Here is a 55,950-nt window from a genome sequence, read left to right as displayed (position 1 = left end):
TGCTGACGGTCCTCAATGCCATGATGCGAGACCGAAAGCCCTACCTGCAGACCAAACCAACATAACAGTTGCCGGCCCCCCGTGCGTAATTGCGCACTAGGCCGGGACGACAGCGAATGTGTGGTGCCGCTTGCGGTCAAGAATCCGCATCAGTGACTGACGCGTGAGCGAGGCACCGCCGGAAGGGTTCCCTCCCCTTGCGGGGAGGGAGCCGCGCGGCATGCTCACCTCACCGGCATTCCTCGCGATGCGTGAGCGCACCCGCCCCCGCACACGACCCTGTGACCATAGTTGAAGGCTGCGACGACGAAACTTCTGGATTGTTGGCCGCGTAGACGCCAAGACAGGAGCGCTATCTGCGAAGGTTTCATTGATGCACGACGTCTCGATCCCGGCGGCCCTGATCGCCGGTCTGGTCAGCTTCCTGTCGCCCTGCGTGCTGCCGCTGGTGCCGCCCTATCTGATCTATTTGACCGGCGCGACCATCGAGCAGGTCAACCAGGACGGCGCCACCGCGGCCTCCAAGCGCGCGGTGATGACGGCGGCGCTGATGTTCGTGCTGGGCTTCTCCACCGTGTTCGTCGCGCTCGGCGCCAGCGCGTCCTTCGTCGGCGGGCTGGTGCGCGCCTGGTCGGCCGAGTTCTCGATCCTGGCCGGCATCGTCATCATCATCATGGGCCTGCACTTCCTCGGCGTGACCCGGATCGGCCTGCTGATGCGCGAGGGACGGCTGACCGCGCCCAAGCCGGTCGGGCTGTGGGGCGCCTATGTCATGGGCCTGGCCTTCGCCTTCGGCTGGACGCCATGCATTGGGCCGATCCTGGCGGCGATCCTCTCGATCGCGGCCGCCGAGGCCACGGTGACAAAAGGCGCCGGCCTGCTCGCGGTCTATTCCGCCGGGCTCGGCATCCCGTTCCTGCTTGCGGCCTTCATGGTCAAGCAGTTCTCCTCGCTGTTCGCGCGGATGAAGCGCCATCTCGACACCGTCGAACGGGTGATGGGCGTGCTGATGGTGGTCACCGGCATCGGCTTCCTGACCGGCGCAGTGTCCAGCGTCAGCGTCTGGCTGCTGGAAACCTTCCCGGCGCTGCAAAATATCGGCTAGGCCTTCGCGCCAACGCAGGCTGCCGTCCGCTGGCTTTTGGCCGCGCGATGTCGGACTATTGCGGAATCGCCGCAATACTCATGGGACCCCGATGGGCCAGGATCGTCAGACGCGCGCCAGCTGGCCGATCTTCAGTTCGCTGCAGTCGTTCCGGCCAAGCGACCTGCCGGGTGATCTGATCGCCGGGCTGACGCTCGCCGCGATCGCGATCCCGGAGCAGATGGCGACCGCGCGGCTCGGTGGCTTCTCGCCGCAGATCGGCTTCTTTGCCTTCATGGCCGGCTCGATCGGCTTTGCGATGTTCGGCGCCAACCGCTTCCTGTCGTGCGGCGCCGACTCCACGATCACGCCGATCTTCGCCGGCGGCCTCGCGCTGATGGCGACCGCCGGCTCGCCAGACTATCAGGCGCTCGCGATGGCGCTGGCGCTGATGGTCGGCGCGATCATGATCGCCGGCAGCCTGTTCAAGCTCGGCTGGATCGCCAATTTGCTGTCGACGCCGGTGACGGTCGGCTTCCTTGCCGGCATCTCGGTCCACATCCTGGTCTCGCAATTGCCCGGCGTGCTCGGCCTGACCACCCCGGACGGGCCGACGCTCTACAAGCTCGGGGTGCTCACTGAAAAGATCGGCCAAACCAATCTCTACACGCTGGCGATCGGCCTCGGCGTGCTGGCGCTGGTCGCCGGATCGGAGAAGATCAGCGCGCGCATTCCCGGCGCGCTGATCGGCCTTGTCGTGGCCACCGTCGCCGTGATCGCCGGCCATCTCGAAAGCAAGGGCGTCAAGGTGGTCGGCACCGTGCCCGGAACGCTGCCGACGCCATCGTTTCCGGACATTGCGCCGGAGCGATGGGTCAAACTGTTGTCGCTGGCGATCCTGATCGCGGTTGTCGTCATGGTGCAGACCGCGGCGACGACGCGCTCGTTCCTGTCCGATCCGGACAAGCCGGCCGACGTCGATCGCGACTTCCTCGGTGCCGGTGCCGGCAGCCTGCTGTCCGGGCTGTTCGGCGCCTTTCCCGTCAACGCCAGTCCGCCGCGCACCGGCATCGTGTCGGAGACCGGCGGACGTACGCAGCTTTCGGGGCTGATTGCCGCGGCCATCGTGCTCGCGCTGCTCGCGTTCGGCGCGACGCTGTTGCAGCACGTGCCCGATGCGGCACTCGGCGGGGTTCTGCTGTTCGTGGCACTGCGCATCATTCGCGTGAAGCAAATCGTCGCGATCTTCCGTCAGTCATTCTATGAATTCCTGCTGGTGGTGGCGACCGCAGCCGCGATCATCGTGCTGCCGATCGAGCAAGGCGTCGCCGTCGGCATCGCCTTGTCGCTGCTGCACGGCATCTGGACCACCACGCGCGGCCAGCTTGCCGAATTCGTCCATGTGCCCGGCACCACGATCTGGTGGCCGACAGGCCCGCACGTCACAGGCGAGCGCACGCCCGGCATTGCCGTCGTCGGCCTGCAGGCCCCGCTGTCGTTCCTCAACGCGGAAAGCTTCCACAGCGGCGTGCTCAAGACCATCAGCGCGGCGACACCCAGGCCGCGGCTGCTGGTGATCGAGGCCAGCGGCATGATCGAGATCGATTTCACTGCGGCGCAGGCGCTGCGCGACCTGTTCCGCGAATGCCGCGATGACGGCGTGACGGTGGCGGTGGCGCGGCTCGAATCCGAGCGCGCGCAGGACGCCTTCGAGCGCTTCGGTCTCTACGAGGTGTTGCCGCGAGACCACGTCTTCCGCAGCGTCGACGAAGCAGTCCGCACGCTCGGCGGGCAGACGTAGAGATTGATGGGATCAATCCGTAGCCCGGGTGAGCGAAGCGATACCCGGGAAACCGTTCCCGCATATCGCTTCGCTCATGCGGGCTACGTACTATCCTCCGTCATTGCGAGCAACGCGAAGCAATCCATCGTGTGGCGTATGCGGAAGCAGGGATTGCTTCGTCATTATCGCTCCTCGCAATGACGGAGCTACAAATTTAGGGCGACTCAGCTGCGTAGCCCGGATGAAGCGACGCGCAATCCGGGATTTTCTCGTGCGTCGATGAACCGTCCCGGATTTCGCTTGCGCTCCATCCGGGCTACGGGCACTCGTCTCGACCGAACGGCCTCAGGCCTGCTCACCCTCGAGCGTCGGATGCTCCCTCAAAACTTCCGCCTTGATCGAGCCGGCGTGGATGGCACGAAACAGGGCCCGCCCTGTCTTGATGTTATTGGCCTTCATGCAGAGACCGACGATCTCGCGCACCGCGGAATCCCGCACCAGCTCGTCGGAGATCTTCATCGCGGTCTCCATCGCGACCTTGGCGGCACGCTCGTAGCGATCACGCTCGATCTGCTGTTTGTTCGGTGAACGTTTGTCGGGCGAGCCGACCGCCTCGGCACAGCCGGCGGCATCGCGGCAGATCGCACGGATCCGCTGCGCAGCCTCGATGTCGCCGAGCGGACGCTCGACGGGATCGTCCCAGATATCCTTGCGCCCCGCCTTGTTGAACCACCACATCGCCGCACCTTGAAAAAAGCACGGCAAGCATAGCTGGCCTTGGCGCAACCTGTGAACCGCGGAGTCCACTCCGTGCCGAGCAAGAGGCGCACACTATGGCCCGGCGGCCACACCGGCCGCCGATCCCCGCGCGAATCGATGTCGAATTCATGGAATAAAGCCCATTTCGGTTCTGATTGCGTCAGAGCCGAGGCTGCGGGACTCTCGCTTGCCGCGTTTTCACGCGAACCGACAACACTCTACGCAGATCGTTTCGGCCCGATCGCCTCGAACTGCGCCTTTTGCTCATCGCTGAGCGTGGCATAGAAATTCTCAAGCGCGGCGCGGACATCCTTGACCGCCTGCAGCATGACGTCGAGCCGCTTGGCAACGAAGGCAAGACGCGCGGGCGGGGTCATCGCCTCGTTGGTCTGGCACGCGGCCTTCAGCTTCCGCGCGGCGTCGGCGCTGGCGTCCTGCAGCACCTGAAGCGCACCGCGCTGGGTGTCGCTCAGCTGCAGCCGCGCCTCGATCTCGCCGGTCGGCCATTCCTGCATCGCAGGCTGTGCGGCGCCGCAGCTCTGGGCGACCGTCGCGCTCGGATCGCGGGCCGCGGCTTCCTTGCGCTGGTTTTCGGCGAGCGCGTTGAGCCGCGCTTTCTGCTCGTCATCGAGCAGGCCGTAGAATTTTTCGAGCGGAGGCTTCACGATTCCGACCGCAGTGACCATCGCTTCGATCCGCTGCTGCATGGCGGCGAGGCGGTTCGGCGCCGTCAACACCACCTGCGCAGGACATGCCGCGCGAATGACCTGGGCAGCCGCGAGCGACGCGCTGCCGAGTTCGCCGAGCGCCGCCGATTGCGCTTCGGTCGGCTGCACCGTATCCGCGATCTGATCCACCGGCAGGCCGGCGACCGAACGGCTGTCACTGCCGCACATCTGCTCGATGCGCCCGCCGCCGCGGTAACGGCGGCCCGTCCGGCGCTCCGGCAGATAGCCCCTGAGATCGTCATAACCATAAGGCCCGAAGATGCCGGCATAGATGTCCGGATAGCCGTAGCCCCAGAATCCGATGTCGTCGCCCCAGATCGCGTAGTCGTAGATGTCATTGTACGCGAACGGCCAGAACAGCGGGCCGACCCAGCCATAGCCGCCGCCGGGATGCTGCCACCATCCGTTCGCCACCGCCCCGCCGTGCCAGCCGGCGAGCGCCGCGGCCGCGGCGATCTGCGCGCGCGCCGCCGGGTTGCTCAACAGCCGGCCGTTGCGCAATGCGCCGCTGCGCGACAGCGAGTTGAACGTATTGCGCATATGGCCTGGTGCGATCGCGGCATTGCGCATCCGGCCGAAATTGCCGCCCCCGCGCGATGCGAAGGCGCCGTGGCCGGCGAAGCCTGATCGCGAGATCGCGCGCGAGCGGCCGAACCCGCCATGATGGCCGCCGCCAAAATGCATGTGGCCGAAGCCATGCCCGCCACGTCCATGGCCACCGCCGTGCCCGTGGCCACCACCATGCCCATGGCCGCCACCATGTCCTCCGCCATGGCCGCCACCGTGCCCGCCGCCGCCTCGGGCGATCGCATCGCCCGACAGCGCCATCGCAAGGACCACGATCGCAATTCCGATTGCCCGTCCGATCACGGCGTTCTCCTTCCGCGCACCGCACACATCGCGGCAACACAAGAGAGACGCCGGGCGGGCGGAAAAGTTCCACGCACGACGCGCGCCGGGCGGACGTTGGCGGACCCTGCGCGGCGTGACGACGCCTCAGGCGGCCGGGACGATCTTTCCGGGATTGAAGATGTTTTGCGGGTCGAGCGCATGCTTCAGCGCCCGCATCGCGTCGAGCGCCTCGGGGCCAAGCTCGGCCTGCAAATACTTCTGCTTGCCCTGCCCGATGCCGTGCTCGCCCGTGCAGGTGCCGCCCATGGCCTGGGCGCGCTCGACCAGGCGGTGCATGAACTCCTCGCCGCGCGCCATCTCGTCCTTGTTGTCGACGTCGCAGAGCAGCGAGCAGTGGAAATTGCCGTCGCCCACATGACCGACGATCGGCGACAGCAGATTGAGCCGCGTCAGATCCTCCTCGGTCTCGGCGACGCAGTCGGCAAGCCGCGAGATCGGCACGCAGACGTCGGTCGCGACCACGCCGATGCTGTCGCCGGGGCGCAGCGCCTTGACGGACCAGTAGGCGTCGTGCCGGGCCTGCCACAGCTTGGTGCGGTCTTCCGGCTTGGTGGTCCAGGTGAAGTCGCCGCCGCCGCATTCGGCGGCGATGTCGCGGAAATTCTTCGACTGCTCGGCGACTTCGACCTCGCTGCCGTGGAATTCCAGCAGCAGCAGCGGCGTCTCCGGCAGCGACAGCTTCGAATAGCTGTTGCAGGCTTTCACCTGCGCGGCATTGAGCAGCTCGATCCGGGCGACCGGAATGCCGGTCTGGATCGCGAGGATCGTGGCCTGGCAGGCGCCACGCACCGTCTCGAACGAACAGGCCGCCGCCGCGATCGTGTCGGGAATGCCGCGCAGGCGGATGGTCAGTTCGGAGATGATGCCGAGCGTGCCTTCGGCGCCGACGAACAGATGCGTCAGGTCGTAACCGGCCGACGACTTCTTGGCCCGCGTCCCTGTCGTGATGATCTCGCCGTCGCCGCGCACGACCTTCAGCGCCAGCACGTTCTCGCGCATGGTGCCGTAGCGCACCGCATTGGTGCCGGAGGCGCGGGTCGAGGTCATGCCGCCGAGCGAGGCATCGGCGCCGGGATCGATCGGAAAGAACAGGCCCTGGTCGCGCAGATGCTCGTTGAGCGCCTTCCGCGTCACACCGGGCTGGATCACGCAGTCGAGGTCCTCGGCATGCACCTCGAGCACCTTGTTCATGTCGCGCAGATCGATGCAGATGCCGCCCGCGGGCGCGTTGACCTGCCCCTCGAGCGAGGTTCCGGTGCCGAAGGCGATGACCGGCACGCGATTGGCGGCGCAGATTCGCACCACGTCCTGGATGTCGGCGGTCTCCTGCGCCATCACGACCGCATCCGGCGGCTGGGTCGGCAGCCATGTGGTGGTATGGGCGTGCTGTTCGCGCACCGCCTGCGACGTGACGAGCCGGTTGCCGAACCGCGCCGCGAGCGCGTCGATCGCGCGCTTCAGGGCCTGCGGCTCAGGTCGCGTCACAGTGCTCGAAATCGTTGTCGCCACGTCAAATTTCCTCCCACCTTTAGCCGACCGTGGCAAAGCTTGTATAAGGGGTCAAGAGAGCCTGACTTGAAAAAGTGGACGCCGGAGTCACAGAAAAGCTCATGCTCGAACGCCAGCAAACCGGGGATGGATCATGACTTCAGTGACTGCCACGAGCGAGATGCCGCTTCCGCCGGCCCCGTTCAGATCCTCGGTGATGCAGATCGAGCCGCAATGGATCGACTACAACGGCCATCTCAACATGGCCTACTACAACGTGATGTTCGACCGCGCCATCGACGAGATGTGGCTGCAGCTCGGCATCGGGCCGGCCTACATGAAGGCGCGGCACTGCTCGACCTTCACCGCCGAGTGCCACGTCCGCTATCTCAGGGAAATTCATCTCGGCGATCCCGTGCAAGTCCACGTTCACCTGCTCGGCGCCGACGAGAAGCGGCTGCACACGTTCGAGGAGCTGCGCCATGCCACCGAGGGCTGGCTCTCCGCGACCTCGGAAAACCTCACGCTGCACATCGACATGGAGGCGCGCAAGGTGGCGCCGTTTCCGCCCGATATCCGCGCCCGCGCTCGCGCGATCGTCGACAGCTATGCGGGTGGACCACGTCCCGAGGGCATCGGCCGCAACGTGGCGATGCCCTCGGCGAAATAACTTGCCGTTTTCAAGCGAAGCGGCCGCCGGTTCGCGGCCTCGCTAGACCCTTGTGCGGCCGCGCACCAATCCAACCACCGCCGACACCAGAAACAGGATGACGGCGATGAAGAAGATCGCCTTTGCGATTTCGACGGAGGCGCCGGCGATGCCGCCAAAGCCCAAAATGCCCGCGATCAGGGCGATGACCAGGAACGTGACGACCCAGCTCAGCATGATCAAAACTCCGCTTCGTTTCCTTGCTGTTTCTCGGGCGCGGACCTTCGTCCGGCGCGCACCTGTTGAAACAATCCGGCCGGGAAACGCGGGTTCCTGAGCGTGAAACCGCGAAATTTTCGTTGATTTCCGGAACCAGCATTGATGGTGGGCTGCCGGCGAAAGCGTTCCTGTCGATCGCGATAAAACCTGTCAAAACGGCCGATCAGGCCCTATATGGCCTTCAATCCCTGTTAAGAAGGCTCCCCTTCACCATCCTGCGGTGCCATCGTGGGGCCGAGACGATTCGCCAATGACCGAGCCGAGCAAATTGCCCCATCACGGCGTTCCCGAGCACCAGCCGGCGGCTGGCGGCATCGCCGCGCGTGCGCGGGCGGCGGCCGGTCCGCAATATCTGAGCGGCCTCAATCCGGAGCAGCGCGAGGCGGTCGAGACGCTCGACGGCCCCGTGCTGGTGCTTGCCGGCGCCGGCACCGGCAAGACGCGCGTGCTGACCACGCGCATCGCGCATATCCTGAGCCAGGGCCGCGCGCGGCCGCACGAGATCCTGTCGGTGACCTTCACCAACAAGGCGGCGCGCGAGATGAAGCTGCGGCTCGGGCAGATGCTCGGCCAGGCGGTCGAGGGCATGCCGTGGCTCGGCACCTTCCACTCGATCGGCGGCCGCATCCTGCGCATCCATGCCGAGCTGGCGCAGCTGAAATCCAACTTCACGGTGCTCGACGTCGACGACCAGGTGCGGCTGTTGAAGCAATTGCTGCAGGCCGAGAACATCGACGACAAGCGCTGGCCGGCGCGGATGCTGGCCGGCCTGATCGATGGCTGGAAGAATCGCGGCCTGTCGCCATCGCAGGTGCCGGCGGGCGAAGCCGCCTCGTTCGGCAACGGCAAGGGCGGCAAGATCTACGCGACCTATCAGGAGCGGTTGAAGATCCTCAACGCGGCCGATTTCGGCGACCTGCTGCTCGAGAACATCAGGCTGTTCCGCGAAAATCCAGACGTGCTGCGGCAGTACCAGAGCCGCTTCAAGTTCATCCTGGTCGACGAATATCAGGACACCAACGTCGCGCAGTATCTGTGGCTGCGCCTGCTGTCGCAGGCACCGTCGCGGCCGGGCCGCGCGCTGTCCGACATTATTCCGGGAGCAACCGACGCTCCCGTCATTCCGGGGCGCGCCGAAGGCGTGAACCCGGAATCTGATGCAGATGACGACTCAGCTCGAGATTCCGGGTCTGCGCCTGCGGCGCATCCCGGAATGACGGAGAATGCGGCAATCGCAACGCAGCTCAAGAATATCTGCTGCGTCGGCGACGACGACCAGTCGATCTACGGATGGCGCGGCGCCGAGGTCGACAACATCCTGCGCTTCGAGCACGATTTCCCCGGCGCCAAGGTCATCCGCCTCGAGCGTAATTACCGCTCCACCGGCCATATCCTGGCCGCGGCCTCGCATCTGATCGCGCATAATGAAGGCCGGCTCGGCAAGACGCTGCGCACCGAGGATGTCGACGGCGAGAAGGTCACCGTCACCGGCTCTTGGGATTCGGAGGAGGAAGCGCGTGCGATCGGCGAGGAGCTCGAGGAGCTGCAGCGCGCGGGTGAAAACCTCAACGACGTCGCCATTCTGGTGCGCGCCTCGTTCCAGATGCGCGAATTCGAGGACCGCTTCGTCACGCTCGGCCTGCCCTACCGCGTGATCGGCGGCCCCAGATTCTACGAGCGCGCCGAAATCCGCGATGCGCTGGCCTACTTACGCACCATCAATTCGCCGGCCGACGATCTCGCCTTCGAGCGCATCGTCAATGTGCCCAAGCGGGGGCTCGGCGACGCCACCGTGCAGCTGCTGCACGACCATGCCCGCAAACGCCGCATTCCGCTGTTCGAGGCGGCGCGCGCCGTGGTCGAGACCGACGAGCTGAAGCCGAAGGCGCGCGGCTCCTTGCGCGATCTCGTCATGCAGTTCCACCGCTGGCGCGCCCAGCGCGAGGTCACCTCGCATACCGAGCTCGCCGAGATCGTGCTCGACGAGAGCGGCTACACCGAGATGTGGCAGAAGGACCGCTCGGCTGATGCCGCCGGCCGGCTGGAGAACCTCAAGGAGCTGGTGCGTTCGATGGAGGAATTCGAGAACCTGCAAGGGTTTCTCGAACATATCTCGCTGGTGATGGACCGCGACGGCGAGGCCGGCGACGAGGCGGTGTCGCTGATGACGCTGCATTCGGCGAAGGGCCTGGAATTCGACAACGTGTTCCTGCCGGGCTGGGAGGAAGGCCTGTTTCCGAGCCAGCGCACGCTGGACGAACAGGGCCGCGCCGGGCTCGAGGAGGAGCGCCGCCTCGCCCATGTCGGGCTGACCCGGGCGCGCCGCCGCGCCAAGATCTACTTCGCCACCAACCGCCGCATCCATGGCACCTGGTCGACCACGATCCCCTCGCGCTTCCTCGACGAGCTGCCGGCGCACAATGTCGAGATCACCGAATCCAAGGGCGGATCAGGCTGGGGCGGCAGCGGCGGGTATGGCGCCTCGCGCTTCGACAACCTCGAATCATTCGGCTCGAGCTATTCGACCCCGGGCTGGCAGCGTGCCCAGGCCAACCGCAACCGCGGCGGCGGGGGCCGCGGCGGCAGCGGCTTCGAGGAGCGGCAATCGTCCTTTTCGGGTTCGCGGGGCGATACCTCCTCCGAAAGCTTCAATCGCACCAAACGCGGCCCGATGGTAATCGAGGGCGAGCTGGTGGCGAAGTCCACCGGCACGACGTCGGATTTTTCGCTGGATGACCGGGTGTTTCACCAGAAATTCGGCTACGGCCATGTGGTGAAGATCGACGGCAACAAGCTGACCATCGCCTTCGAAAAGGCCGGCGAGAAGAAGGTGGTCGACAGCTTTGTGCAACGGGTGTGAAATAGCGACCTTCTTTGACGGTCTTCTCTGTTGGTAGCCCTTGACCCCAGTTGATTTCATGGGTTGAGATGGCCCCATGGTCCGGGGGAGGTTTTTCCTTTTTGTCATCGCGCTCACCGCGCCGTCGCTGGCGGTCGCGGAGACGATGAGCTTTGGCGATTCTGCAGCGCAACTGGCCAAGGCCTGCGGCGCAGACATCACCGCCAACTGCCGCGGCGTCAACCTCGACTCAAACCGCCTCAAGGAATGCCTGTCGCGCAACCGCGACGTGATATCGCCGCAGTGCAAGGAGAGCTACTTCTCCACCCTCGATGCGATCCAGAAGCGGATCGTGGCGCGCGTCACCGTTGCGAATGCCTGCACCCGCGAGATCGTCAAGGTCTGCGGCGGCTCGACCAAGGAGACCAGCAAGTCGGTGCCTTGCCTCGTCAGCGCCAAGGGCCTCAGCCGCAACTGCACCCAGGCGATCAATGACGCGGGGTATCAATGATGCGGCTGTCGAGGCGAGGCTTGCGCGATCCTGGCCTCTTGGCCCTGCTGGGCACGCTGGCTTTGCTGGCGATGCCGATTGCGCCGGCGCGTGCGCAGACCGCCATCACGCGCGACGACGTCATCGCCAAGCTCAATCATTACGAGACAGACGCCGAGATCGATGTCCCCGCGCTGCGCCAGCAGGTGGCCGAACGATCGAAGTCGCGATCGAAGAACGAGCCGCCGCCCTCGAAGCGGCCGCCGATCGCCCCCGATTTGACCAAGCTGCCGACGTTCAACGTCGACATCGCGTTCGACGTCGACACGCCGATCGTGCTGCCGGAGTCGTATCAGACCGTCGGGCGGATCGCCGATGCGCTGACGCACTCCTCGCTGCTGCCCTACACCTTCCTGATCGTCGGCCACATCGAATCGACCGGACGGCGCGAGAACAATGTGCTGCTGAGCCAGCGGCGTGCCGACGCGATCCGCGACATCCTGGTCAACACCTTCAAGATCACACCGAAGCGCCTGCAATCGGTCGGGCTCGGCGAAGAGCAGTTGCTCGATCCCGCCAAGCCCAACGCGCCGGTCAACAACCAGGTGCAGATCATGCTGGTCGCGAAGCTCGCCGACAGCGCGCCGCCCGCGCACCCCGCCCCGGCGGCCGCCGCCAAGAAGCCGGCGAAGTCAGCGAAGAAGCACTAGCCTGATGCCGCTCACTTAACGCGGTATGATTCGGACCATCATGTCCGGATTGCTTGGTTCTCGGAATTGCCATGTTGACCAACAGTCGCGATATCATTCGGCGCCTGGAGCGAGAGGGATGGAGCCTCGTCCGCGTTGCCGGTTCTCACCACGTCTTCAAGAACCCCCGATCGGGCGAAACGCTGGTCGTTCCGCACCCCAAGAAGGACTTGGGAAAAGGCTTGGTGCGTGCCATTTATAGGGGAGCGGGCTGGAAACCCGATTGAGGCACACCTTGGCTCACTACGTTGCCATCATTGAGGACGCCGGACCGGACTACGCCGTAGGCGTCTGGTTTCCGGACCTGCCCGGCTGCACTTCCGCGGGCAATGATATCGACGAGGCTTTGCGCAATGCCCCTGAGGCGCTGGAGCTCTATGCCGAGGGCCTAAGGGACGATGGACAGGAACTGCCCCGTCCCCGGACATTGACCGAGTTGAAGGCAGACCCCGAAGTCGCCGACGACCTGAAAACCTACATGGTCGCCTTGGTCGAACTGCCCGTCAGAGCGCACGCCGCGGAATAAATTTCTGCCCTGGCGGGCGATTGCAGAACGGATTGTCCGTCCCTATCTGCGCTTGACCCGCATCTTGCCCGCCCGGGCCCCAGTCCGCGCGCGCCCTTCCCTCACGCTTTCGATCCTCCATGTCGCCGATCATTTCCGTATCCAATCTTTCGAAAACCTATGGCTCCGGCTTCAAGGCGCTGAAGGGCATCAATCTCGATATCATCAAAGGCGAGATCTTCGCGCTGCTCGGGCCGAACGGCGCCGGCAAGACCACGCTGATCAGCATCATCTGCGGCATCGCCAATCCGAGCGAGGGCCGCATCACGATCGGCGGGCACGACATCATCGCCGACTATCGCGCGGCGCGGTCGATGATCGGGCTGGTTCCACAGGAACTGCACACCGACGCGTTCGAGTCGGTGTGGGCGACCGTCAGCTTCAGCCGCGGCCTGTTCGGCAAGCCGAAGAACCCCGCCCATATCGAGAAGGTGCTGCGCGACCTGTCGCTGTGGGACAAGAAGGACGACAAGATCATCACGCTGTCCGGCGGCATGAAGCGCCGCGTGATGATCGCCAAGGCGCTGTCGCACGAACCGCAGATCCTGTTCCTCGACGAGCCCACCGCCGGCGTCGACGTCGAATTGCGCAAGGGCATGTGGGAGGTGGTCCGCACGCTGCAGGCTTCCGGCGTCACCATTATCCTGACCACGCACTACATCGAGGAAGCCGAGGAGATGGCCGACCGCATCGGCGTCATCAACAAGGGCGAGATCATCCTGATCGAGGACAAGGCGACCTTGATGCAGAAGCTCGGCAAGAAGGAGCTGACCCTGCAGTTGCAGAACAAGCTCGAGGCCATTCCCGATGTTCTGTCTGCCTACAATCTCGAATTGTCCGACGACGGCCGCACCGTGACCTACGACTACGATACCAAAGGCGACCGCACCGGCATCACCAGCCTGCTCAACGATCTCCGCAATGCCGGCATCCGCATCTCGGACCTCGATACCAAACAAAGCTCCCTCGAAGACATCTTCGTCAGCCTCGTGAGGGCGCCATGAACTACCGCGCAATCCGGGCCATCTACCTGTTCGAAATGGCGCGCACCTGGCGCACGCTGCTGCAGAGCATCGTCTCGCCGGTGGTGTCGACCTCGCTGTACTTTGTGGTGTTCGGCGCCGCGATCGGCTCGCGCATCACCGAGGTCGAGGGCGTCAGCTACGGTACCTTCATCGTGCCGGGGCTCGTGATGCTGTCGGTGCTGACGCAGAGCATCTCCAACGCCTCGTTCGGCATCTACTTCCCGAAATTCGTCGGCACGATCTACGAGATCCTGTCGGCGCCGATCTCCTATTTCGAGATCGTCATCGGCTATGTCGGCGCCGCCGCCACCAAGTCGATCATCCTCGGCCTGATCATCCTGGCGACGGCCGGGCTTTTCGTCCCCTTGCATATCCAGCACCCGGTGTGGATGCTGACCTTCCTGGTGCTGACGGCGGTCACCTTCAGCCTGTTCGGTTTCATCATCGGCATCTGGGCCGACGGCTTCGAAAAGCTGCAGATGATCCCGATGCTGGTGGTGACGCCGCTGACCTTCCTCGGCGGCAGCTTCTATTCGGTGAACATGCTGCCGTCGGGCTGGCGCACCATCACCCTGCTCAATCCCGTGGTCTATCTGATTTCCGGCTTCCGCTGGAGCTTCTACGAGATCGCCGATGTCAGCGTGCCGCTGAGCCTCGGCATGACCGTGGGCTTCCTGGTCGCCTGCATGGCCATCGTGGCGTGGATCTTCAGAACCGGCTACCGGCTGAAGAACTGACTTGCGAAAGCAAGTCATTCCGGGGCGCGCCTTAGCGCGAACCTCAGATGCGCAATTGCGCATCGGGGAATCTCGCGCCGTCACTTCGAAGATTCCGGGTTCATGCTTCGCATGCCCCGGAATGACGCTCGCCCGTAGCCCGGATAGAGCGAAGCGCAATCCGGGACCTTATCGCCAAGCCTGCAGAACCCGGATTTCGCTTCGCTCCATCCGGGCTACAGGTTCTTCAACGATCAATAGCAGTGGAAATGGCCGTGGCGGTAATAGCCGCGGCAGCGGTGGCCACGGCGGTAACCGCGATCCGGGATGCCGAACACGCCCTTGACCGCGCCCATGGCGCCACCGACACCAGCGCCGACGGCGCCGCCAACCACGCCGCCCACCGGGCCGGCGACCCGATTGCCCTCATAGGCGCCCTCATGAGCGCCGCGGACGATGCCTTGGGCATGGCTTGCATGGGGGACTGCGACCAGCGTCAAAGCGAGGGCTGCGGCCGCAAGCAGGAGCCGCGCGGAGAGGCCGGCTGGGACGACGGCCGCGGTCTTCACCTTGGTGTTGTTCATCTGGATTCCTTGATGCGCGGCGCGAACGCGCCGCCGGGGGTTTGTGAAACGCCCGTGCGGCCAAATGGTTGCGTGTCGGAGACCGATTGGGCCGTCGTCGCGGCATGCTCGCGAAAAAGTCAGCCCGCCGTGACAGGCAGGCCCGGCTTCGGCCTTGTTTGCGCCGCGCGCGGGATTAACCATGGCGTTTGATCACGGCCTTGGCCCGCTACTGGAACCAAGTTCGGATTCCGTGCATATTGATTGCCGGGGACGGAGAGCCGCGGCTTCGCGAGCAGGCCTGGAGGCCAAAGGTAAAATGCGTTCGTTCCTCATTGCGTTCACTTCCGTGATGCTCTTCACCGCCGGCGCCGCACACGCCAAGGTCGATATCACCATCGACAAGGACAACCAGCAGATGACCGTCGCGGTCGACGGCGTCGCGCGCTATCACTGGCCGGTCTCGACCGGCATCCCGTCGCGCGAAACGCCGAACGGCAGCTTCCGCGCCTTCCGCATGGAAGAGGATCACTATTCCAAGGAATTCGACGACGCGCCGATGCCGCACTCGATCTTCTTCACCAAGATCGGGCACGCGATTCACGGCACCGACTCGGTGAACCGCCTCGGCTCGCCCGCCTCGCATGGCTGCGTGCGGCTGTCGCGCGACAACGCAACCACGCTCTACGCGCTGGTCCAGAAGGAAGGCGTGCTCAACACCACCGTGACGCTGACCGGCTCGTCGCAGGTCGCGCTGGCGCGCAATCCGCGTGGACGCAACGGCACCGCCGTCGCCCGCCGCGCGCCGCAGCAATATGACGAGCAGTACGGCACCGCCGCCGCCGGCGACCCGGTCGTGCTGACGCCGCAGCCGCGCGACTATCCGGCGCAGGCCCGCACCGATGACGGCTACATCTATCCGGCCGACGGCAGCTCGACCGATCGCCGCTATCCGGCACCGCCGTCGAGCCGCCGCGTCTACGACGCGCAGGCCTATGGCCAGCAGCAGCAGTATTACGGCAATCAGGGCTACGCGCCGGCGCCGCAGGGCTACTACCAGCCGCGCCCCGCCTATCAGCCGCGCGGCTTCTACGGCAACACCTATCAGGACTAGAGCGTTTTCGAGCGAAGCGGGCGCCGTTCGCATGAAGAAAACGCGTTAAAAGAAATCTGCCGCACGTTCCTGGTCCACTGACGGCGCCGCAGGCAGCGCGCCGTCAATTCACGCTCCCCTCACCCGCTTGTGACCGTCGCAAAACGCCCCCGTCATCGTGCGCCGGGGCCCGTCGTCGCGTCGTCATCTGATTGTAAAACTAGCCCGATATTCGGCGGCACAAGCGCCCGCCGGGTCCCTGGAGGCCGATTCACGCGGCATGCCCGATGAAACCAGGGCGAGAAGCGCGGGTCACGTAGGCAAGATCAGAGGTCGACATGAAACGGGGCATCATTGTCCTTTGCCTGTGCATCGTGGCGATGGCCGCTTATTTCACGACGGACAGATGGGCCATCCGTCACACGACGCTGTCGTTCCACGACGTTCTGCGTGACGACCGCAACGTCACGGTCGAGGTCGCGGTGCGCCGCGACCGGCAAATGCAGGCGATGGCCGAGATGATCGAGCTGCCGGTCGCGATCCTGAGCCACGGCAACACCGTCAAGAACACTGAGTACTCGTTCCTCACCAATTTGTTCGCGTCGCGCGGCTACCTCGTGGTCAGCATTCAGCATGATCTCGATACCGACGCGCCGATGGTCACCAAGGTCGGCGAGGAATATGTCGGGCGCCGCATGCAGTACAATCGCGGCGTCTTCAACATCATGTATGCGATCGACGAGCTCAAGAAGCTCTATCCGAACGCAAACTATCGCCAGCTGACATTGATCGGCCATTCCAACGGCGGCGACATCTCGATGTTCTTCGCCAAGCAGCATCCCGACCTGATGAAGAAGGTCGTCACGCTGGACAATCTGCGCGTCCCCTTCATCACCGACGGCAGGATCAAGATCCTTTCGTTCCGCTCCAGGGATCCGGTGTTCAAGGCCGATCCGGGCGTCGTGCCCGACGAAGAGACCTGCGCGAGACTCGGCATCAAGGTGGTCAGAACCGAATTCCAGCACAACGATCTCAGCGACCGCGGCCCGGACAGCGCGAAGTCGTCGATCCAGGCCGGCGTGGAGCAATTCCTCGACGAGGACGCCGGCGAGAACACGCCGACGATGCCGCTGCTCGCCGCCTCGACGCCGGCCTCCGCGAGTGCGGCGCCGCCAGAGAACAAATAGTCGCGTCGCGCTGACGGCGAGCTCGCGCTCTCCGGTGCTGCCGGACAGCGCTTGGAGCCCGCTCCGTTCCGATTGAATCGGAGCGGAGCTCCAGATTGTTGCTTTGACTCTAGGCACGCGCGTGGCGATAGCCGGTGGCAACGAGCCAGATTGCGGAAAGCAGGAAATAGAACGCGCCGAAGCCCGCATAGGGAGCGACGTCGAGAATGGTCGGCGCAACGGTACCGACGGACTGGCTGATCATGTAGCCGCCGGCGAGTGCCGACTGTCCGCCACTCAGGATCATCGCCCATTGCGCGCCATAATGACGCCAGCGCCTGACGCCGGTGTACAATTGCAGCACGCCCGCGAGGATCGCCCAACCCCCGAAAACGGCCAGGACGGCATAGCTGCTGTGGCTGAGCGCCACGATCACGGCGAGCGTCGTGATCGCGCTGACCGCGACATTCAGGGCCTGGGATGGGTTGGCCTTCAGGCCGCCATTGACCCGGGCATCAGCCAGATTGGCGATGCCGTCCCACGCCGGGTAGATCACGAACAGAACCGCGGCGGGGCCGGCTTGACCGCTGAACAGAACGGCGGCGGCGACCCAGGCGACCGAGAAGATGGCGCGCCCGAGATAATAGGATCGCAGCCAGGCGGTTTGGGTCGAAAGGTGGCTTTGCATTGACAGGCTCCTTGTTTGTCTTCCTACTAGTAGGTAGATGCAAAATCCGAGTCAATCTGGCGCTCCGACGTCCTGTGAGGAGAGGAAAGCCTTGATTTTCCTCTGGAATTTACCTACTGGAAGGTAGGCATGACGTGAACGTGATGATTTCGACTTCTGAAAAAATTCTCGATGTCGCACAGCCCCTCATCGTCGCCGGGGGCTATAACGGATTCAGCTATGCCGACATCTCGGATGCCATCGGCATCCGGAAGGCGAGCATCCATCATCACTTCCCGACCAAGGCCGAGCTGGTCTCGGTGCTGGTGGATCGCTACCGGCAGCAGACCGAGCTGGGCCTGAAGTCCCTTCAGGAACAGTTCGCAAGCCCGGCCGACCAGCTGCAGGCTTACGTGAACTTCTGGCGGGCGTGCATCGGCGATGCCTCGCTGCCGTTCTGCGTCTGCGCGATGCTTGCCAGCGAGATGCCGATATTGCCGGACGAGGTCGCATCCCGCGTCCGCGCCCATTTCCATCATCTTGCGGGATGGCTCACCTCGGTGCTGCAGGCCGGCGCGGAACAGCATCTGTTCCGGCTGGACCAGCGGCCGCACGAGGAGGCCCAGATGCTGATGGCATCGGTTCATGGGGCAATGCTCTCGGCGAGGGCTTTCGACGATCCCGGAATGTTTGCCGCGATCGTCAAGCCCCGGCTCTCCAGACTGCTGGTAGCCGATCGCTAGAGAATGATCGCGCGGAAGCCGCCGCGATTGGCTCGGCTTGCAGGTCCTATTGCTCGCCGTCGCGCAGGCGGCGGTACACCGCGCCCAGCACGTTCGAATAGTCGTCGGTCCAGACCCGCTGCTTCTCATCGGCTTCGGTCTCGGTCCAGACATCAGACGATGCGAGCTTGCCGACGTCCTCCTCCTCGCGCGCGGAGACCACGACCGAGGTCGAGAAGATGTACTCGTTGTCGCGGCCGGAATCCTCGCTGTAGACCCAGCTCTTCATGTCGTTGGCGTCTGCGATGCCGACCACGACGCTGGCAAGCTCGAGATGGCGGTTGGAGACGTGCATCACGACCGCGCCCTGCGGCGCCAGCTTCTCCTTGTAGATCGCCATCGCCTCCTCGGTCGCGAGATGGATCGGGATCGCGTCCGACGAATAGGCGTCGACGATGATCAGATCGTAGACGCCGTCCGGCTCCTTGGCGAAGGTCAGCCGCGCGTCGCCGATGACGGGCTTGAGGTTCGGCTCGCAGTTCTGGATGTAGGTGAAGTATTTCGGATCGCGCGCGGTGTCGACCATCGACTGGTCGATCTCGAAGAAGCGCCAGTCCTCACCGGGGATCGACGCGCAGGTCAGCGTCCCCGAACCGAGCCCGATCACCGCCACTTTCAGCGGCGCGCCCTTGCGCTCGCGGATTGCAGTGATCGCTCGCCCGATGCCGCCGTCCTTGTGATAGTAGCTGATCGGCTCGGGCTTTCCGGCGACCGGCGTGCCGTCATCGTTCTTGAACTTCTCGGCGCCATGGATCGTGGTGCCGTGCATCAGCACGTGATACTGCCCGTTCGGCGTCACCACGATCTTGTGCACGCCGAAGAAGCTGCGCACGGTTTCGACGCGGCCGTCGTCGGATGGATAGGCGCGCAGCACCACCAACGCGACCACGACGGTGGCGAAGATCTTCCAGCGATTGGCGTTCAGCGCGAGCGCGAGCAGCGCCGAGAGCACGCCGACCGCGCCGATCACCCAGACCCGGTGCACGTCGAACCAGTTGAAGATGTCGCCGGCCGAATAGCTTGGCGCGATCAGCGCCACGGCCAGCACCGCGAGGAACGGCCAGTACCAGGCGCTCCAGCGCGGCAGCCGCTCCGCGCCGCCGGGCGGGCGGCATAGCGCCGCGAGCGCCAGCAGGATCGGATATTCGGCAACCCACGAGAAAGTAAAAGGCGCAATAAGCCCCGCGAACAGGCCGCCGACCATGCCGCCGAACGACAGCGCGACGTAGAAGCCGGTGAGATATTTCGCCGCCGGGCGGGTGCGCGCAAGCTCGCCATGACAGGCCATCGCGATGATGAAGAAGCAGAGCTGATGGCCACCGAGCGTGAGCAGCAGGTTCTGCTCGCCGCCGACCGCAAGCAGGATCACGACGCCGGCAATCGCCAGCGGCTGCGCCAGCAGCATCCATTTGTGCGGCAATAGCGGCCGCGACTGGAACACCAGCACCCAGGTCAAGAGATACAGCGACAGCGGCAGCACCCACAGCAAGGGCGCGGCGGCGACGTCGGTCGAGATATGCGCCGTCACCGCGATCAAGAGGCCGGACGGCACCGCGGCGAGGAAGATCCAGCGCGCCCGCAGCGGCCAGGACGGCGCCGGCGCATTGGCGTCATCGACCTGCATGTTGAGTGCGGCGACATTGGCCGGCGACCGCAACAGCAGCACGCCGCAACTCGCGATCAGAATGATCAGCAGACCATAGCCGCCGGTCCAGATCAGGTTCTGGGTGCGCAGCGTGAACATCGGCTCGAGCAGCACCGGATAGGACAAGAGCGCCAGGAAGCTGCCGATGTTCGAGGATGCGTAGAGAAAATACGGATCGGGACCGTTGGGATGTCCGGTGCGCACGAACCAGGCCTGCAGCAACGGATTGTTGGCGGCGAGCGCGAAGAACGGCAGGCCGATCGAAACCGCGAACAGGCCGAGCAGCCAGACCGCATAGCCGGACGTCGGCGGCTCGCCCCAGCCGCTCCTGATCGCCAGCGGCAAGGTCACGAGCGCGACGACGAGCAGCACCAAATGCACCACAACCGGCACGATGCGGCCGTTCAGCTTCATCAGGAGATGGGCATAGGCGTAGCCGCCGAGCAGCAGCGACTGGAAGAACACCATCGCCACCGACCACACCGCCGGCGAGCCGCCGAGCCGCGGCAGCACCATCTTGGTGAACAACGGCTGCACCGAGAACAGCAACAGGGCGCTGACGAAGATCGCGGCGGTGTAGACAACCAGCACCAGCCGGTTGCGCGAGGCGGTCGGCTCAGACGTCATGAAAGCTCCGGCATGGACCCGGCGGGCGCCGGAGGCGGACGGTCCGGTGGCACCCCACCGGAGGATTTCAGTTGAGCATACGGCACTATCACGGACAAGAAACGGCGGTCACGCGGACTTGACGACGCGGCGCTGCGGCGCCACAGCACATGCTCTAATCACTGCTTCTTGAAGCGGACATGAACGAAACTGACGTCGTCATCATCGGTGCGGGGCACAACGGCCTCACCTGCGCGGCCTATCTTGCGATGGCCGGGCTGCGGGTGAAGGTCGTGGAACGCCGCAAGGTGGTCGGCGGCGCCGCGGTCACCGAAGAATTTTGCCCGGGCTTCCGCAACTCCGTCGCCGCCTACACGGTGAGCCTGCTCAATCCGCAGATCATGTCTGACCTGAAACTTGCCGATCACGGCCTCCGGATCGTCGAGCGGCGCGCGCAGAACTTCCTCCCCTCACCCGACGGCAGCTATCTTTTGACCGGCGAAGGCCGGACCCGGGAGTCGGTCGCAAAACTCAACCGGCAGGATGCGGCCGCAATCGACGTGTTCTCAGGGGAACTCGAAGCCATCGCCGACGTGCTGCGGCAATTCGTGCTGCGCGCGCCGCCGAACGTCGTCGAGGGCTTTGGTATCGCCGCGGTCAGCGAAGCCTTCAACGCGCTCGGCACCGCCAACATCCTGCGCCGGCTGTCGCTGGAACAGCAGCGCAATCTGCTCGACCTGTTCACGCGATCGGCCGGTGGGATGCTCGACGAGCGTTTCGAGAACGACCTCGTCAAGGCGCTGTTCGGCTTCGATGCCATCGTCGGCAATTATGCCAGCCCCTACGCGGCCGGCTCGGCCTATGTGATGCTGCATCATGCGTTCGGCGAGGTGAACGGCAAGAAGGGCGTCTGGGGCCACGCGATCGGCGGCATGGGTGCGATCACGCAGGCGATGGCGCGTGCCGCGCGCAGCCATGGCGTCGAGATCGAAACCGATGCGCCCGTCCGCGAGGTGATCGTCGAGAAGGGGCGCGCCGTCGGCGTCGTCCTCGACAATGACAAGACCGTGCGCGCCAAATACGTCGTCTCGAACGTCAATCCGAAGCTGCTGTACACGCGCCTGGTGCCGGAAGGCGCATTGGCGCCCGAGTTTCGCGCGCGCATCTCACGATGGCAGAACGGGTCCGGCACGTTCAGGATGAATGTGGCGCTCAGCGCCCTGCCCTCGTTCACCGCGCTGCCCGGCCCGGGCGATCACCTCACGGCGGGCATCATCATCGCCCCGAGCCTCGGCTACATGGATCGCGCCTGGCGCGATGCGCGCGAATTCGGCTGGAGCCGCGCGCCGGTCGTCGAGGTGCTGATCCCCTCGACGCTCGACGACAGCCTGAGCCCGCCGGGCCAGCATGTCGCAAGCCTGTTCTGCCAGCACGTCGCGCCGCAACTGCCCGACGGCAGATCGTGGGACGATCATCGCGAAGAGGTCGCCGACCTGATGATCGCAACCGTCGACCACTACGCCCCCGGCTTCGCAGGCAGCGTGATCGGCCGCCAGGTCCTGTCGCCGCTCGACCTCGAGCGGCAATTCGGCCTGCTCGGCGGCGACATCTTTCACGGCGCGCTGACACTGAATCAGCTGTTCTCGGCGCGGCCGATGCTCGGCCATGCCGACTATCGCGGACCTCTGAAGGGTCTTTACCATTGCGGCTCCGGCGCCCATCCCGGCGGCGGCGTCACCGGCGCCCCCGGCCACAATGCCGCGCGGGCGATTTTGGCCGACCATCGCGCGCTGTTCTCGTAGGCGACGCATCACGCGCCGCGGGACAAGCTGTGGACGGATGTGTTGAGAAGCTGTGAGTCGGCGGTGGACAGAGGCCTTGTCTCGACACGGGATAACCGGTGGACGCCGCTGTGGACCGGCTGTGCGATGGACGCTGACAATCCCGGAAAAACGCAGTTGATGTCTTGTCGACAAGCTGGGTGTGGCTCAGTGGACAACCGGTCAAAAAGAAAACACCGGGCGACATGTCGCCCGGTGCTTCCCTGAGAACGCCGTTCGAGAGATTACTTCAGCGAGCCGCTGATCGAGTTGAAGGTCCCGCTCAGTGCCGAGCCGACGCCATTCACCGCAGCGATGATGGCGATGGCGATACCGGTCGCGATCAGTCCGTATTCGATGGCGGTCGCGCCGGATTCATTCCGCAAAAACTTAACGATAAAAGCCTTCATTGCAGCCCTGCCCTTGGTTGTGATGCCTTGGAACGAAGGGTGTTCCCAGTTCCGCCACCGTACTAGTACGGCAACATCTAAGGTTGTCTGAACCGGGAACCTCTCAATTCTCGCGATATTCGATTGAATCCGGCTTGAAATTTTAACAAAAACCGCGCTACCGGCCTCCGATGACCCCGTCTACACACCGCGCCAGCGTCACCCTTCCAGATGAATCGACCGCAAAGCGCGTGGTAGACGCGCTTTCCGAGCTGTTTTTCGGGGATCATGCGGCGTTTGCGGCCTTCGAGCGGCCGGATGGCCGCTGGGACGTCACCGTCCATTTTGCCGAGCCGCCGGACCAAAATTTACTGCGCGAACTGGTCGGCCAAGTGGTGCGGCAAGATGTCGCATCTACTTTAGTTTTTGATACCGTGGAGGCCAAGGACTGGGTCAAGGCCAGCCTGGAGGATCTTGTCCCGGTCGCGGCCGGCCGCTTCATCGTCCACGGCCAGCATGACCGGCACCGGATACCCCCCAACAAGCTCGGGATCGAGATCGAGGCGGCGCTGGCCTTCGGCACCGGCCATCACGGCACCACGCGCGGCTGCCTGCTGCTGCTCGACCACGTGCTGAAGGCGTATCAGCCCCGCCGCGTGCTGGATCTCGGCACCGGGACCGGCGTGCTGGCGATCGCCGCCGCCAAGGCGCTGCACGGCAAGGTGCTGGCGAGCGATATCGACCCGCCGTCGGTCAGTGTCGCCAAGGAGAATGCCCGGCTGAACGGCACAGGCGATCTGGTGGACGTGATTCCCGCCACCGGCTTTGCCGCACCGCGCTTTGCCGAGGACGGTCCGTTCGACCTGGTGCTAGCCAACATCCTCGCCAATCCGCTGCGGCAACTGGCCGGCCCGATGGCGCGCCACCTTGCCTCGTCGGCGCAGGTCATTCTCTCGGGGCTGCTGACGCACCAGGCGCCGGCGGTCATCGCCGCCTACCGTGCCCGCGGGCTGGTGCCGCTGCGGCATCTGAAGATCGAGGGCTGGAGCAGCCTGCTGCTGCGTTTCGTGAAGTGACCGCGACCGGCAGACAGTGCGGCGACTGCACGCTCTGCTGCAAGGTGATGGCGATCGAGGAACTGGCCAAGCCCGCCAATACGTGGTGCCCGCATTGCGAGCCGGGGCGCGGCTGCCGGACCTATCCGCGCCGGCCGACGGAATGCCGCTCGTTCAGCTGCGTCTGGCTGGCGAACGACTTGCTGGAGGAGCACTGGAAGCCTTCCAGGTCGAAGCTCGTCCTGACCACGTCCGAAGATGGTCTTGAGGTCAGATGCGATCCGGGCTTCCCCGACGCCTGGCGCAGGGAGCCGTTTCGCAACGAGCTCAGGGAATGGGCGATCTCCGGCGAGACGCTCGACATGACCGTCGTCGTGATCGCCGGCCAGCGCATGACGCTGCTGACGCCCGATCGGGAATTCGATCTCGGCATCGTCGGCCCCGATGAGCGGATCGTGCGCGAGCTCGAGGACGGCAAGGTCGTCATTGTGACCGTGGCGAAGGCGTCGGATCTGGAACGGTAGCCGCGATCTGTGTGGATTAGCTATTCGGGTGCTGGAGAATCGCTACGGATGGTCTCGACCTTGTCCTGACCGGCCGCACGCTTGGCCCGCGCCTCGACCAGGCGGTCCAGCATCTGGACGATGACGCCGCGCTGCTTCTGTTCGACCGGCGCAATCGGGCCGCGGCGGACCGGCGGCGAGATCTTCTCAAACGTGAATGCAGGCATCGTGCATCTCCTCACCGTTGAGTTGAGACACTCCTGGACACTCCCCATACGCTTGACCGTTGACGTGCAGTGGACATCGTCCGGTCAATTCCACTATGCCATATTCAAGCATAAGTTATGCCAAAAATATGGTCATGCTTGACCGCGCTCGCGCGAAGGTCATTGCTCCATCCGAAGAGAGTACGACGGCGATGTTCGAAGCCCATTTCCAGACGTTCGAAGAGCCCGAAGGCGGCGTAGCGCTGACTGCACGCTTGAGCGCGCTGCGCGAGGAACTGGCGCGGCGCAAGCTGACCGGGTTCGTCGTACCGCGCGCCGACCAGCAGCAGAATGAATATGTCGCAGCCTCCGAGGAGCGGCTCGCCTGGCTGACCGGCTTCACGGGATCGGCCGGGCTCGCGATCGTGCTGAGCAAGGAAGCGGCCCTGTTCGTCGACGGCCGCTACACGCTGCAGGCCGGCAAGCAGGTCGATCGCAAGGCCTGGCAGGTTGAGCCGCTGGTCGAGCCGCCGCCGGAGCATTGGCTGACCCGGCATCTGGTGGCCGGCGACCGCCTGGGATTTGACCCCTGGCTGCACACTTCTTCGGCAGCCGAACGGCTGGCGGCGGCCTGCGCCAAGGCCGGCGCGGAACTGGTCGCCGTCGACAGCAATCCGGTCGATGCGATCTGGCACGAGCGGCCGGCACCGCCGCTCGGCCCGGTCACGATCCACGGCGCGCAGTTTTCCGGGGAGATCGAAGCCGAGAAGCTCAAGCGCATCCGGCTCGAGATCAACAGGCTCGGCGTCGACGCGCTGGTGCTGTCCGACAGCCACGCGGTGGCCTGGACCTTCAACATCCGCGGCGCCGACGTCTCCCATACGCCACTGCCGCTGTCCTATGCGCTGGTGCCGAAGGAAGGCCGGCCGCTGGTGTTCATCGATCAGCGCAAGCTGTCCAACTCGACGCGCGACCATCTCGAGCAATCCGCCGATGTCGAGCAGCCCGCGGCGCTGGCGGCAAAACTCACCGAGCTCGCCAAGCGCGGCGCCTCGATCGCGCTCGACAGCGCGACCGCAGCCGACGCCTTGAGCCGCCTGATCGCGGGTGCCGGCGGCAAGCCGGTGCGCGGCAGCGATCCCGTTAGCCTGTTGAAGGCGGTCAAGAACGTCACCGAGATCGAAGGCACGCGCACGGCGCATCAGCGCGACGCGGTGGCGCTCGTGCGTTTCCTCGCCTGGATCGACCGCGAGGCGCCCTCCGGCGGCCTCACCGAGATCGACACCGTCGAGGCGCTGGAGACGTTCCGCCGCCAGACCGGCGCGCTGAAGGACGTCTCCTTCCCGACCATCGCCGGCACCGGGCCGAACGGCGCCATCGTGCACTACCGCGTGACGCGCAAGAGCAACCGCCGCATCGAGCCCGGCGACCTCCTGCTGATCGATTCCGGCGCGCAATATGAGGACGGCACCACCGACGTCACCCGCACCATTGCGATCGGCAAGCCGACCGACGAGATGCGCGACCGCTTCACCCGCGTGCTGCGCGGCCATATCGCGATCGCCCGCGCGATCTTCCCCGACGGCACCACCGGCGCGCAGCTCGACACGCTGGCGCGGCAATATCTCTGGCAGGCCGGGATCGATTTCGAGCACGGCACCGGCCACGGCGTCGGCAGCTATCTCAGCGTCCATGAAGGGCCGGCCCGGATCTCCAAGCTCGGCACCACGCCGCTGAAGCGCGGCATGATCCTGTCCAACGAGCCCGGCTACTACAAGACCGACGCCTACGGCATCCGGATCGAGAACCTCGAGCTCGTGATCGGCACCGACATTGCCGGCGCCGAGAAGCCGGTCAACGCTTTCGAGACGCTGACACTGGCGCCGATCGATCGCTGCCTGATCGAGGTCAGCATGCTGAGCCCGGACGAGTTGAGCTGGCTCAACGACTACCACGCCCGCGTCGCGCATGTGGTGCGTCCGCATCTCGACGACAACGCCACCAAGCTGTGGCTGGACGAGGCGACGGCGACGTTGAGGTAGCGGCGCCGAGTTTACTGTCACCCTCTCCTCGTACTCGCTGTCATCCCCCGCGAAAGCGGGGGATCCAGTACGCCGCGGCCTATCAACTCAAATACGCCTGCCTCTTGAATACTGGGTCCCCCGCTTTCGCGGAGGACGACAGCAGAATTCGCGGCTGACGACAGCGTGGTTATTGCGCGAGACGAAACATCGTCGCTGCGTCTCCTGAAATCGCATGGGCGTATGCCGAAACGCCCGTATTCCGCGCGGACGGGCACGCTACAGTCCTTCCACAATGCTGGATCGGACCTGAATGCACGGCGTGATGGGCAAGCCGCCCGGCGCGGCTAAAGACAACATCGCGACATCGAAGGTCATGCTGCTGATGCTCGTCGTGATGACGGGCGTGGCGCCGATCTCGCTCTACATGCTGGTGCCGGCGCTGCCGGTGTTGGCGACCACCTTCGGCCGCGACATCGGGGTCGCGCAGATGACCGTGTCGCTCTACATGGTCGGCATCGCGCTTTCGCAGCTGATCATGGGGCCGCTGTCCGACAGGTTCGGCCGCCGCCCGGTGCTGCTCGCGGGCCTCGGACTGATGGTCGTGGCCGGCGTCGGCTCGGTGTTCGCCGAGACCCTGCCGCAACTGATCGCGGCGCGCTTCTTCCAGGCGCTCGGCGGCGCCAGCGGCATGGTGATCAGCCGTGCCATCATCCGCGACCTCTATCCGCGCGAGCGGGTCGGCGCCATGATCAGCCTCGTCGTCGCCGCGCTGATGATCGCGCAGATGGTGAGCCCGCTGACAGGCGGTCTGCTGGAGACCACATTCGGCTGGCGCGCGATCCTCTATCTCATCACCGCCGCGTCGCTGAGCACCACGATCTTCATCGCGCTGGCGCTGCCGGAAACCCGTCGCGACCGCGCCGACAGCTCCAGCTTTCGCGGCGACCTCGGCAAGCTGATGACGAACCGCGCCTTCGTCGGCTACCTGTTGTGCCAGGTGCTGGCGTCACAGATCATCTTCGCCTTCGCCGGCGGCGGCCCCTACATCGTGGTGACCCAGATGGGCCGGACCAGTGCCGAATATGGCGCGTGGTTCGCGATGACGGGGTTCGGCTACTTCGTCGGCAATCTCCTGTGCGTGCGCTTCGCGCCGCGGCACTCGCTGGAGAAACTGATCTGGTTCGGCCTCGCGCTGCAAGTCGGCGGCAGCCTGTTGAACCTGGTCTGGAGTTTTACTGGAGTAAACCAGGCCCCGCTCTGGCTGTTCGGCACCCAGATGATCGTGATGATCGCCAACGCCTTCGTGATGGCCAATTCCGCCGCCGGCGCCATCAGCATCCGCCCCGAGGCCGCCGGCACCGCCTCGGGCGCCATGGGCTTCCTGCAGCAGGGCATCGGTTCGCTGATCTCGCAGTTCGGCGCCTATCTCGGCGGCCACTCCACCACGACGCTGCCGTTGACCGCGGCGATCTTCGCGATCTCGATCGCGTGCGCCTGCACCATGATCTTCGTGGTGCCGCGGCGGCAGGTGGTGGTGAGCGAGGAACTGATCGCGCAGGCCGAGGAGGATGAGCAGGGGATGATGTGAGCAGTTCGTCATTCCGGGGCGATGCGCAGCATCGAACTATGGTGCGCAATTGCGCACCTGAGAATCTCGAGATTCCGGGTTCGCCTCCTCGAGGCGCCCCGGAATGACGGACATCCTACTCCCCGATCAGCTTCAGCCACTCGTCCTCGGTCAGCACCTGGACGCCATGCTTCTGCGCTTCGGCAAGCTTCGAGCCGGCGCCCGGCCCCGCGACGACATAGTCGGTCTTCTTCGACACGGAGCCGGCCGCCTTGGCGCCTAGCCGCTCGGCCGTCGCCTTGGCCTCGTCGCGCGTCATCTTTTCGAGCGATCCGGTGAACACCACGGTCTTGCCGGCCACCGCCGAACTGCTCTTCGGCTTCTCGGCGTCGATGATCTCGTCGAGCTCCCCGGTCAGCCGCTCGACGATGCCGCGATTGTGGCTCTCGCCGAAATAGTCGGCGATGCTCTTGATCACGGTGTCGCCGATCTGGTCGAGCGCATCCATCTCCGCCATTGCCTCCTCGTCGCCCTTGGCGACCTTGAGGCAGGCGTCGTGGAACGCGTCCCACGAGCCATAGCCGCGCGCCAGTGCCAGCGCGGTGGTCTCGCCGACATGGCGCATCCCGAGCGCGTAGATGAAGCGCTCCAGGCCGATCCTGCGGCGGCTGTCGATCGCGGCGAACAGATTGCCCACCGAGGTCTCGCCGTAGCCTTCGATGTCCTCCAGCTTCAGCTTCGCGTTGCGCTTTTGCAGCGTGAAGATATCAGCCGGCTCCTTGACCCATCCCTCGTCGAAGAAATATTGCAACTGTTTCACGCCGAGACCGTCGATGTCGAAGGCGCGGCGCGACACGAACAGAATGAGGTGCTCGACCTTCTGGAACGGACAGGCGAACTCGCCGGTGCAGCGGGCGCGCGAGCCTTCCTCACCGGCCGCGGTCTCCTCGCGCACCACGTCGGTGTGCAGGGGGCACGGACATTTCTTCGGGAAGTGGAATTCCTTCGCGTTCTTCGGCCGCTTGTCGATCACGACGTCGACGACCTGCGGGATCACGTCGCCGGCGCGCTGGATCACCACGGTGTCGCCGATCCTGATGTCGCGCCCCTCGCGCAGCACCTCGCCCTTGTTGCCGATGCCCTTGATGTAATCCTCATTGTGCAGCGTGACGTTCTGCACGATCACGCCGCCGACACCGACCGGCTCGAGCTTGCCGACCGGCGTGAATGAACCGGTGCGCCCGACCTGGATCTCGATGTCGCGCAGCACCGTCATGGCGCGCTCGGCCGGGAATTTGTGCGCGATCGCCCAGCGCGGCGTGCGCGACACGAAGCCGAGCCGCTCCTGCCAGTCGATGCGATCGACCTTATAGACGACCCCGTCGATGTCGTAGTCGAGCTCGGCGCGCTGCTCCTCGATCTTGCGATGGAACGCGATCAGCTCCTCGACCGAGTGACACAATTTGGTCAGCGGGTTGGTCTTGAAGCCGCACCGCTCGAACCAGTGGATCATGCCGGTCTGGGTATCCGCGGGCATGGCGCTCATCTCGCCCCAGGCATAGGCGAAGAAGCCGAGCGGCCGCGAGGCAGTGATTGTGGGATCCTTCTGCCGCAGCGAGCCGGCCGCCGAATTGCGCGGATTGGCGAAGATGGTGTCGCCGGCCGCCTTCTGCCGCTCGTTGAGCGCGAGGAACGCCTTCTTGGTCATGTAGACCTCGCCGCGCACCTCGCAGATGTCGGGCACGTTGCGGCCGTTCAGCTTCTGCGGCACGTCCTCGAGCGTGCGGATATTGGCGGTGACGTCCTCGCCCTCGGCGCCGTCGCCGCGGGTTGCCGCGGTGACGAGGTCGCCGCCCTCGTAGCGCAGCGACATCGAGAGCCCGTCGATCTTCGGCTCGGCCGAGAAATCGATCTTGTCGTCCGGCAACTTGAGGAAGCGCGTGATGCGCCCGACGAAGTCGACCACGTCGGCTTCCGCAAACGCGTTGTCGAGCGACAGCATCGGCAGCGAATGGCGAACCTTCCTGAAGCGCCCCGACGGCGCGGCGCCAACCTTCTGCGACGGCGATTCCGCGGTGACGAATTCAGGGAAACGCTTCTCGATCGCATTATAACGCTGCCGCAGCACGTCGTATTCGGCATCGGTGACGCTCGGCGCATCGTCCTGGTAGTAGCGCTTGTCATGGCCTTCGAGCTCGAGCGCAAGGCGCATCAACTCGACCTTGGCCTGGGCCTTGGTGAGCTTGTCGACGTCGGAGAGTTCTTTCTTTTTTGCTGCTTTAGCCATGCGACGGGCGCGCTATAGTTTTTCGTCATTCCGGGGCGGTCCGTCAGGACCGAACCCGGAATCTCGAGATTCCGGGTTCGATGCTTCGCATCGCCCCGGAATGACTGTGTGGGAAATGGGGCTCATGTCGTACTACGTGTACATTCTAGCAAGTCGACGAGACGGAGCAATCTATGTTGGGATCACCAACGATCTCGTGCGGCGGGTCTACGAACGTCGAATGAAGGCCGTCCCAGGCTTCACGTCCAAATACAACATCACGCAGCTGGTTTGGTTCGAAATCTACTACGACCCGATCTCCGCGATATCACGCGAGAAGGAGCTCAAGAAGTGGAAGCGAGCCTGGAAGGCGCAATTGATCGAAGCGAGCAATCCGCAGTGGAATGACTTGTACGAGTCGATCTGTACCTGAGGTGGTCATTCCGGGGCATCGCGCAGCGATGAACCCGGAATCTCGAGATTCCGGGTTCGATGCTTCGCATCGCCCCGGAATGACGAGGGGGAGAGATTACGCTGTCGCCGCCCTGAGCAGCCGTTCCGCGGCCGCCCTCGCCTCCGCGGTGATCTCGGCGCCGGCCAGCATGCGCGCGATCTCCTCGCGGCGGTGATCGGCGGCGAGTGCGTTGACGCGGGTGGCGACCCGCTTGCCCTTGTCGAGCGCGTCCTTGGAGATCAGAAGATGTTGGCTCGCCCGGGCGGCGACCTGCGGCGCGTGCGTCACCGCCATCACCTGCACCTTGCCGGCAAGGCGCGCCAGCCGCGAGCCGATCGCATCGGCCACCGCGCCGCCGACGCCGGTGTCGATTTCGTCGAACACCAAAGTCGGCGCCGAGCCGCGATCGGCCAGCACGACCTTCAGCGCCAGCAGGAAGCGCGACAGTTCGCCGCCGGAGGCGACCTTCATCATCGGTCCCGGCTTGGTGCCCGGATTGGTCTGCACCCAGAACTCGACACGGTCGATGCCCTGCGGCCCCGGTGCGGCGGCGTTGCTCTCGACCTGGGTCATGAACTTCGCGCGCTCGAGCTTGAGCGGCGCAAGCTCGGCGTTGACGGCCTTGTTGAGCTTCTCGGCGGCCTTGGTGCGCGCCGCCGACAGTTTGGCGGCAGCCGCCGCATAGCGCTTGTCGGCTTCAGCGGCGGTCGCTTCCAGCTTCTTCAGCTGGTCGGCGCCGGCATCGATCAGCGCGACGTCGCCGGCATATTGCGCCGCCAGCGCGGCCAGCAGATCGACCGGCGTCGAATATTTACGCGAGGCGGCGCGCAGCGCGAACAGCCGCTCCTCGATACGCTCCAGCTCGGCCGGATCGAAATCGGTCGCCGCCAGCGCGGCGTTGAGGTGCTGGTCGGCCTCTTCCAGCGCATTGATCGCAATATCGATCGCCTTGACCGCGGGTTCGATCAGCGCAGGCGCATTGGCGGCGCGCCGCTCCAGCCGCCGGACCGCGGCCGACAGCGACGCCACCGGCGAATGCGAGCCGCCGATCGCCTCCTGCGCCTCGCGCAGATCGGTTGCGATCTTCTCGCCCTGCATCATGGTGGTGCGGCGACCCGCGAGCTCGGTCTCCTCGCCCTCCTTCGGCGCCAGCGTCTTCAGCTCCTGTGAGGCATGGCGCAGATAGTCCGCCTCGCGCGCGGCGCGCTCCATGCCGGCGCGATGCTCGTCGAGATCAGCATTGGCGGTCCGCCTGATATCCCACAGCGCTTCCAGCGTCGCGACGTCCTTCTCGTGTCCGGCGAAGGCATCGAGCAGCTGGCGATGGGTGGAGGCGTCGACCAGCGCACGCTCGTCATGCTGGCCATGGATTTCGACCAGCGCGGCGCCGACCGCCTTCAGGGTCTGCACGCTGATCGCCTGATCGTTGATGAAGGCCCGGGTGCGGCCGTCGGCGAGTTGCACGCGGCGCAGGATCATCTCACCGGTGTCGTCGAGGCCGTTCTCGGCCAGGATCCCGGCCGCCGGATGCCCCTTCGGGACATCGAACATGGCGGTGACCTGCCCCTGTTCGGCGCCGTGGCGCACCAGTCCGGCATCGCCGCGGCCGCCGAGCGCCAGCGCAAAGGCATCGAGCAGGATGGATTTGCCTGCGCCGGTTTCGCCGGTCAGCACCGCGAGGCCACGGGAAAATTCGATATCGAGCCGTTCGATCAGGACGATGTCACGGATCGACAGACGCGCCAGCATGCGAGGACAATTCCTAGCCGAGACCTATCTTCTTGAAGGTCCTGCTGATCCAGGAACCCTGATTCTCGCTCGGCTCGAGACCGCCGGACTTTACTAGATTATATGCGTCCTTGTACCAGCGGCTGTCTGGAAAATTGTGGCCGAGCACCGCGGCCGCGGTCTGCGCCTCGCCGGCGATGCCGATCGCCATGTAGGCCTCGGTGAGGCGGAAGAGCGCCTCCTCGACGTGGCGCGTGGTCTGGTACTGCGTGACCACGGTCTTGAAGCGGTTGATCGCGGCGGTGAAGTCGCGCTTGCCCATGTAATAGCGCCCGACCGCCATTTCCTTGCCGGCGAGCTGGTCGCGCGCAGCCTGGATCTTGGACTTGGCCTGGGTGGCGTATTCCGAGGTCGGATATTTGCGGACCACCTCTTCGAGCGCCGCGATCGCCTTCTCGGTGCGGCTCTGGTCGCGCGAGATATCCGGGATCTGGTCGAAATGCGATGCCGCGATCAGGTACTGGGCGTAGGACGCGTCCGGGCTGCCGGGATGCAGCGTGACGTAGCGGGTGGCAGAGCCGATGCAGCTGTCGTAGTCGCCCGCCTGGTAGAACGAATAGGCCGACATCAACAGCGACTTGCGCGCCCAGTCGGAATAGGGATGCTGACGGTCGACTTCCTCGAACTTCTTCGAGGCGGCCTTCAGGTCCTTCTTCTCGTTCATCATGTACAAGCCCTCATTGTAGAGCTTGTCCGCGGGCTCATCGACGAACGTGTCGTCCTTGGCCATGAACTTGTCCCACAGCGCGCCGGTGCCGCAGCCGCTGAGCGGCATGGCCAGCACAATCAGGCCCGCCGCAAAACGCAGCGTGCGCGCGGCCTTGGTCAGGCCGGAGACGTCAGAAGAATTGCGTGATTCGAGCGCCATACGCATTGCCGACATGAATTGTAAAACCTGACGCCTTTGATGCGGTTAACGGCGACCCCACTCCACCCATGAACCGCGGTCATGGATGCAATATTTCCAGTGCCTTGACTGCCGTTACTCGCAACCGCAGGCCTGCTTAGCCGAAAAATGACCGTGGACCAACCGAATACGGAGCCATTCCGCCGGGAATAAGGCGACCCGGCGAAGCTCACAGCCTACTGTGGTTATTACGGAAATTGGGCCCGACCGGCCAAGCGATCAGGACTTGGGCGATCAGGACACGTCCGGGCCGTAGGCCGGGGCGACGAGGCCGCCCACGGTACCTGCACCGGCTTCGACATGGCCACGGAGCGGCCGCCGAGCGGTGTCCGATTCGACCACCCGCCAGGCGCTGCGGTCGGCGAGCAGCGCCTTCAGCACCGCGTTGTTGAGCTTGTGGCCGCCCCGTACCGAACGGTAGCTGCCGAGCAGCGGCAGGCCGGCCAATGCCAGATCGCCGATCACGTCGAGCACCTTGTGGCGGGCGCATTCGTCGGCGTAGCGCAGGCCCTCGGCGTTGAGCAGACGGGCCTCGTCGAACACCACGGTGTTGTCGAAGGACGCGCCGAGCGCGAAGCCTGCGCCCCACAGCCGCGCCACGTCGCTCATGCAGCCGAACGTGCGGGCCCGTGCGACCTCGCGGCGGAAACCTTCCGGCGACAGATCGAAGGTGAAGGTCTGGCGGCCAATCACCTGGTTGGTGAAATCGATCTCGACTTCAGTGCGGAACCCGCCGGCGAACGGACGCAGCTCGCCAACCGATTCGCCGATCTTGACTTGCACCGGCTTCAAAACCTGGATGAAGCGGCGGACGCCGGGCTGGGTCACAATGCCGGCCTGATCGATGGCCGCGACGAACGCTGCAGCGCTGCCGTCCATGATCGGAACTTCGGCGCCGTCGACTTCGATGGTGGCGTTGTCGACGCCCATGCCGCGCAGCGCCGCGAGCACGTGCTCGGCGGTGGAAACCAGCGGCCCTTCGCGGTCACCCAGCACCGTCGCGAACTCGGTCGCGATCACCGCATCGGCGGTGGCCACGACTTCGCGGTCGGAACCGTCGAGACCGGTGCGGACAAAAATAAAACCCGCATCAACAGGTGCAGGTCCCAGGGTGAGACTGACAGGAAGACCGGAATGAACACCTACGCCAGTCACGGTGGCTTGCGACCGAAGCGTGGTTTGACGGCTGAACTTCATTCGATAATGCCCACTACCCGACTTCACTCAATTCAAGTGGCCAAATTTCCCCAAGGCCGACTCGCTTGAGCTCCCCAAGTCACGGCAGACCATAGTCACAGCCCCAAACCGCGCCAACTCACGCTTCTTTACCGATTGTTACCCCATCTCCGCCGCATTCACGCCCAAGGTTAACCAAATTGCGGCAGCGAAAACGGCCCCCGGCGACGCGCCATCAGACCACCGAAAGAATAATTAATCATTTAAAATCAGTTGCTTGTTTGTCCGGCGCAATCGCCTGCCCGCGCCAAGGAAAAGGCCCCGGCGGTTCCCCGCCGAGGCCTTCTTCGTCGCCAAGCTTGTAACAAACTTCAGTTTGCCTGCCGGCGCAGGAAGGCCGGGATATCAAGATGGTCGTCGCCCTGTGGCGCCGGGGCAACAGGTGCTTGGCGGCCATGAGCGTCCAGACCCTGCGGCGCAGGGCGCTTTGCATATTCGGATACCGGCGATTCGTTCGCCGAGATCTGCTGGGCGACGCTGCGAGCCGGCTTGCGCTCGGGCAGCGGCGGCATCGTCGGCATGGCCGGACCGGAGGCGCGGGCCGCGATCGGCGGCTCGGTCTCTTCGTCGCGGCGGCCGAGGCCGACATTGGCCAGCCGCTGCAGCAGCGACAGGCGGGTCTTCTGCGGGTGCTCCACCTCGCCGTCACCGCTGGCCTGGCGGATTTCGGCCTGTGCCGGCATCGGCAGATCCTCGAACTTCGGCATCCGCGGAGCACGGACCGGCGACCGTTCCGCCGCCTGCGGGATGAAGGTCTCGGGCGGCATCGGCTCATGCTGCTCGGCCCGGGCGGCCTCGTGGTCCGGGAACAACGAGGGCTTCTGGGCAATCGGCCGCACGGTGACGTCACCGTAAGAGGCCGGCTGCATCGGCGCCTGGGCAGCCGGCGCGCTGTCGGGAGCAACCGCGGCGGCAATCGCCGCGAGCGCGGCGCGCTCGACGGCCGGACGCTGCTGCGGAGCGGCCGGAGCCGCGATCGGCGCGACCGTCACGCCGGTCGACGGTTCCAGCTTCTGGGCACGCTCGGCCATGCGCTGATTGTCGGCACGCAGGCGGGCGGTCAGATCGGCCAGCCGGCTCTCCGGCGAACCGCCCGACTGCTGCGCGGCGGGAGCCTGGGCGCGGGAGGCGATGGCGGCCTGCTCGATACCGGTGGCGACCACCGAGACGCGAATGACGCCGTCGAGCGATTCGTCGAACGTGGCGCCGACGATGATGTTGGCGTCGGCGTCGACCTCTTCGCGGATGCGGGTGGCGGCTTCGTCGACCTCGAACAGGGTCAGGTCCTTGCCGCCCGTGATCGAGATCAGGAGGCCGCGGGCGCCCTTCATCGAGCTGTCGTCGATCAGCGGGTTGGCGATCGCGGCTTCCGCGGCGGTCAGCGCGCGCTTCTCGCCGGTGGCTTCGCCGGTGCCCATCATCGCCTTGCCCATCTCACGCATCACGGCGCGGACGTCGGCGAAGTCGAGGTTGATCAGGCCTTCCTTGACCATCAGGTCGGTGATGCAGGCGACGCCCGAGTAGAGCACCTGGTCGGCCATCGCGAAGGCGTCGGCGAAGGTGGTCTTCTCGTTGGCGACCCGGAACAGGTTCTGGTTCGGGATGATCAGCAGCGTGTCGACCACCTTGTGCAGCTCGGCGATGCCGTGCTCGGCGGTGCGCATGCGGCGCTGACCTTCGAAGTGGAACGGCTTGGTCACCACGCCGACGGTGAGGATTCCCATCTCGCGAGCGGCCTTCGCGATCACGGGTGCAGCACCGGTGCCGGTGCCGCCGCCCATGCCGGCGGTGACGAACACCATGTTGGCGCCCGTGAGGTGATCGCGCAGCTCGTCCATCACCTCCTGCGCGGCCGCAGCGCCGACGTCGGGCTGCGAACCGGCGCCGAGGCCCTGGGTGACCTGGGTGCCCATCTGCACGATGCGCTGCGCCTTCGACATGGTCAGCGCCTGCGCGTCGGTGTTGGCGACGACGAAGTCGACGCCCTGCAACCCGGCGGTGATCATGTTGTTGACGGCATTACCACCCGCGCCGCCGACGCCGAAGACGGTGATCCGCGGTTTCAGCTCGCTGATGTCAGGGGGTGTCAGATTGAGTGCCATGGTTGCCTCTCTCGATTATGCGCGCGTTGGTTCGTCCCGGCCGCTGGCCGCCGGAGCTGGTGAAAATGCTGTGAGCCGGGGTTCGGTCATCAGAAGCCCTCGCGAAGCCATCGTCCGACCTTTCCGAAGTAACCGTCTGTCCCTGTCCTGAGCTGCCGCGTGCGCCGCGGTTCGACATGTTCAAGATGTGCGTATTGCGGATAGACCAGGAGGCCCGTGGGCACCGAGAACGAGGCGCCCTTCGCCTCGTTCGGCAGCCGGCCGAAGCCGAGCGGACGGCCGATGCGGACCTGACGGTTCAGGATGCGGGTGGCAAGCTCGACGGTGCCGGTGAGCTGCGAGGCGCCGCCGCTCAACACCACGCGCGCCCTCGGCTCTGCCGCAAAGGGGGAATCCGCGAGCCGGTCACGGACCATTTCGAAAATCTCCTCGGCGCGATGCCGGACAATGTTCGCAATCGTGGCGCGGGACACGATTTGCGGTGTCTCCCGATCATCGCCTGCGGTGGGAACGGACATCAGCTCGCGCGAGTCCGAACCGCCGGTCAGCACCGTGCCGTATAAGGTCTTGATTCGCTCGGCATCCGCAATGCACGCGCCGATGCCGCGCGCAAGATCCATCGTGATGTGTTGCCCGCCGAGCGCAAATCCGGATGCGTGCACGAGACGTCCGCCGGAGTATGTCGCGATCGTGGTCGATCCCGCGCCCATCTCGACGACGGCAGCGCCGAGATCGGCTTCGTCATCGGTCAGCACCGAGAGGCCCGCGACATAGGGGCTCGACGCCATGGCTTCGACGTTGAGATGGCAGCGCTCGACCACCAGCATCAGGTTCTTGGCGACCGTCGCGTCCGACGTCACCACATTCATGTCGACGCCGAACTGGCGCGCCACCATGCCTCTGGGATCGCGGATGCCCTTGACGCCGTCGAGTGCGTAGCCGACCGGCAGCGCATGCAGCACGGTACGGCCCGCGCCGGCGGCGTGGCGCATGCCAGCCGACGTGACGCGGCTGATATCGTCCGAGGTGACCGAGCCGCCGCGGATATCGGCCGCGGCTTCGACCAGCTGGCCATGCTGCCGGCCGCCGGAGACCGACAGCAGAACGGATTCGACACGGACCTTGGCCATGCGTTCGGCCAGCGCCACCGCATGGCGCACCGCCTTCTCGCATTCGGCGAGATCGACGACGGAGCCCGCCTTGACGCCGCGCGACTGGATCTGGCTGTAGCCGATCAATTCGACCGCATGGGTGCGCCCACGCAGCGCCTCGTTCGGCGGCGACGGCCTCAGCCGCGCAATCATGCAGGCGATCTTGCTGGAGCCGACATCGAGCGAAGCCACCATCGCGGTGCGCTTCTGCATCGGGCGGGTCTTCGGGGTCAAATTGCGATCGAGGCCGGTCATGCGGAGTCACCGGCCTTCTTCTTGGACTTCTTGTCCTTGAACAGTTCGTCGCGCGCCTTGCCGGCGTCCTCGGACAATTGCACGATCAGCCGATCGGGCAGGCGCATGTCGACGGCGACAATGTCGCGCGAGAACAGCTTCTCGTCCTTGTCGAGCCTGGAGAGCGCAGCGAGCGCATTGCCGACGTCGTTCTCCGGCAGGCGGACGTCGAGACCGTCCTTGAGGCGCAGGTTCCAGCGCCGCTCGCCGACGAAGATCGCGGCCTTGGTCACCGAGCGGACTTGCGGATAACGGTCGAGCAGCGCCAGGAAGTCGTGGGCCCTGACGTCGGCGCCCTTGCCGACCACCAGCGGCAGATTGAGGAAGCGGCGCGAGACGTAGGGCTCGAGCACCGCGCCGTCGGAGGCGATCACCGACAGGCGGCCGTTCTGCTGCCACAGCGCGAAGGCGGTGCGTTCGACGATGTCGATCTGCAGCCGGCCCGGATAGAGCTTAAGGATCGTGGCATCCGCGATCCAGGGATTGGCCTTCAGCTTGGCGCGCACGGTGTCGGCGTCGAGGAACAGCAGCGAGGAGCGGCCATTGACGCCGCCGATCGCGAGCACCTCGTCCTGGCTCAGCTGCTTGCGGCCGTTGATGGCGACGGTGGTGATGCGGAAGCCGGCAGTATTGGCAAGCGCGTTGCGGGCGTCGCTGAGCGCGGTGGTGAATTCCTCGACATGGCCGCCCTTGACGATGCCGAGGCCCAGGCTGCCGAACAGGATCGCGAGCGTCGCGACCAGCCCGATGCGGCGCGGCAGATAGCGTTCGACCATCAGGATGTAGCGGTTCGGCGGCTCGCGATCGATGATGACTTGCGGCCGCCTGGCGGGGCGCCGGCGACGACGTGCGAGACGGGCGCCGACATACTCGCGCAGCAGCACCGCCGCTCCAATAGCGGCTGCTCTCAGGTCAGCTTGAGGCCCCAGCGATCGCAGCGATCGGGTGAGGCGTCCTGCACCATCCATTGCACGAGCTCGTCACATGTTGCGCCCGCAAACCCCGCGGGTCCCGGCACAAATCACGTCTCGGCTAGACCGGTGGGATTAGAGTGGCCCCCTGTTCCCTGGTTGCGATCCTCGAAGCGGTAATCCGCGACAGCTCACGCCCCGGCAGCCAAGCGCTACATGCGCCGCCAGCGTTAACCTTCGGGCTTCCTGGTAAACAAACGGTAAACGACTTCGGCCTGGAGCGTGTTTTGATCAACGCTGTGAGTACTTTGCCGCGAACTCGTTAGCATTTTAGCAACAGCAGCCGGGTTCCATCCGGCCGACCTGGCGGGTTCCCGCCCGGCCGGGCATTAACTTCGGACGCGGCGGCGGGCGAGCTCGATCTGGTCGTTGAGGAAGTCGGCAAAGGCGATGCCCTGTGCTTTCAAGGCCTTAGGGTACAGTGATGCCGCGGTGAGGCCCGGCAGGGTGTTGGTCTCGAGGTAGACCGGGCCATTGGCCGAGACGATGAAATCGCTGCGCGAGTAGCCGGTGCAGGACAGCGCGCGGTGCGCCCGCAGCGCATGGTCCATGATCGCGGCGCTGACCTCGGGCGCGAAACGGCCGGGACAGATCTCCTGGGTCGACTTCAGCAGGTATTTGGCCGTGTAGTCGAAGGTTCCCTCCCCCGGCACGATCTCGATCGGCGGCAGCGCGAACACGGAGCCGTCGGACTGCTCGAGCACACCGCAGGTCGCCTCCACGCCCGACACGAACGGCTCGATCAGATACTCTTCATGCTTTGCGGCATTGCGGACCGCGACGAGGTCCTGCTTCGCGTTGACGAAGATCAGCCCGTAGCTCGATCCGTCCTTGGCGGGTTTTGCAATCAGCTTGCCGTGTTTCGCGAAGGCGTCATCGATCTGCTCGACGGTGATGCCCTGCGGCGCGTTGAGACCTGCGATCGCGGCGAAACGCTTCGCCGACGGCTTGTCGAACGCCAGATGCGACGACGCCGAGCCGGAGCCGGTGAACGCGACGCCGCGCAGCTCGCACATCGCCTGCAATTCGCCATTCTCGGCGCGGCCGCCATGCAAACCGAACACCAGCACACGCTGCTCGGCGCTCGCCTTGTCGAGCGCCTGATCGAGTGCGATGCCGCGACCGTCGGGTTTGAAGTCGACCTCGAACGGACGCGTGTGGCTGAGCAGTTTTTCCGACGTCACCGCATGCACGGTGTCGTCGACATCCCAGAACCAGAGATCCGCGTCGGGCAGCGCACGGTGCAGCGCCTGCGTGCTCGCCACCGAGACCAGCCGCTCCTTGTTGGTGCCGCCGAACAGAATGGTCACCTGCATCTTCTTTGCCCGTCTTCGCTATTTCCGTCATTCCGGGATGGTCCGAAGGACCAGACCCGGAATCTCGAGATTCCGGGTTCGATGCTGCGCATCGCCCCGGAATGACGACTACGATGAATTTCCGATCCGCTTGATTTCCCAGTGTAGCTCAATTCCGCTGCTTTGCTTGACCCGTTCGCGCACCGTCTCGCCGAGCGTCTCGATGTCGTGCCCGGTGGCGTTGCCGGTGTTGATCAGGAAATTGCAGTGCATCTCCGACACCTGCGCGCCGCCGATTTTGAGGCCGCGGCAGCCGGCGGCATCGATCAGCTTCCAGGCGCTGTTGCCGGGCGGATTCTTGAAGGTCGAGCCGCCGGTCTTCTCGCGGATCGGCTGCGCGGTCTCGCGATGGCTCTGCACCTCGTTCATGCGGGCGCGGATCACCTCAGTATCAGTGATCGTGCCGCGGAAGCGCGCCGAGGTGAAGACGATGGACGGATCGACGCCGCTGTTGCGATAGACGAACTTCATGTCGGCATTGCCGAACGTATGCTTCGTTCCGTCGCGGCCGATGCCGGTGGCTTCGATCAGCACGTCCTTGGTCTCGCCGCCATTGGCGCCGGCATTCATGCGCAGCGCGCCGCCGACCGTGCCGGGAATGCCGAAGAAGAATTCCATGCCGCCGATGTCAGCCGCCGCAGCCGTCTCGGCGACGCGCTTATCGAGCGCCGCTGCGCCGGCGGTGACGACATCGCCGGCCGCGGTGGTCTCTCCGAAGGCGCGCGCCGCGAGGCGGATCACGACGCCAGGCATGCCGCCATCGCGCACGATCAGATTGGAGCCGACGCCGACGACATAGACCGGCAGCTCCGGCGGCAGGCGCTTCAGGAAATAGGCGAGATCATCTTCATCTGCCGGCGTGAACAACACCTGCGCCGGCCCGCCGACGCGAAACCAGGTTAGCTCCGCCAGACGTTGGTTCGCCAGCAGCCGCCCGCGCAGCTCCGGCATCGCGGCTTTCAGGTCGGGCGTGATGTCGGGGAAGGTCATGGGTAACCTCTCCATCCGTCATGGCCGGGCTTGTCCCGGCCATCCACGTCTTGCAGTATCTCCACATGACAGGGGGATACGTTTATTTTCTGACCAACCGTCCGAACGGCGTGCTCTACGTCGGGGTAACGAGCGATCTCGTCCGCCGGATATTCGAGCACCGTTCCGGCTTCGTCGATGGCTTCACCAAGCGATACGGACTGAAGCGACTCGTCTACTTTGAGCACTTTGACGACATCCGTACAGCCATCCAGCGCGAACACACCATCAAGCATTGGCCGCGCGCTTGGAAGATCCGCAAGATCATCGCAGCGAACCCGAACTGGGACGACCTGTACGACACGATAGTGCAGTGAAGACGTGGATGGCCGGGACAAGCCCGGCCATGACGAGGATGGATACGAGGCCATCATCACCCCAACGCCTTCAATTCGCCGGGCAGCGCGTAGGCCCATTGCGTGATGTTGCCGGCGCCGAGGCAGACGACGAGGTCGCCGGGCTTGGCAAGACCGTGCACGATCTTCGCGAGCTCGCCCGCGTTAGGCAGCGAGACAACGTTGCGATGGCCGTGGGCGCGCAGGCCGGCGGCGAAATGGTCGCGGTCGATGCCCGCGATCGGCGCCTCGCCGGCCGGATAGACCTCGGCGACCACGACCGCATCGGCATCATTGAAGCAGGTGCAGAATTCCTCAAACAAGGATTGCAGGCGGGTGTAGCGATGCGGCTGCACCACGGCGACGATCTTGCCATTGACGGATTCCCGCGCCGCTTTCAGCACCGCTGCGATCTCGACCGGATGATGACCGTAGTCGTCGATCACGGTGATGCCGTTGGTCTCGCCGGTCTTGGTGAAGCGCCGCTTGACGCCGCCGAAGCCGGCCATGGCCTGGCGGATGACGTCGTCGGACACGCCGAGCTCGTGCGCGACCGCGATCGCCGCCGTCGCATTCGATGCGTTGTGGCGCCCCGGCATCGGCAGCATGATATCGGCGATCTCATGGACCGCGCCGGACTTGCGTTCGCGGATCGCGACCGAGAATTTCGAGCCGCCGCCCATCGGCGTGAGATCCTTGAGTTGCGCATCGGCCTGCGGGTTCTGGCCGTAGGTGATGATGCGGCGGTCTTCGATCTTGCCGACGAGAGTTTGCACCACGGGGTGATCGGTGCACATCACGGCAAAGCCGTAGAACGGGACGTTCTCGACGAAATTGCGGAACGCGTCCTGGATCGCCTCGAAGGTCTTGAAGTGATCGAGATGCTCGGGGTCGATATTGGTGACGATGACGACGTCGGACGGCAGCTTCAGGAAGGTGCCGTCGCTCTCGTCGGCCTCGACCACCATCCAGTCGCCGGCACCGAGTCGCGCGTTGGAGCCATAGGCGTTGATGATGCCGCCATTGATCACGGTCGGATCGAGCCCACCGGCGTCGAGCAGGGTCGCCACCATCGTGGTCGTGGTGGTCTTGCCATGGGTGCCGGCGATCGCGACGCAACTCTTCAGCCGCATCAGTTCCGCCAGCATCTCGGCGCGCCGCACCACCGGAATGCGCCGCGCGCGCGCCGCCATCAGTTCGGGATTGTCGCGCTTGATCGCAGTCGAGACCACGACGACATCGGCGCCGTCGACATTCTCGGCGGCGTGGCCGACCGAGACCTTGGCGCCCTTCTTGCGCAAGCGGTCGAGGTTGTAATTGTCCGAAGCATCGGAGCCCTGCACGGTGTAGCCGAGATTGATCAGCACCTCGGCGATGCCGCTCATGCCGATGCCGCCGATCCCGACGAAGTGAATGGGTCCGATCTCGCGCGGCAGTCTCATTTTGCTAACACCTTCATCGTGTCCGGACTCACCCCGGCACTTCTTCGACTTATGAAAGACTGATATGGCCGGGACAAGCCCGGCCATGGCGTCCCACGGCCGAAATTCCTCGAAAGCGGCCTAAATTCCGGCCACTTTCGCAACCAGATCGGCGAGCCGCTCGGCGGCATCGAGCCGGCCGACGCCGCGCGCCGACGCCGCCATCGCGGCCAGCTTCGCGGGCTCGGCGGCGAAGGCCGAAATTTCAGCGGCCAGCCGCTCGGACGTGAAATCGCTCTGCGTGATGCGCAGCGCGCCGTTCGCCTGCGACAGCACGCCGGCATTGGCGAACTGGTCCTGATCGATCGCGCCGGGCAGCGGCACCAGGATCGAGGGCCGGCCGATCGCGGCGAGCTCGGCGACCGTGCCGGCACCGGAGCGCGAGATCACCAGCTGGCTCGAGGCGAGGCGCGCCGGCAGGTCGGCGAAGAACGGCGCGAGTTCGGCGTTGATCTCGAGCCGGTCGTAGACCGCGCGCACCCGATTCATGTCCTCTTCGCGCACCTGCTGGGTGACGATCAGGCGGCTCCACAGCGCGGGCGCGAGCTGCTCGATCGCCGGCGGCACGATATCGCTCATCACCCGCGCGCCCTGGCTGCCGCCGACGACAAGCAGGCGCAGCGGCGCGTTCGGCTCGGGTGCCGTGTATTTCACCGCAGCCGCGGCGAGGATCGCCGGCCGCATCGGCGTGCCGACGGTGGTCGCCTTGCCCGCGAGCGCGGGATCGCGATCGAGCACGCCGGGCAGCGAGGTCGCGATCGCATTGACGCGGCCGGAGAGGAAACGGTTGGCGCGGCCCAGCACCGCATTGGCGTCGTGGATGATGCCGGGGACGCCGAGCAGCCGCGCCGCCATTAGCGGCGGCAAGGTCGGGTAGCCGCCGAAGCCGACCACAGCCGCGGGCTTCAGCCGCCGCACCAGATTGGCGGCGACCAGCGTGCCGTAGCCGAGCATCAGCGCGGTCCGCGCCAGCGAGATCGGGTTGCGGCTGCGCACGGTCGCGCTCGGCACGAGGTCGATGCTCTCCCGGCCGAACAGGCCGGAATAGCGCAGCGCGCGGCCGTCGGTGGCGAGCCGGACCCGCAGGCCACGCCTGATCAGTTCCACGGCGAGCGCTTCGGCCGGGAACAGATGGCCGCCGGTGCCACCGGCCGCCAGCAGAATCAGGGGCGCGTTGTCCATGGCCGCCTTCTACATCGTCATTGCGAGCGAAGCGAAGCAATCCATAGCCCCGCAGAACGGAGGGATAGATTGCTTCGTCGCTTCGCTCCTCGCAATGACAACAAGGGCTCACCTACGCGTAGGCGCGTTGAGCGCTGGCGCCTTCCATCGATTCGATCTCGGTGCGCGGCCTCTGCCGCGTCAGCGCCAGCATCATGCCGACGCCATAGGCGAGCGACACGAACGAGGAGCCGCCATAGGAGATGAACGGCAGCGTCATGCCCTTGGCCGGGATCAGTTGCAGATTGACCGCCATGTTGATCGTCGCCTGCACGCCGAACAGGATCGCAAGCCCCGAGGCCGCGAAGCGCGAGAACATGTCCTCGGTGGCATAGGCGCGGGTCAGCGTGCGGATCACGATGAAACCGAACAGCGCAACCAGCATCAAGCAGAGGATGATGCCGAACTCTTCCGCGGCGACCGCGAACACGAAGTCGGTGTGGCTGTCCGGCAGGCTGCGCTTGGCGATGCCCTCGCCCGGCCCCAAGCCGAACCAGCCGCCATTCCAGAACGCCTCCATCGCGGTGTCGACCTGGAAGGTGTCGCCGGAGGCGGGATTCATGAAGCGCTTGATGCGGCCGGCGACGTGCGGCACCAGGAGATAGGCGCCGAACAGGCCCGCGCCCGCCGCGCCGGCGAGCCCGAACACCCAGATCATCCGCATGCCCGCGATGAAGAACAGCGCGCCCCACACGGTGAGGATCAGCATGGTCTGACCGAAGTCGGGCTCCATCACCAGGAGCGTGACCAGCGTCAGCAACAGCACCAGCGCCATCGAGGTCGCCGGCATCTCCGGCCGCTTGGTCGATTCCGCGAACAGCCAGGCCGCGACGATGACGAAGGAGGGCTTTGCGGCTTCGGAGGCCTGGATGTTGACGCCGAGCAGCGTGATCCAGCGCCGCGAACCCTTGACCTCGGGTCCGATCAGCAGCGTCAGCACGATCAGCGCGATCGAGACCGCGAACACGATCAGCGCGGTGCGCCGGATCTGCCGCGGCGTCATGAACGAGACGCCGATCAGCACCATCAGCGACGGCACCAGGAACATGACGTGGCGGTTGAAGAAGTGAAACGGATCGAGCCCGATCCGGGTCGCCACCGGCGGACTCGCCGCCAGCGACAGGATGACGCCGGCCAGCATCAACGCGGCGATCGCGACAAGCAGCAGCTTGTCGACGGTCCACCACCAGTCCGAGAACGGGGTGCGTTGGTCACGGGCGAGCATGGGCGTCCCCAGATGGCAGAGATAACGTCCATTCGTGGCGCAGGATGGTTTCCAAGGGGTTAACGGGATAGGTAACTTTTGAGGGAGGTGGTTGGGCCCATCCCGACGTCGTCCTGGCGAAAGCCAGGACCCATAACCACCGCGCTTGATAATGGACGCTACCGCGGCCCCAGCGTCGCGCAACGATTGAGATTTGGGGTAATGGGTCCTGGCTTTCGCCAGGACGACGATGAGGATAGTTCTCGCGCGATACGACGTACCGTCACTGCGCACTTCATCTCGGTGTCATCGCCCGGCACCGAATGGCGGATTACGCTGCGCCAATCCGCCCTACGTGACGTCACACCACCGGCGTGACGCCGGGCAGCGCCTGGACGATGTCGCGGAAGGCGGTGCCGCGGATTTCGAAATTGCGGTACTGGTCGAACGAGGCGCAGGCCGGCGACAGCAGCACGACGGCCTCCGCGAGCCCGGACGCCTCGGCATCGCGCGCGGCGCTGGCGATCGCGACGTCGAGCGTGCCGGACATGTCGTGCGGGACGCGCTCGCCAAGCGTGCCGGAGAATTCGGCCGCCGCCTCGCCGATCAGATAGGCCTTGCGGATGCGCGGGAAATATTCGGTCAGGCTGGTGATGCCGCCGGCCTTCGGCTTGCCGCCGGCGATCCAATAGATGTCGGCGAACGACGACAGCGCATGCGCGGCCGCATCCGCGTTGGTACCCTTGGAGTCGTTGACGAACAGCACGTTGCCGCGGCGGCCGACCTGCTCCATGCGATGCGCGAGACCCGGGAAGCTGCGCAGGCCGTTCTGCAAAACGTCGGTTGCGATCCCCATCGCCAGCGCGCAGGCCGAGGCGCAGGCGGCGTTCTGCGCATTGTGCAGGCCGCGCAGCGAGCCGATGCCCCCCAGCCGCGCGATCTCGCTGCGCGCCGCGCCAGATGCGCGCACGATGGTCTCGTGCTCGACATAGAGGCCGTCGGGCAGCGGGTTCTTCACCGAGATGCGTACCACGCGCTTGCCGGCGCGATCGAGCCGGTCGGCGATGTTGCGGCACCAGATGTCGTCGACGCCTGTTATCGCGGTGCCGCCGGCCTGCACGCCGGCGACCAGCCGCTCCTTGACCGCGGCGTAATGCTCGAGCGTGCCGTGGCGATCGATGTGATCCTCGCTGATGTTGATCAGGATGCCGACCGACGGATCGAGCGACGGTGCGAGGTCGATCTGGTAGGACGACATCTCGATCACGTGGACGCGGCCCATGCGCGGCGGCTCCAGCGACAGGATCGCGGTGCCGATATTGCCGCCCATCTGGGTATCGTAGCCGGCGACATCAATCAGATGCGCGATCAGCGCCGTGGTGGTCGATTTGCCGTTGGTGCCGGTGATGGCGACGAACGGCGCGTTCGGCGCGTGACGGCGGCGCTCGCGGCAGAACAGTTCGACGTCGCCGATCACCTCGCAGCCCGCCTCGCGCGCCTTCAACACGCTCCAGTGCGGCACCGGATGGGTCAGCGGCGCGCCGGGGGTCAGGATCAGCGCGGCGAAATTCGCCCACGACACGGTGCGCAGATCGGCGGTGGTGAAGCCGGCCTGCGCCGCCTTGACGACGTTGTCGGCATTGTCGTCGGCCGCGATCACCTCCGCGCCACCGGCCTTCAGCGCGTGGCAGCTCGCGAGCCCGGAGCCGCCGAGCCCGAACACCGCGACCGTCTTGCCGGAGAAGGAGGTGACCGGGATCATGACGCAACCTCCATCATTCCGGGGCTCGCGCAGCGAGAACCCGGAATCTCGAGATTCCGGGTTCGTGCTTCGCACGCCCCGGAATGACAGTGGGAGGGCTTCTTCATCATCAGCGCAGCTTCAGCGTCGACAGGCCGGCGAGCGCCAGCATCACCGAGATGATCCAGAACCGGATCACGATCTGCGGTTCGGTCCAGCCCTTCTGCTCGAAATGATGGTGCAGCGGCGCCATCCGGAACACGCGCTTGCCGGTGAGCTTGAACGAGGTGACCTGGACGATGACCGAGACCGCCTCCAGCACGAACAGGCCGCCGATCACGGCGAGCACGATCTCGTGCTTCACCGCAACCGCCGTCGCGCCGAGCATTCCGCCGAGCGCCAGCGAGCCGGTGTCGCCCATGAAGATCGAGGCCGGCGGCGCGTTGAACCAGAGGAAGCCGAGGCCTGCGCCAAGCACCGCGCCGCACAGCACCGCCAGTTCGCCGGTGCCGGCGACGTAATTGATCTGCAGATAATCCGAGAACACCGCGTTGCCGGTCAGATACGAGATCATGCCGAAGCTGGCGGCGGCGATCATCACCGGCACGATGGCAAGACCGTCGAGGCCGTCGGTCAGGTTCACCGCATTGCCGGCGCCGACCATCACGAAGGCGCCGAAGATCACGAAGAACCAGCCGAAATTGATCACGAGGTCCTTGAAGAAGGGAATCACGAGCGACGTCGAGGACACGTCGCGCCCGAGCCGGACCAGCGCGTAGGTGGCGGCGAGCCCGATCGCCGCCTCGATCAGGAGCCGCAGCTTGCCGGCGAAGCCGCTGTGCGACTGCTTTGTGACCTTCAAATAATCGTCATAGAAGCCGACGAAGCCGAAGCCGAGCGTCACCGCCAGCACGATCCAGACATAGGGATTGAGCGGATTGGCCCAGAGCAGTGTCGACACCACGAGCCCGGACAGGATCATCAGCCCGCCCATGGTGGGCGTGCCCTTCTTGGAGATCAAATGCGACTGCGGGCCATCGGTGCGGATCGGCTGGCCCTTGCCCTGCCGCAACCGCAGATGATCGATGATCCAGGGCCCGAACAGGAACACGAACAGCGCGCCGGTCACCATGGCACCGCCGGTGCGGAACGTGATGTAGCGGAACACGTTCAGCGCGCTGCGGAATGCCCCAAACCCCGGAACGGTGTTGGACAGTTCGATCAACCAGTAGAACATTCGAGGAGTCCTATACCGCTTCTTCGTGCGCGGCCTTGTCGGGGAAGCGTTTTTCCAGCGCGCTGACAATGAGCTTCATCTTCGATCCCAGCGAGCCCTTCACCATGATCACGTCACCGGCACGGACCGCGGCGACCGCCTGCGCTTCGAGCGCCGCCGAGCTCTCGGCATAGCCTCCCCGCTTGCCGGTGGAAAGGGCATCCCACAGATTCCGCATCAGCGGACCACAACAATATACGAGGTCGATGCGGTTGGCGGTCACGGCCTCGTTGAGGCCGCGGTGCAATTCGGGCCCGGTCGGCCCGAGTTCGAGCATGTCGCCGAGCACCGCGATGCGCCGGCCATGCGGCCCGGTCTGGGTCTGGCCGAGCACGTTGAGCGCGGCCCCCATCGAGGCCGGGTTGGCGTTGTAGCTCTCGTCGATCAACATCGCCTCGCCATGGCCGACCTCGAGGGTGCGGCGGAAACCGCGGCCGGTCGGCGCCTCGAGCTGCGACAGCGACAACGCGGCGCGCGCGATATCGGCGCCGAGCAGCGAAGCACCGGCGAGCACCGCCAGCGAGTTCATCGCCATGTGCCGGCCGGGCATGCCGATCTTGTAGGTGATGTCGTGATCCAGAATATCCGCATGCACCGCCGAGCAGGTCGCGTGCAGCGACAGGTCGAGCAGCCGCGCCTCGGCGCGCTTGTCGGTGCCGAACGAGACGATGCGCGAGATGCCGGCCTGCTTGGCCTGCTTCTGCAGCCGCGCGAATTGTCCGTTGTCGCGGTTGAGCACGACGGCGCCATCGGGCTCGAGCCCCGCGAAGATCTCCGCCTTGGCGTCGGCGATCGCCTCGATGCCAGCGAAGAATTCCAGATGCACCGGCTCGATCGTGGTGATGATTGCGACGTGCGGGCGCACCATCTTCACCAGCGGCGTGATCTCGCCGGCATGGTTCATGCCGATCTCGAACACCGCAAAGCGGGTGCTGGCCGGGCAGCGCGCCAGCGACAGCGGCACGCCCCAGTGATTGTTGAACGACGCCACCGACGCATGGGTCTCGCCTTGCGCCGACAGCACGCGGCGCAGTGCCTCCTTGGTCGAGGTCTTGCCGACCGAGCCGGTCACCGCAATGATCTGCGCGTTGAGCCGCGCGCGCGAGGCATGGGCGAGCTCGACGAGGCCGGCGAGCACGTCGTCGACCATCAGCAGCGGCGCATCAGCGGGAAACTTTGCCCGTTGCGCGGTCTCGACCACCGCGAGCCCGGCGCCAGCCTTCAGCGCCGCCTCGACGAAGGCATGGCCGTCATGGACGTCGCCCTTGATCGCGAAATACGCCTCGCCAGGTGCGATGCTGCGGCTGTCGATCGAGAGACCGGTGACGCCGTCCGGCAGCGCGCCTTGCGTGGCGGCGCGCATCGCCGTCGCCATCGCATCCGAGGTCCACAACATCGTGCTCATGCGCCCTCCGCAGCCAGTGCACTGGCGACCGCTTCATGATCGCTGAACGGCAGCGTCGTGTTGCCGACGATCTGCCCAACCTCGTGGCCCTTGCCGGCAACCACCAGCGCATCGCCCGGCGCGAGGCCGGCAATGCCGGCACGGATCGCCGCGGCGCGGTCGCCGATCTCGCGCGCGCCCTTCGCCGTCGCCATGATCGCGGCGCGGATCGCCTCCGGCTTTTCGCTGCGCGGATTGTCGTCGGTGACGATGACCTGATCGGCATTCTCGGCCGCGATCGCGCCCATGATCGGACGCTTGCCGGCGTCACGGTCGCCGCCGGCGCCGAAGATCACGACGAGCTTGCGCTTGGCGTAGGGCCGCAGCGCCTGCAGCGCCTTGGCGAGCGCGTCTGGCTTGTGGGCGTAGTCGACGAAGATCGGCGCGCCGTTGTGCTCGCCGACGAATTCCAGCCGGCCCTTGGCGCCTTCGAGATGTTCGAGGCAGCCGAACACGTCATCGGCGGCGCTGCCGGTGCCGATCGCAAGCCCGGCCGCGACTAGCGCATTCTCGATCTGGAATTCGCCGACCAGCGGCAGCCGGATCGCGTGCTTGCGCCCGCGGTGCTCGATCATGAGCCGCTGGGCAAAGCCTTCGATGGCGGCATCGAGGAGCTTGATGCCATCGCTTGCATCGGCGTTGCGACCGACCGCGATGATGCGCAGGCCGCGCGAGCGCGCCGCATCGATCACCTCGGCCGAACAGTCATGATCGGCCGAGATCACCGCGGCGCCGCCTGGCGCGACGAGATCACGGAACAGCCGGAGTTTTGCGTTGAGGTAATGCGCGACATCGGGATGATAATCCATGTGGTCGCGCGACAGATTGGTGAAGCCGCCGGCGGCAATGCGCACGCCGTCGAGACGGTACTGGTCGAGGCCGTGCGAGGACGCCTCGAACGCCAGATGCGTGACGCCGTCGCTCGCGATCTCGTCGAGCTGGCGATGCAGCGCGATCGGATCCGGCGTGGTCAGCGAGCCGTAGACCGTGCGCTTGTCCGAGACGAGGCCGATGGTGCCGATGCTGGCGGAGGAATGTCCGAGCCGCTGCCAGATCTGGCGCGTGAACGCTGCGACCGAGGTCTTGCCGCTGGTGCCGGTCACCGCCGCGATCGTCGCGGGCTGGCGGGAAAAGAATTTGGCCGCGGCGAGCGCCAGCGCGCGGCGCGGATTCGGCGTGATGACGAAGGGGGCGCGAGCGTGACCTTGCGGCAGATGGTCGCTGACGACCGCGACCGCGCCGGCGGCAATCGCCGCATCGACGAAGCGCGCGCCGTCGGTCCTGCTGCCGGCCAGCGCGAAGAACAGGTCGCCCCGCTTCACCGCACGGCTGTCGACCGCAAGCCCTCCGACGACGATAGTGTCGGCACTTGGATCGATCGTGGCATCGGCGTCGAAGAGGTCGCGAAGTCTCATGATCTTCCAGTCTGGCCGGCACCGTTCTGGCGCCGTCGCTTGAGCATGATCTATCCGGAAAACCGCATCGCACTTTTCGCTAACGCGGCCGTTCCGGTCCGGATCATACCGTGAATATACGCCTTACTGGGTTGTTCTGGATGCCGCAAGAATAAGGCGGTCGGACGGCGGCAGGTCGAATCGCGGTTCAACGCCCAAAAGCGGCGCAATTCGGGCGATCACATTGCCGCCCGTCGGCACCGCATTCCAGCCCGAGGTGATGAACCCGTAGGTCTCCTTCAGGGGCTGCGGCTCGTCGAGCATGATCAGGAGCTGGTATTTCGGATTGTCGGCGGGCAGGATCGCGGTGAAGGCGTTGAGCACGCGCTTCTTGGCGTAGCGGCCGTTGATCACCTTCTCCGCGGTGCCGGTCTTGCCGCCGATATAGTAGCCCTTGACGTCGGCCTTCTTCGCGGTGCCGATCTCGGCATTGAGCCGCATCAGATAGCGCATCTTGTCCGAGGTCTCGGGCTTGATGACGCGCTTGGCGAGCGCCATCGCCTCCTGCTCGGTGCGCTTCAGGAAGGTCGGCGGGATCAGGTAGCCGCCATTGACCAGCGCATCGATGCCCATCACCGCCTGCAGCGGCGCCACCGCGATGCCGTGACCGAACGAGATGGTGACGGTGTTCAATTCGCCCCACTTCTTCGGCACGATCGGCGACGCGCTCTCCGGCAGTTCGGTGCGCAGCCGCTCGAGCTGGCCCATCTTGCGCAGGAACGCCTTGTGCGCATCGACGCCCATCGCCAGCGCAATGCGCCCGGCGCCGATGTTGGAGGAATAGTAGAACACCTCCTTCATGTTGATCATGCGGCCCATGTTGTGATCGTCATGGATCGCGAACTTGCCGTAATGCAGCGGGCCGCGCGCATCCCACATCGAGTTGAGATCGAACCGGCCGCTGTCCAGCGCCATCGCCAGCGTGAACGCCTTGAAGGTCGAGCCCATCTCGTAGACGCCGGTGGTCAGGCGGTTGATGCGATCGGGATCGTGCGCCTCCTTCGGATTGTTCGGGTCGAAATCCGGCAGCGACACCATCGCCACGATCTCGCCGGTGCGCACGTTGGAGACGAGCCCGGAGGCGGCCTTGGCCTTGAACTTCTCCTTTGCCTTGAGAAGTTCGTCGCGCAGCGCGTGCTCGACGCGCAGGTCGACCGACAACTCCACCGGCTTCTGCAGCCGGTCGGTGGCGAAGCCCGCGCGATGCAGATCGGCCAGACCGTTGCTGTCCAGCCACTTCTCCATGCCGGCGATACCCTGGTTGTCGATGTTGACCAGGCCGATCAGGTGGGCGACCTCGTTGCCGGTCGGATAGACGCGCTTGTTCTCGCGCAGGAAGCCGACGCCGGGAAGGCCGAGGCGATGGATGTCGAGTTGCTGCTTCGGCGTGATCTCGCGCTTCAGCCAGACGAAGCCCTTGCGCGACGACAGGCGGTCGCGCACTTCGCTGGTGTCGAGATCGGGCAGGGCCGCGGTCAAGAGCTCGATCGCCTCGTCCTTGTCGATGAGGCGGCGCGGCTCGGCGAACAGGCTCGGCGCCTTGACGTCGGTTGCGAGGATTTCGCCGTTGCGGTCGGTGATGTCCGGCCGCGCCGTGGCGATGGCGTCCTGCGAGGCGGTGCGGCGCGCGCCATGGCTGTCGGCGCCGACGGCGAACAGCACCAGCCTCCCCGCCAGCACGCAATAAACCGCGGCGAAAGCGAGGATGGCGAGGCCAACGCGCGCGCGCGCCTTGGCGGCGCGGTCGACATTGCTGCCATACAGCAGCGTGCGGATCAGCCGTTGGTTCCAGGGCTCGGCGGGCTTCACGGCCGGTGTGTTGGCGGGTGCCGGATCGGTCATGGCTGGTCCCGTCATTGCTGATCTCCCCCGCCCTGCCCGGAGTCATCGGGCGCAGGCTGGTCGGCGGCCGGCTGGTCGGTCGCCGCCTTGTCGATCGATCCGGTCGTGCTGTCGGGCGCCGCTGCGGCCTCGATGGTGTCAATCATCGCTCCGATCGGATCGCGCGAACCGGGCCGCGTGAAGCTCGGCGGCCGCTCCGGCAGGTTCTTCAGGGAATCGTACTGGTTGGCGTTGACCGGCTTCAGCGGCAGATGGCGCTCGGCGAGGCCCTGCAGCCGGAGCGGCGCATCGAGCTTGGCCCATTCGGCGCGCAACGCGGCGATCGCGTTGCGCTGCTCGCGGATCTCGGCATTGAGCTGCAGCACGCGTTCGACGCGCGCGGTCGATTCCATCTTGATGCGGTAGACATAGGACGCCGCGAAGATCAGCATGCCGATGACGAGGAGATGGAGAAGGCGCATCGTCACCCTCCCCGCTTCAGGTCGGACAGGCGCGGCCATGACGGCAGGTCGTCGTCGGCGTGCACCGGCGCCGCGGTGCGTTCGGCGGCACGCAGCTTGGCCGATCGCGCGCGCGGATTGGCGGCAAGCTCGGCCTCATCAGGCGTCACCGGACGCTTGGTCAGGATCTGAAAGCTCGGCGCCGCTTGCGCCACCTCGGGCAAATGCCGCGAGCCGGCGGAGACCTTGCCGCGTTCCGTGAGGAAATTCTTGACGATGCGGTCTTCCAGCGAATGGAAGGAAACCACGACGAGCCGGCCGCCCGGCTTCAGCACGCGCTCGGCGGCTGCGAGCGCCAGATAGAGCTCATCGAGCTCTTCATTGACGAAGATGCGCAGCGCCTGGAAGGTCCGCGTCGCCGGATGGATCTCGTTCGGCTTGGCGCGCACGACTTTCGCGACGATATCGGCAAGCGCGTCGGTCGTCGTGATCGGCGCGTCCTTGCGCGCGGCGACGATGGCGCGGGCAACGCCGCGCGAATGGCGCTCCTCGCCGAAGATATAGATGATGTCGGCGAGCTGTTTCTCGGAAGCCGACGCGACCACATCGGCCGCGGTTGGGCCGCTCTCGGCCATCCGCATGTCGAGCGGACCGCCGAGGCGGAACGAGAAGCCGCGTTCGGCCTGGTCGAGCTGCATCGAGGAGACGCCAACATCCATCACGACGCCGTCGACCGCAGCCACCCCCTGCGACGCGCAGACCTCGGCGAGGTTGGAGAAGCGATCCTCGACCAGCGTCAGCCGACCGCCCGCGCCGTCGACCAGATCGAAGCCGCCGGTTATCGCGGTGCGGTCGCGGTCGATCCCGATCACGCGGGTATCGGCGACATCGAGGATCGCCCGGCTGTAGCCGCCGGCACCGAAGGTCGCGTCGACATAGATGCCGCCGGCGCGCGGAGCGAGATACGCAACCGCCTCGCGGCCCAGCACCGAAATGTGACGCGGCGCACGCTCGCTCATGCGCCGCTCCCGGGCGGGGCCGCGTAACTGGCATGCAAGCTGGGTGCGCGCCGACTCATTGCGCCTCGAATCCTCGCGCCCAGAGCCTCCTTCGTTCCGATTGGATCGGAACGGGGCTCTGGATTCCTGTCTTGACGCGTTTTCTTCACGCGAACCGGTATCCACTTCGCTCGAAAACGCGTGAAAAAGCCGCTGCGTGACGCCAGCGCCAACTCCCGACCTCGGCTGCAAATCCTGATATCCGACCGGAATTGGGAGGGTTTCCATGGGATTTCGCGCAAACAGCGGGGCTCAGCGTCCTTTGGCCGTCCCCCGAAACCGGTTCGGCACTTCACCTCTCAGTAACGGCACTTAACGTTAAGAAAACGTTGATGATCGGTTAGCGGAACCGCGCGCCTTTGATCCGCATTCGAGTGATACCCTCGAGACCCATTCCGGGCACAACGACGCGGCGCGTCGCGCGAATCGTGGAACCGGCAGGGGTCGATTGCGCGGCCCGCACGGTAAAGGAATAGTAAACGCCTATTTGTTTATCCATATGTCAAAATGCTTTCTCCTGGTTCGGGTTTGAGTGATTCGTATGGCTTCAAGTTCGTCTTCGTCCGGCAACGCTGATCCGAAGCGTCAGCGCGCCCTCCCTGTTCCAAAGGGGGTGGCGGACGCGAAGGCGTTCACGCCGGATTCCTCGATCGCCTCCGACGTGATCCCGTCGGCGAACTTCGGCGATCGCGCCAATGGCCGGCAACCCGACATGATCGTGCTGCACTACACCGGCATGCCCGACGTCG

General features: G+C 65.5%; 49 protein-coding genes and 1 pseudogene (1 of these 50 running past the window's edge). 21 read left to right on the top strand and 29 right to left on the bottom strand.

Features of this window, described 5'->3' with window-relative positions:
* Window positions 1-373: 373 nt before the first annotated feature.
* Together QJT82_RS27790 and QJT82_RS27785 are read left to right on the top strand one after the other, a co-directional pair.
* On the top strand, window positions 374-1,105 hold the full coding sequence (locus tag QJT82_RS27790) for a cytochrome c biogenesis protein CcdA (RefSeq protein ID WP_155258603.1): 732 nt from the start codon (window positions 374-376) through the stop codon (window positions 1,103-1,105).
* A 91-nt stretch (window positions 1,106-1,196) separates the two neighbouring features.
* A complete protein-coding gene (locus QJT82_RS27785; protein ID WP_028342149.1) occupies window positions 1,197-2,885 on the top strand; it encodes a SulP family inorganic anion transporter in 1,689 nt (562 codons plus the stop codon).
* A 327-nt stretch (window positions 2,886-3,212) separates the two neighbouring features.
* Here QJT82_RS27785 and QJT82_RS27780 read toward each other — a convergent pair whose 3' ends face one another.
* From QJT82_RS27780 to QJT82_RS27770, 3 genes are all read right to left on the bottom strand, one after another.
* Window positions 3,213-3,605 carry a hypothetical protein gene (locus QJT82_RS27780; RefSeq protein ID WP_028342150.1) on the bottom strand — a complete coding sequence of 131 codons (393 nt, stop codon included), beginning with the start codon at window positions 3,603-3,605 and terminating at the stop codon, window positions 3,213-3,215.
* A gap of 239 nt (window positions 3,606-3,844) precedes the next feature.
* Window positions 3,845-5,224, bottom strand: coding sequence for a Spy/CpxP family protein refolding chaperone (locus QJT82_RS27775; protein WP_028342151.1), 1,380 nt, complete (start codon window positions 5,222-5,224; stop codon window positions 3,845-3,847).
* A gap of 126 nt (window positions 5,225-5,350) precedes the next feature.
* Window positions 5,351-6,775 (bottom strand): FAD-linked oxidase C-terminal domain-containing protein, encoded by a 1,425-nt coding sequence (locus QJT82_RS27770; protein WP_028342152.1) that lies wholly within the window; start codon window positions 6,773-6,775, stop codon window positions 5,351-5,353.
* 133 nt (window positions 6,776-6,908) lie between these two features.
* Between QJT82_RS27770 and QJT82_RS27765 the strand changes: the two genes are divergently transcribed.
* The gene (locus QJT82_RS27765; RefSeq protein ID WP_245288792.1) at window positions 6,909-7,424 is read left to right on the top strand and encodes a thioesterase family protein; all 516 of its coding nucleotides are present in this window, start codon (window positions 6,909-6,911) and stop codon (window positions 7,422-7,424) included.
* A gap of 42 nt (window positions 7,425-7,466) precedes the next feature.
* Here QJT82_RS27765 and QJT82_RS27760 read toward each other — a convergent pair whose 3' ends face one another.
* Window positions 7,467-7,640: a DUF1328 domain-containing protein gene (locus QJT82_RS27760; RefSeq protein WP_016846258.1), complete on the bottom strand. Its 174-nt coding sequence runs from the start codon at window positions 7,638-7,640 to the stop codon at window positions 7,467-7,469.
* A 292-nt stretch (window positions 7,641-7,932) separates the two neighbouring features.
* Here QJT82_RS27760 and QJT82_RS27755 point away from each other — a divergent pair, with 292 nt between their 5' ends.
* From QJT82_RS27755 to QJT82_RS27725, 7 genes are all read left to right on the top strand, one after another.
* Window positions 7,933-10,542 (top strand): UvrD-helicase domain-containing protein, encoded by a 2,610-nt coding sequence (locus tag QJT82_RS27755; RefSeq protein WP_028342154.1) that lies wholly within the window; start codon window positions 7,933-7,935, stop codon window positions 10,540-10,542.
* Between the two features lie 76 nt (window positions 10,543-10,618).
* On the top strand, window positions 10,619-11,032 hold the full coding sequence (locus QJT82_RS27750) for a hypothetical protein (RefSeq protein WP_028342155.1): 414 nt from the start codon (window positions 10,619-10,621) through the stop codon (window positions 11,030-11,032).
* Between the two features lie 71 nt (window positions 11,033-11,103).
* The gene (locus tag QJT82_RS27745) at window positions 11,104-11,721 is read left to right on the top strand and encodes an OmpA family protein (protein ID WP_245288794.1); all 618 of its coding nucleotides are present in this window, start codon (window positions 11,104-11,106) and stop codon (window positions 11,719-11,721) included.
* Between the two features lie 71 nt (window positions 11,722-11,792).
* Entirely contained in the window at window positions 11,793-11,987 is a 195-nt protein-coding gene (locus tag QJT82_RS27740; protein ID WP_028342157.1) for a type II toxin-antitoxin system HicA family toxin, read from the top strand.
* An 8-nt stretch (window positions 11,988-11,995) separates the two neighbouring features.
* Window positions 11,996-12,286, top strand: coding sequence for a type II toxin-antitoxin system HicB family antitoxin (locus QJT82_RS27735; protein WP_028342158.1), 291 nt, complete (start codon window positions 11,996-11,998; stop codon window positions 12,284-12,286).
* A gap of 119 nt (window positions 12,287-12,405) precedes the next feature.
* Window positions 12,406-13,329: an ABC transporter ATP-binding protein gene (locus QJT82_RS27730; protein WP_028342159.1), complete on the top strand. Its 924-nt coding sequence runs from the start codon at window positions 12,406-12,408 to the stop codon at window positions 13,327-13,329.
* A complete protein-coding gene (locus tag QJT82_RS27725) occupies window positions 13,326-14,087 on the top strand; it encodes an ABC transporter permease (protein WP_028342160.1) in 762 nt (253 codons plus the stop codon). Before QJT82_RS27730 ends, QJT82_RS27725 begins: the two co-directional genes overlap by 4 nt.
* Before the next feature lie 233 nt (window positions 14,088-14,320).
* Here the strand turns inward: QJT82_RS27725 and QJT82_RS27720 are convergent, their stop codons facing one another.
* Window positions 14,321-14,650: a hypothetical protein gene (locus QJT82_RS27720; RefSeq protein ID WP_028342161.1), complete on the bottom strand. Its 330-nt coding sequence runs from the start codon at window positions 14,648-14,650 to the stop codon at window positions 14,321-14,323.
* 298 nt (window positions 14,651-14,948) lie between these two features.
* Between QJT82_RS27720 and QJT82_RS27715 the strand changes: the two genes are divergently transcribed.
* Entirely contained in the window at window positions 14,949-15,743 is a 795-nt protein-coding gene (locus tag QJT82_RS27715) for a L,D-transpeptidase (RefSeq protein WP_028342162.1), read from the top strand.
* Window positions 15,744-16,060: 317 nt separating this feature from the next.
* Window positions 16,061-16,909 carry an alpha/beta hydrolase gene (locus QJT82_RS27710; RefSeq protein ID WP_245288793.1) on the top strand — a complete coding sequence of 283 codons (849 nt, stop codon included), beginning with the start codon at window positions 16,061-16,063 and terminating at the stop codon, window positions 16,907-16,909.
* A gap of 109 nt (window positions 16,910-17,018) precedes the next feature.
* Here the strand turns inward: QJT82_RS27710 and QJT82_RS27705 are convergent, their stop codons facing one another.
* Window positions 17,019-17,576 (bottom strand): DUF308 domain-containing protein, encoded by a 558-nt coding sequence (locus QJT82_RS27705; protein WP_028342163.1) that lies wholly within the window; start codon window positions 17,574-17,576, stop codon window positions 17,019-17,021.
* A 134-nt stretch (window positions 17,577-17,710) separates the two neighbouring features.
* Here QJT82_RS27705 and QJT82_RS27700 point away from each other — a divergent pair, with 134 nt between their 5' ends.
* On the top strand, window positions 17,711-18,298 hold the full coding sequence (locus QJT82_RS27700) for a TetR/AcrR family transcriptional regulator (protein ID WP_028342164.1): 588 nt from the start codon (window positions 17,711-17,713) through the stop codon (window positions 18,296-18,298).
* A gap of 46 nt (window positions 18,299-18,344) precedes the next feature.
* On the opposite strand, the gene QJT82_RS27695 is transcribed toward QJT82_RS27700, so the two are convergent.
* The gene (locus QJT82_RS27695) at window positions 18,345-20,609 is read right to left on the bottom strand and encodes a fused MFS/spermidine synthase (protein WP_028342165.1); all 2,265 of its coding nucleotides are present in this window, start codon (window positions 20,607-20,609) and stop codon (window positions 18,345-18,347) included.
* A 179-nt stretch (window positions 20,610-20,788) separates the two neighbouring features.
* Here QJT82_RS27695 and QJT82_RS27690 point away from each other — a divergent pair, with 179 nt between their 5' ends.
* Window positions 20,789-22,390, top strand: a complete 1,602-nt coding sequence (locus tag QJT82_RS27690; protein WP_028342166.1) for an NAD(P)/FAD-dependent oxidoreductase — start codon at window positions 20,789-20,791, stop codon at window positions 22,388-22,390.
* Between the two features lie 263 nt (window positions 22,391-22,653).
* On the opposite strand, the gene QJT82_RS27685 is transcribed toward QJT82_RS27690, so the two are convergent.
* A complete protein-coding gene (locus tag QJT82_RS27685) occupies window positions 22,654-22,818 on the bottom strand; it encodes a Flp family type IVb pilin (protein ID WP_028342167.1) in 165 nt (54 codons plus the stop codon).
* 170 nt (window positions 22,819-22,988) lie between these two features.
* Between QJT82_RS27685 and QJT82_RS27680 the strand changes: the two genes are divergently transcribed.
* Both QJT82_RS27680 and QJT82_RS27675 read left to right on the top strand, forming a co-directional pair.
* Window positions 22,989-23,873, top strand: coding sequence for a 50S ribosomal protein L11 methyltransferase (locus tag QJT82_RS27680; protein ID WP_028342168.1), 885 nt, complete (start codon window positions 22,989-22,991; stop codon window positions 23,871-23,873).
* Window positions 23,870-24,376 (top strand): hypothetical protein, encoded by a 507-nt coding sequence (locus tag QJT82_RS27675; protein ID WP_028342169.1) that lies wholly within the window; start codon window positions 23,870-23,872, stop codon window positions 24,374-24,376. Before QJT82_RS27680 ends, QJT82_RS27675 begins: the two co-directional genes overlap by 4 nt.
* Window positions 24,377-24,396: 20 nt before the next feature.
* Here the strand turns inward: QJT82_RS27675 and QJT82_RS27670 are convergent, their stop codons facing one another.
* Window positions 24,397-24,582, bottom strand: a complete 186-nt coding sequence (locus QJT82_RS27670; RefSeq protein ID WP_028342170.1) for a hypothetical protein — start codon at window positions 24,580-24,582, stop codon at window positions 24,397-24,399.
* 191 nt (window positions 24,583-24,773) lie between these two features.
* On the opposite strand from QJT82_RS27670, the gene QJT82_RS27665 reads away from it, so the two are divergent.
* Together QJT82_RS27665 and QJT82_RS27660 are read left to right on the top strand one after the other, a co-directional pair.
* Window positions 24,774-26,603: an aminopeptidase P family protein gene (locus QJT82_RS27665; RefSeq protein ID WP_028342171.1), complete on the top strand. Its 1,830-nt coding sequence runs from the start codon at window positions 24,774-24,776 to the stop codon at window positions 26,601-26,603.
* 292 nt (window positions 26,604-26,895) lie between these two features.
* Window positions 26,896-28,173, top strand: a complete 1,278-nt coding sequence (locus QJT82_RS27660; protein ID WP_028342172.1) for a multidrug effflux MFS transporter — start codon at window positions 26,896-26,898, stop codon at window positions 28,171-28,173.
* A gap of 115 nt (window positions 28,174-28,288) precedes the next feature.
* Here QJT82_RS27660 and ligA read toward each other — a convergent pair whose 3' ends face one another.
* On the bottom strand, window positions 28,289-30,439 hold the full coding sequence (gene ligA / locus QJT82_RS27655; protein ID WP_028342173.1) for an NAD-dependent DNA ligase LigA: 2,151 nt from the start codon (window positions 30,437-30,439) through the stop codon (window positions 28,289-28,291).
* 124 nt (window positions 30,440-30,563) lie between these two features.
* Here ligA and QJT82_RS27650 point away from each other — a divergent pair, with 124 nt between their 5' ends.
* Window positions 30,564-30,851, top strand: a complete 288-nt coding sequence (locus tag QJT82_RS27650) for a GIY-YIG nuclease family protein (RefSeq protein ID WP_028342174.1) — start codon at window positions 30,564-30,566, stop codon at window positions 30,849-30,851.
* A gap of 96 nt (window positions 30,852-30,947) precedes the next feature.
* Here QJT82_RS27650 and recN read toward each other — a convergent pair whose 3' ends face one another.
* The 9 genes and pseudogenes from recN to murB form a co-directional block, all read right to left on the bottom strand.
* A complete protein-coding gene (gene recN / locus QJT82_RS27645; RefSeq protein WP_028342175.1) occupies window positions 30,948-32,621 on the bottom strand; it encodes a DNA repair protein RecN in 1,674 nt (557 codons plus the stop codon).
* A gap of 13 nt (window positions 32,622-32,634) precedes the next feature.
* Window positions 32,635-33,528, bottom strand: a complete 894-nt coding sequence (locus QJT82_RS27640; RefSeq protein ID WP_016846441.1) for an outer membrane protein assembly factor BamD — start codon at window positions 33,526-33,528, stop codon at window positions 32,635-32,637.
* Window positions 33,529-33,801: 273 nt separating this feature from the next.
* A complete protein-coding gene (lpxC, locus tag QJT82_RS27635; protein WP_028342176.1) occupies window positions 33,802-34,764 on the bottom strand; it encodes a UDP-3-O-acyl-N-acetylglucosamine deacetylase in 963 nt (320 codons plus the stop codon).
* A gap of 350 nt (window positions 34,765-35,114) precedes the next feature.
* On the bottom strand, window positions 35,115-36,905 hold the full coding sequence (gene ftsZ / locus QJT82_RS27630) for a cell division protein FtsZ (RefSeq protein ID WP_028342177.1): 1,791 nt from the start codon (window positions 36,903-36,905) through the stop codon (window positions 35,115-35,117).
* An 89-nt stretch (window positions 36,906-36,994) separates the two neighbouring features.
* Window positions 36,995-38,311, bottom strand: coding sequence for a cell division protein FtsA (gene ftsA, locus QJT82_RS27625; RefSeq protein WP_028332543.1), 1,317 nt, complete (start codon window positions 38,309-38,311; stop codon window positions 36,995-36,997).
* Window positions 38,308-39,318, bottom strand: a complete 1,011-nt coding sequence (locus QJT82_RS27620; RefSeq protein WP_028342178.1) for an FtsQ-type POTRA domain-containing protein — start codon at window positions 39,316-39,318, stop codon at window positions 38,308-38,310. Before QJT82_RS27620 ends, ftsA begins: the two co-directional genes overlap by 4 nt.
* A pseudogene (locus tag QJT82_RS27615) lies at window positions 39,258-39,582 on the bottom strand (D-alanine--D-alanine ligase); the annotation flags it as partial. The pseudogene QJT82_RS27615 and the gene QJT82_RS27620, both read right to left, overlap by 61 nt.
* Before the next feature lie 68 nt (window positions 39,583-39,650).
* Window positions 39,651-40,637 carry a D-alanine--D-alanine ligase gene (locus QJT82_RS27610; RefSeq protein ID WP_028342179.1) on the bottom strand — a complete coding sequence of 329 codons (987 nt, stop codon included), beginning with the start codon at window positions 40,635-40,637 and terminating at the stop codon, window positions 39,651-39,653.
* A gap of 108 nt (window positions 40,638-40,745) precedes the next feature.
* The gene (gene murB / locus QJT82_RS27605) at window positions 40,746-41,666 is read right to left on the bottom strand and encodes a UDP-N-acetylmuramate dehydrogenase (protein WP_028342180.1); all 921 of its coding nucleotides are present in this window, start codon (window positions 41,664-41,666) and stop codon (window positions 40,746-40,748) included.
* Between the two features lie 20 nt (window positions 41,667-41,686).
* Here murB and QJT82_RS27600 point away from each other — a divergent pair, with 20 nt between their 5' ends.
* Window positions 41,687-42,022: a GIY-YIG nuclease family protein gene (locus tag QJT82_RS27600; protein WP_028342181.1), complete on the top strand. Its 336-nt coding sequence runs from the start codon at window positions 41,687-41,689 to the stop codon at window positions 42,020-42,022.
* A 56-nt stretch (window positions 42,023-42,078) separates the two neighbouring features.
* Here QJT82_RS27600 and murC read toward each other — a convergent pair whose 3' ends face one another.
* The 10 genes from murC to rsmH all read right to left on the bottom strand — a co-directional run bounded on the left by murC (window position 42,079) and on the right by rsmH (window position 55,162).
* Window positions 42,079-43,482 (bottom strand): UDP-N-acetylmuramate--L-alanine ligase, encoded by a 1,404-nt coding sequence (gene murC / locus QJT82_RS27595; protein WP_028342182.1) that lies wholly within the window; start codon window positions 43,480-43,482, stop codon window positions 42,079-42,081.
* Window positions 43,483-43,602: 120 nt separating this feature from the next.
* Window positions 43,603-44,703, bottom strand: a complete 1,101-nt coding sequence (murG, locus tag QJT82_RS27590) for an undecaprenyldiphospho-muramoylpentapeptide beta-N-acetylglucosaminyltransferase (RefSeq protein ID WP_028342183.1) — start codon at window positions 44,701-44,703, stop codon at window positions 43,603-43,605.
* Between the two features lie 112 nt (window positions 44,704-44,815).
* Window positions 44,816-45,967 carry a putative lipid II flippase FtsW gene (ftsW, locus tag QJT82_RS27585; protein WP_028342184.1) on the bottom strand — a complete coding sequence of 384 codons (1,152 nt, stop codon included), beginning with the start codon at window positions 45,965-45,967 and terminating at the stop codon, window positions 44,816-44,818.
* 340 nt (window positions 45,968-46,307) lie between these two features.
* Window positions 46,308-47,708, bottom strand: coding sequence for a UDP-N-acetylmuramoyl-L-alanine--D-glutamate ligase (gene murD, locus QJT82_RS27580; RefSeq protein ID WP_028342185.1), 1,401 nt, complete (start codon window positions 47,706-47,708; stop codon window positions 46,308-46,310).
* 109 nt (window positions 47,709-47,817) lie between these two features.
* Entirely contained in the window at window positions 47,818-48,924 is a 1,107-nt protein-coding gene (gene mraY, locus QJT82_RS27575; protein ID WP_016846578.1) for a phospho-N-acetylmuramoyl-pentapeptide-transferase, read from the bottom strand.
* 10 nt (window positions 48,925-48,934) lie between these two features.
* Window positions 48,935-50,368, bottom strand: coding sequence for a UDP-N-acetylmuramoylalanyl-D-glutamyl-2,6-diaminopimelate--D-alanyl-D-alanine ligase (locus QJT82_RS27570; RefSeq protein WP_028342186.1), 1,434 nt, complete (start codon window positions 50,366-50,368; stop codon window positions 48,935-48,937).
* Entirely contained in the window at window positions 50,365-51,822 is a 1,458-nt protein-coding gene (locus QJT82_RS27565) for a UDP-N-acetylmuramoyl-L-alanyl-D-glutamate--2,6-diaminopimelate ligase (RefSeq protein WP_028342187.1), read from the bottom strand. The genes QJT82_RS27570 and QJT82_RS27565 overlap by 4 nt, the downstream gene beginning before the upstream one ends.
* Window positions 51,823-51,945: 123 nt before the next feature.
* A complete protein-coding gene (locus QJT82_RS27560) occupies window positions 51,946-53,703 on the bottom strand; it encodes a penicillin-binding protein 2 (protein ID WP_028342188.1) in 1,758 nt (585 codons plus the stop codon).
* A gap of 11 nt (window positions 53,704-53,714) precedes the next feature.
* Window positions 53,715-54,164, bottom strand: a complete 450-nt coding sequence (locus QJT82_RS27555) for a hypothetical protein (protein ID WP_035632058.1) — start codon at window positions 54,162-54,164, stop codon at window positions 53,715-53,717.
* Window positions 54,165-54,166: 2 nt separating this feature from the next.
* Window positions 54,167-55,162, bottom strand: a complete 996-nt coding sequence (rsmH, locus tag QJT82_RS27550; protein ID WP_028342190.1) for a 16S rRNA (cytosine(1402)-N(4))-methyltransferase RsmH — start codon at window positions 55,160-55,162, stop codon at window positions 54,167-54,169.
* A gap of 580 nt (window positions 55,163-55,742) precedes the next feature.
* Between rsmH and QJT82_RS27545 the strand changes: the two genes are divergently transcribed.
* On the top strand, window positions 55,743-55,950 hold the 5' end (the start) of the coding sequence (locus QJT82_RS27545; protein WP_028342191.1) for an N-acetylmuramoyl-L-alanine amidase. Its footprint extends 659 nt past the window's final position; the window shows 208 of its 867 coding nt (coding positions 1-208); its start codon is at window positions 55,743-55,745; the stop codon falls past the right edge of the window.

Origin of the sequence: Bradyrhizobium sp. Mp19 (assembly GCF_029952935.1) — a bacterium.
GTDB lineage: Bacteria > Pseudomonadota > Alphaproteobacteria > Rhizobiales > Xanthobacteraceae > Bradyrhizobium > Bradyrhizobium elkanii.
Note: the sequence above shows the minus strand (reverse complement) of the source record. Positions and strands in the feature narration are given on the sequence as shown.

What these genes read in the sequence shown, in the direction of transcription:
- QJT82_RS27790 (WP_155258603.1), top strand. Translation starts at nt 374, where the DNA reads ATGCACGACGTCTCGATCCCGGCGGCCCTGATCGCCGGTCTGGTCAGC.
- QJT82_RS27785 (WP_028342149.1), top strand. Translation starts at nt 1,197, where the DNA reads ATGGGCCAGGATCGTCAGACGCGCGCCAGCTGGCCGATCTTCAGTTCG.
- QJT82_RS27780 (WP_028342150.1), bottom strand. Translation starts at nt 3,605, where the DNA reads ATGTGGTGGTTCAACAAGGCGGGGCGCAAGGATATCTGGGACGATCCC.
- QJT82_RS27765 (WP_245288792.1), top strand. Translation starts at nt 6,909, where the DNA reads ATGACTTCAGTGACTGCCACGAGCGAGATGCCGCTTCCGCCGGCCCCG.
- QJT82_RS27760 (WP_016846258.1), bottom strand. Translation starts at nt 7,640, where the DNA reads ATGCTGAGCTGGGTCGTCACGTTCCTGGTCATCGCCCTGATCGCGGGC.
- QJT82_RS27755 (WP_028342154.1), top strand. Translation starts at nt 7,933, where the DNA reads ATGACCGAGCCGAGCAAATTGCCCCATCACGGCGTTCCCGAGCACCAG.
- QJT82_RS27750 (WP_028342155.1), top strand. Translation starts at nt 10,619, where the DNA reads ATGGTCCGGGGGAGGTTTTTCCTTTTTGTCATCGCGCTCACCGCGCCG.
- QJT82_RS27745 (WP_245288794.1), top strand. Translation starts at nt 11,104, where the DNA reads ATGCCGATTGCGCCGGCGCGTGCGCAGACCGCCATCACGCGCGACGAC.
- QJT82_RS27740 (WP_028342157.1), top strand. Translation starts at nt 11,793, where the DNA reads ATGTTGACCAACAGTCGCGATATCATTCGGCGCCTGGAGCGAGAGGGA.
- QJT82_RS27730 (WP_028342159.1), top strand. Translation starts at nt 12,406, where the DNA reads ATGTCGCCGATCATTTCCGTATCCAATCTTTCGAAAACCTATGGCTCC.
- QJT82_RS27725 (WP_028342160.1), top strand. Translation starts at nt 13,326, where the DNA reads ATGAACTACCGCGCAATCCGGGCCATCTACCTGTTCGAAATGGCGCGC.
- QJT82_RS27720 (WP_028342161.1), bottom strand. Translation starts at nt 14,650, where the DNA reads ATGAACAACACCAAGGTGAAGACCGCGGCCGTCGTCCCAGCCGGCCTC.
- QJT82_RS27715 (WP_028342162.1), top strand. Translation starts at nt 14,949, where the DNA reads ATGCGTTCGTTCCTCATTGCGTTCACTTCCGTGATGCTCTTCACCGCC.
- QJT82_RS27710 (WP_245288793.1), top strand. Translation starts at nt 16,061, where the DNA reads ATGAAACGGGGCATCATTGTCCTTTGCCTGTGCATCGTGGCGATGGCC.
- QJT82_RS27705 (WP_028342163.1), bottom strand. Translation starts at nt 17,576, where the DNA reads ATGCAAAGCCACCTTTCGACCCAAACCGCCTGGCTGCGATCCTATTAT.
- QJT82_RS27695 (WP_028342165.1), bottom strand. Translation starts at nt 20,609, where the DNA reads ATGACGTCTGAGCCGACCGCCTCGCGCAACCGGCTGGTGCTGGTTGTC.
- QJT82_RS27690 (WP_028342166.1), top strand. Translation starts at nt 20,789, where the DNA reads ATGAACGAAACTGACGTCGTCATCATCGGTGCGGGGCACAACGGCCTC.
- QJT82_RS27685 (WP_028342167.1), bottom strand. Translation starts at nt 22,818, where the DNA reads ATGAAGGCTTTTATCGTTAAGTTTTTGCGGAATGAATCCGGCGCGACC.
- QJT82_RS27680 (WP_028342168.1), top strand. Translation starts at nt 22,989, where the DNA reads ATGACCCCGTCTACACACCGCGCCAGCGTCACCCTTCCAGATGAATCG.
- QJT82_RS27670 (WP_028342170.1), bottom strand. Translation starts at nt 24,582, where the DNA reads ATGCCTGCATTCACGTTTGAGAAGATCTCGCCGCCGGTCCGCCGCGGC.
- QJT82_RS27665 (WP_028342171.1), top strand. Translation starts at nt 24,774, where the DNA reads ATGTTCGAAGCCCATTTCCAGACGTTCGAAGAGCCCGAAGGCGGCGTA.
- QJT82_RS27660 (WP_028342172.1), top strand. Translation starts at nt 26,896, where the DNA reads ATGCACGGCGTGATGGGCAAGCCGCCCGGCGCGGCTAAAGACAACATC.
- ligA (WP_028342173.1), bottom strand. Translation starts at nt 30,439, where the DNA reads ATGGCTAAAGCAGCAAAAAAGAAAGAACTCTCCGACGTCGACAAGCTC.
- QJT82_RS27650 (WP_028342174.1), top strand. Translation starts at nt 30,564, where the DNA reads ATGTCGTACTACGTGTACATTCTAGCAAGTCGACGAGACGGAGCAATC.
- recN (WP_028342175.1), bottom strand. Translation starts at nt 32,621, where the DNA reads ATGCTGGCGCGTCTGTCGATCCGTGACATCGTCCTGATCGAACGGCTC.
- QJT82_RS27640 (WP_016846441.1), bottom strand. Translation starts at nt 33,528, where the DNA reads ATGGCGCTCGAATCACGCAATTCTTCTGACGTCTCCGGCCTGACCAAG.
- lpxC (WP_028342176.1), bottom strand. Translation starts at nt 34,764, where the DNA reads ATGAAGTTCAGCCGTCAAACCACGCTTCGGTCGCAAGCCACCGTGACT.
- ftsZ (WP_028342177.1), bottom strand. Translation starts at nt 36,905, where the DNA reads ATGGCACTCAATCTGACACCCCCTGACATCAGCGAGCTGAAACCGCGG.
- ftsA (WP_028332543.1), bottom strand. Translation starts at nt 38,311, where the DNA reads ATGACCGGCCTCGATCGCAATTTGACCCCGAAGACCCGCCCGATGCAG.
- QJT82_RS27620 (WP_028342178.1), bottom strand. Translation starts at nt 39,318, where the DNA reads ATGGATGGTGCAGGACGCCTCACCCGATCGCTGCGATCGCTGGGGCCT.
- QJT82_RS27610 (WP_028342179.1), bottom strand. Translation starts at nt 40,637, where the DNA reads ATGCAGGTGACCATTCTGTTCGGCGGCACCAACAAGGAGCGGCTGGTC.
- murB (WP_028342180.1), bottom strand. Translation starts at nt 41,666, where the DNA reads ATGACCTTCCCCGACATCACGCCCGACCTGAAAGCCGCGATGCCGGAG.
- QJT82_RS27600 (WP_028342181.1), top strand. Translation starts at nt 41,687, where the DNA reads ATGGCCGGGCTTGTCCCGGCCATCCACGTCTTGCAGTATCTCCACATG.
- murC (WP_028342182.1), bottom strand. Translation starts at nt 43,482, where the DNA reads ATGAGACTGCCGCGCGAGATCGGACCCATTCACTTCGTCGGGATCGGC.
- murG (WP_028342183.1), bottom strand. Translation starts at nt 44,703, where the DNA reads ATGGACAACGCGCCCCTGATTCTGCTGGCGGCCGGTGGCACCGGCGGC.
- ftsW (WP_028342184.1), bottom strand. Translation starts at nt 45,967, where the DNA reads ATGCTCGCCCGTGACCAACGCACCCCGTTCTCGGACTGGTGGTGGACC.
- murD (WP_028342185.1), bottom strand. Translation starts at nt 47,708, where the DNA reads ATGATCCCGGTCACCTCCTTCTCCGGCAAGACGGTCGCGGTGTTCGGG.
- mraY (WP_016846578.1), bottom strand. Translation starts at nt 48,924, where the DNA reads ATGTTCTACTGGTTGATCGAACTGTCCAACACCGTTCCGGGGTTTGGG.
- QJT82_RS27570 (WP_028342186.1), bottom strand. Translation starts at nt 50,368, where the DNA reads ATGAGCACGATGTTGTGGACCTCGGATGCGATGGCGACGGCGATGCGC.
- QJT82_RS27565 (WP_028342187.1), bottom strand. Translation starts at nt 51,822, where the DNA reads ATGAGACTTCGCGACCTCTTCGACGCCGATGCCACGATCGATCCAAGT.
- QJT82_RS27560 (WP_028342188.1), bottom strand. Translation starts at nt 53,703, where the DNA reads ATGACCGATCCGGCACCCGCCAACACACCGGCCGTGAAGCCCGCCGAG.
- QJT82_RS27555 (WP_035632058.1), bottom strand. Translation starts at nt 54,164, where the DNA reads ATGCGCCTTCTCCATCTCCTCGTCATCGGCATGCTGATCTTCGCGGCG.
- rsmH (WP_028342190.1), bottom strand. Translation starts at nt 55,162, where the DNA reads ATGAGCGAGCGTGCGCCGCGTCACATTTCGGTGCTGGGCCGCGAGGCG.